Origin of the sequence: Paenibacillus sp. RC334, assembly GCF_030034735.1 — a bacterium.
GTDB classification, from domain to species: Bacteria; Bacillota; Bacilli; order Paenibacillales; family Paenibacillaceae; genus Paenibacillus; species Paenibacillus terrae_A.
On the sequence record NZ_CP125370.1, the window covers coordinates 5,766,786 to 5,824,456 of the forward strand.

At 45.8% G+C, this 57,671-nt stretch carries 45 protein-coding genes and 4 pseudogenes (1 of these 49 only partly in view); 8 read left to right on the top strand and 41 right to left on the bottom strand.

Annotated elements, in window-relative coordinates; translation table 11 throughout:
- The first annotated feature begins 118 nt into the window (after positions 1 to 118).
- Entirely contained in the window at positions 119 to 1,129 is a 1,011-nt protein-coding gene (locus QMK20_RS26420) for an alpha/beta fold hydrolase (RefSeq protein ID WP_283653967.1), read from the top strand.
- Positions 1,130 to 1,151: 22 nt separating this feature from the next.
- Positions 1,152 to 2,336, top strand: a complete 1,185-nt coding sequence (locus tag QMK20_RS26425) for an MFS transporter (protein WP_283653968.1) — start codon at positions 1,152 to 1,154, stop codon at positions 2,334 to 2,336.
- On the opposite strand, the gene QMK20_RS26430 is transcribed toward QMK20_RS26425, so the two are convergent.
- From QMK20_RS26430 to QMK20_RS26470, 9 genes and pseudogenes are all read right to left on the bottom strand, one after another.
- Positions 2,277 to 2,687 (bottom strand): NADPH-dependent FMN reductase, encoded by a 411-nt coding sequence (locus tag QMK20_RS26430; RefSeq protein ID WP_404580130.1) that lies wholly within the window; start codon positions 2,685 to 2,687, stop codon positions 2,277 to 2,279. The genes QMK20_RS26425 and QMK20_RS26430 overlap by 60 nt on opposite strands.
- Before the next feature lie 11 nt (positions 2,688 to 2,698).
- Positions 2,699 to 3,160, bottom strand: coding sequence for a DUF8821 family protein (locus QMK20_RS26435; RefSeq protein WP_283653969.1), 462 nt, complete (start codon positions 3,158 to 3,160; stop codon positions 2,699 to 2,701).
- Positions 3,161 to 3,250: 90 nt separating this feature from the next.
- Positions 3,251 to 4,585 carry an SMI1/KNR4 family protein gene (locus QMK20_RS26440; protein ID WP_283653970.1) on the bottom strand — a complete coding sequence of 445 codons (1,335 nt, stop codon included), beginning with the start codon at positions 4,583 to 4,585 and terminating at the stop codon, positions 3,251 to 3,253.
- A gap of 440 nt (positions 4,586 to 5,025) precedes the next feature.
- Positions 5,026 to 5,673 (bottom strand): type A chloramphenicol O-acetyltransferase, encoded by a 648-nt coding sequence (gene catA / locus QMK20_RS26445; protein WP_283653971.1) that lies wholly within the window; start codon positions 5,671 to 5,673, stop codon positions 5,026 to 5,028.
- A gap of 662 nt (positions 5,674 to 6,335) precedes the next feature.
- Positions 6,336 to 7,715, bottom strand: a complete 1,380-nt coding sequence (locus tag QMK20_RS26450; RefSeq protein ID WP_044647837.1) for an FAD-binding oxidoreductase — start codon at positions 7,713 to 7,715, stop codon at positions 6,336 to 6,338.
- A 481-nt stretch (positions 7,716 to 8,196) separates the two neighbouring features.
- Positions 8,197 to 8,976 carry a class B sortase gene (locus QMK20_RS26455; protein WP_044647838.1) on the bottom strand — a complete coding sequence of 260 codons (780 nt, stop codon included), beginning with the start codon at positions 8,974 to 8,976 and terminating at the stop codon, positions 8,197 to 8,199.
- 19 nt (positions 8,977 to 8,995) lie between these two features.
- Entirely contained in the window at positions 8,996 to 15,124 is a 6,129-nt protein-coding gene (locus QMK20_RS26460) for a DUF7601 domain-containing protein (RefSeq protein WP_283653972.1), read from the bottom strand.
- Between the two features lie 1,075 nt (positions 15,125 to 16,199).
- A pseudogene (locus tag QMK20_RS26465) lies at positions 16,200 to 17,022 on the bottom strand (IS3 family transposase); the annotation flags it as partial.
- A gap of 479 nt (positions 17,023 to 17,501) precedes the next feature.
- Positions 17,502 to 18,200, bottom strand: coding sequence for a hypothetical protein (locus tag QMK20_RS26470; protein WP_283653973.1), 699 nt, complete (start codon positions 18,198 to 18,200; stop codon positions 17,502 to 17,504).
- 360 nt (positions 18,201 to 18,560) lie between these two features.
- On the opposite strand from QMK20_RS26470, the gene QMK20_RS26475 reads away from it, so the two are divergent.
- Both QMK20_RS26475 and QMK20_RS26480 read left to right on the top strand, forming a co-directional pair.
- Positions 18,561 to 18,800 carry a hypothetical protein gene (locus tag QMK20_RS26475; protein ID WP_283653974.1) on the top strand — a complete coding sequence of 80 codons (240 nt, stop codon included), beginning with the start codon at positions 18,561 to 18,563 and terminating at the stop codon, positions 18,798 to 18,800.
- Between the two features lie 315 nt (positions 18,801 to 19,115).
- Positions 19,116 to 20,537, top strand: a complete 1,422-nt coding sequence (locus QMK20_RS26480) for an MDR family MFS transporter (protein WP_283653975.1) — start codon at positions 19,116 to 19,118, stop codon at positions 20,535 to 20,537.
- A gap of 136 nt (positions 20,538 to 20,673) precedes the next feature.
- On the opposite strand, the gene QMK20_RS26485 is transcribed toward QMK20_RS26480, so the two are convergent.
- The 8 genes and pseudogenes from QMK20_RS26485 to QMK20_RS26520 form a co-directional block, all read right to left on the bottom strand.
- The gene (locus tag QMK20_RS26485; RefSeq protein WP_283653976.1) at positions 20,674 to 21,276 is read right to left on the bottom strand and encodes a class I SAM-dependent methyltransferase; all 603 of its coding nucleotides are present in this window, start codon (positions 21,274 to 21,276) and stop codon (positions 20,674 to 20,676) included.
- A 164-nt stretch (positions 21,277 to 21,440) separates the two neighbouring features.
- Positions 21,441 to 21,740 (bottom strand): annotated as a pseudogene (locus tag QMK20_RS26490) (SMI1/KNR4 family protein); the annotation flags it as partial.
- Between the two features lie 300 nt (positions 21,741 to 22,040).
- A pseudogene (locus QMK20_RS26495) lies at positions 22,041 to 22,193 on the bottom strand (phage tail protein); the annotation flags it as partial.
- A gap of 366 nt (positions 22,194 to 22,559) precedes the next feature.
- Positions 22,560 to 24,299 (bottom strand): ABC-F family ATP-binding cassette domain-containing protein, encoded by a 1,740-nt coding sequence (locus QMK20_RS26500; RefSeq protein ID WP_283653978.1) that lies wholly within the window; start codon positions 24,297 to 24,299, stop codon positions 22,560 to 22,562.
- Between the two features lie 193 nt (positions 24,300 to 24,492).
- Positions 24,493 to 24,858, bottom strand: coding sequence for a helix-turn-helix transcriptional regulator (locus tag QMK20_RS26505; RefSeq protein ID WP_283653979.1), 366 nt, complete (start codon positions 24,856 to 24,858; stop codon positions 24,493 to 24,495).
- A 178-nt stretch (positions 24,859 to 25,036) separates the two neighbouring features.
- Complete coding sequence (locus QMK20_RS26510; protein WP_283653980.1) at positions 25,037 to 27,952, bottom strand: HD domain-containing protein; 2,916 nt, start codon at positions 27,950 to 27,952, stop codon at positions 25,037 to 25,039.
- A 124-nt stretch (positions 27,953 to 28,076) separates the two neighbouring features.
- Positions 28,077 to 28,556 (bottom strand): 23S rRNA (pseudouridine(1915)-N(3))-methyltransferase RlmH, encoded by a 480-nt coding sequence (gene rlmH / locus QMK20_RS26515; protein WP_013312768.1) that lies wholly within the window; start codon positions 28,554 to 28,556, stop codon positions 28,077 to 28,079.
- Between the two features lie 188 nt (positions 28,557 to 28,744).
- A complete protein-coding gene (locus QMK20_RS26520) occupies positions 28,745 to 29,569 on the bottom strand; it encodes a DNA-binding protein (protein WP_283653981.1) in 825 nt (274 codons plus the stop codon).
- A gap of 166 nt (positions 29,570 to 29,735) precedes the next feature.
- Between QMK20_RS26520 and QMK20_RS26525 the strand changes: the two genes are divergently transcribed.
- Both QMK20_RS26525 and QMK20_RS26530 read left to right on the top strand, forming a co-directional pair.
- Positions 29,736 to 30,077 carry a helix-turn-helix domain-containing protein gene (locus QMK20_RS26525; RefSeq protein ID WP_283653982.1) on the top strand — a complete coding sequence of 114 codons (342 nt, stop codon included), beginning with the start codon at positions 29,736 to 29,738 and terminating at the stop codon, positions 30,075 to 30,077.
- Positions 30,078 to 30,143: 66 nt separating this feature from the next.
- A pseudogene (locus tag QMK20_RS26530) lies at positions 30,144 to 30,489 on the top strand (helix-turn-helix domain-containing protein).
- Positions 30,490 to 30,572: 83 nt separating this feature from the next.
- Here QMK20_RS26530 and QMK20_RS26535 read toward each other — a convergent pair.
- The 4 genes from QMK20_RS26535 to QMK20_RS26550 form a co-directional block, all read right to left on the bottom strand.
- Positions 30,573 to 31,064: a DinB family protein gene (locus QMK20_RS26535; RefSeq protein WP_283653983.1), complete on the bottom strand. Its 492-nt coding sequence runs from the start codon at positions 31,062 to 31,064 to the stop codon at positions 30,573 to 30,575.
- A 28-nt stretch (positions 31,065 to 31,092) separates the two neighbouring features.
- Positions 31,093 to 32,028, bottom strand: coding sequence for a helix-turn-helix domain-containing protein (locus tag QMK20_RS26540; protein WP_283653984.1), 936 nt, complete (start codon positions 32,026 to 32,028; stop codon positions 31,093 to 31,095).
- Between the two features lie 119 nt (positions 32,029 to 32,147).
- Positions 32,148 to 32,315 carry a CxxH/CxxC protein gene (locus QMK20_RS26545; RefSeq protein ID WP_081750721.1) on the bottom strand — a complete coding sequence of 56 codons (168 nt, stop codon included), beginning with the start codon at positions 32,313 to 32,315 and terminating at the stop codon, positions 32,148 to 32,150.
- 108 nt (positions 32,316 to 32,423) lie between these two features.
- A complete protein-coding gene (locus tag QMK20_RS26550) occupies positions 32,424 to 33,188 on the bottom strand; it encodes a class I SAM-dependent methyltransferase (RefSeq protein ID WP_283656355.1) in 765 nt (254 codons plus the stop codon).
- 235 nt (positions 33,189 to 33,423) lie between these two features.
- On the opposite strand from QMK20_RS26550, the gene QMK20_RS26555 reads away from it, so the two are divergent.
- Positions 33,424 to 35,145, top strand: a complete 1,722-nt coding sequence (locus QMK20_RS26555) for a cellulase family glycosylhydrolase (RefSeq protein WP_283653985.1) — start codon at positions 33,424 to 33,426, stop codon at positions 35,143 to 35,145.
- Positions 35,146 to 35,234: 89 nt separating this feature from the next.
- On the opposite strand, the gene QMK20_RS26560 is transcribed toward QMK20_RS26555, so the two are convergent.
- The gene (locus QMK20_RS26560) at positions 35,235 to 36,470 is read right to left on the bottom strand and encodes a S1C family serine protease (RefSeq protein ID WP_283653986.1); all 1,236 of its coding nucleotides are present in this window, start codon (positions 36,468 to 36,470) and stop codon (positions 35,235 to 35,237) included.
- Between the two features lie 485 nt (positions 36,471 to 36,955).
- Here QMK20_RS26560 and QMK20_RS26565 point away from each other — a divergent pair, with 485 nt between their 5' ends.
- A complete protein-coding gene (locus QMK20_RS26565; RefSeq protein WP_283656356.1) occupies positions 36,956 to 37,162 on the top strand; it encodes a hypothetical protein in 207 nt (68 codons plus the stop codon).
- Here QMK20_RS26565 and QMK20_RS26570 read toward each other — a convergent pair.
- The 19 genes from QMK20_RS26570 to QMK20_RS26660 all read right to left on the bottom strand — a co-directional run.
- Positions 37,131 to 37,937, bottom strand: coding sequence for an MBL fold metallo-hydrolase (locus QMK20_RS26570; RefSeq protein WP_283653987.1), 807 nt, complete (start codon positions 37,935 to 37,937; stop codon positions 37,131 to 37,133). The genes QMK20_RS26565 and QMK20_RS26570 overlap by 32 nt on opposite strands.
- A gap of 6 nt (positions 37,938 to 37,943) precedes the next feature.
- On the bottom strand, positions 37,944 to 38,708 hold the full coding sequence (gene yycI / locus QMK20_RS26575; protein WP_283653988.1) for a two-component system regulatory protein YycI: 765 nt from the start codon (positions 38,706 to 38,708) through the stop codon (positions 37,944 to 37,946).
- Between the two features lie 88 nt (positions 38,709 to 38,796).
- Positions 38,797 to 40,140, bottom strand: a complete 1,344-nt coding sequence (locus QMK20_RS26580; protein ID WP_283653989.1) for a YycH family regulatory protein — start codon at positions 40,138 to 40,140, stop codon at positions 38,797 to 38,799.
- A complete protein-coding gene (walK, locus tag QMK20_RS26585; RefSeq protein ID WP_044648119.1) occupies positions 40,137 to 41,966 on the bottom strand; it encodes a cell wall metabolism sensor histidine kinase WalK in 1,830 nt (609 codons plus the stop codon). The genes QMK20_RS26580 and walK overlap by 4 nt, the downstream gene beginning before the upstream one ends.
- The gene (gene yycF / locus QMK20_RS26590; protein WP_014278963.1) at positions 41,963 to 42,694 is read right to left on the bottom strand and encodes a response regulator YycF; all 732 of its coding nucleotides are present in this window, start codon (positions 42,692 to 42,694) and stop codon (positions 41,963 to 41,965) included. The genes walK and yycF overlap by 4 nt, the downstream gene beginning before the upstream one ends.
- A 227-nt stretch (positions 42,695 to 42,921) precedes the next feature.
- Positions 42,922 to 44,445, bottom strand: a complete 1,524-nt coding sequence (locus QMK20_RS26595; RefSeq protein ID WP_283653990.1) for a M23 family metallopeptidase — start codon at positions 44,443 to 44,445, stop codon at positions 42,922 to 42,924.
- Between the two features lie 299 nt (positions 44,446 to 44,744).
- Complete coding sequence (locus tag QMK20_RS26600) at positions 44,745 to 45,392, bottom strand: hypothetical protein (RefSeq protein ID WP_283653991.1); 648 nt, start codon at positions 45,390 to 45,392, stop codon at positions 44,745 to 44,747.
- A gap of 144 nt (positions 45,393 to 45,536) precedes the next feature.
- The gene (locus tag QMK20_RS26605) at positions 45,537 to 46,253 is read right to left on the bottom strand and encodes a GntR family transcriptional regulator (RefSeq protein ID WP_283653992.1); all 717 of its coding nucleotides are present in this window, start codon (positions 46,251 to 46,253) and stop codon (positions 45,537 to 45,539) included.
- A gap of 38 nt (positions 46,254 to 46,291) precedes the next feature.
- Entirely contained in the window at positions 46,292 to 47,299 is a 1,008-nt protein-coding gene (locus QMK20_RS26610; protein WP_283653993.1) for a CehA/McbA family metallohydrolase, read from the bottom strand.
- Positions 47,292 to 47,759 carry a hypothetical protein gene (locus QMK20_RS26615; RefSeq protein WP_283653994.1) on the bottom strand — a complete coding sequence of 156 codons (468 nt, stop codon included), beginning with the start codon at positions 47,757 to 47,759 and terminating at the stop codon, positions 47,292 to 47,294. Before QMK20_RS26615 ends, QMK20_RS26610 begins: the two co-directional genes overlap by 8 nt.
- Positions 47,756 to 49,270 (bottom strand): hypothetical protein, encoded by a 1,515-nt coding sequence (locus tag QMK20_RS26620; protein ID WP_283653995.1) that lies wholly within the window; start codon positions 49,268 to 49,270, stop codon positions 47,756 to 47,758. The genes QMK20_RS26615 and QMK20_RS26620 overlap by 4 nt, the downstream gene beginning before the upstream one ends.
- 31 nt (positions 49,271 to 49,301) lie before the next feature.
- On the bottom strand, positions 49,302 to 50,144 hold the full coding sequence (locus QMK20_RS26625) for an ABC transporter permease (protein WP_283653996.1): 843 nt from the start codon (positions 50,142 to 50,144) through the stop codon (positions 49,302 to 49,304).
- A gap of 2 nt (positions 50,145 to 50,146) precedes the next feature.
- On the bottom strand, positions 50,147 to 51,316 hold the full coding sequence (locus QMK20_RS26630) for an extracellular solute-binding protein (RefSeq protein WP_283653997.1): 1,170 nt from the start codon (positions 51,314 to 51,316) through the stop codon (positions 50,147 to 50,149).
- A gap of 98 nt (positions 51,317 to 51,414) precedes the next feature.
- Entirely contained in the window at positions 51,415 to 52,446 is a 1,032-nt protein-coding gene (locus tag QMK20_RS26635) for an ABC transporter ATP-binding protein (protein WP_044648128.1), read from the bottom strand.
- Between the two features lie 28 nt (positions 52,447 to 52,474).
- Positions 52,475 to 53,299: an ABC transporter permease gene (locus QMK20_RS26640; RefSeq protein ID WP_149096164.1), complete on the bottom strand. Its 825-nt coding sequence runs from the start codon at positions 53,297 to 53,299 to the stop codon at positions 52,475 to 52,477.
- 233 nt (positions 53,300 to 53,532) lie between these two features.
- Positions 53,533 to 54,819 carry an adenylosuccinate synthase gene (locus tag QMK20_RS26645; RefSeq protein WP_044648129.1) on the bottom strand — a complete coding sequence of 429 codons (1,287 nt, stop codon included), beginning with the start codon at positions 54,817 to 54,819 and terminating at the stop codon, positions 53,533 to 53,535.
- Positions 54,820 to 55,197: 378 nt separating this feature from the next.
- Entirely contained in the window at positions 55,198 to 56,556 is a 1,359-nt protein-coding gene (gene dnaB / locus QMK20_RS26650) for a replicative DNA helicase (RefSeq protein WP_014278975.1), read from the bottom strand.
- 2 nt (positions 56,557 to 56,558) lie between these two features.
- On the bottom strand, positions 56,559 to 57,002 hold the full coding sequence (rplI, locus tag QMK20_RS26655; RefSeq protein WP_014278976.1) for a 50S ribosomal protein L9: 444 nt from the start codon (positions 57,000 to 57,002) through the stop codon (positions 56,559 to 56,561).
- A protein-coding gene (locus tag QMK20_RS26660) for a DHH family phosphoesterase (protein WP_014278977.1) crosses the window boundary here: on the bottom strand, positions 56,999 to 57,671 show its end. Its footprint extends 1,316 nt past the window's final position; 673 of the gene's 1,989 nt are visible here — the last part of the coding sequence; the start codon falls outside the window, past its right edge; it ends in the stop codon at positions 56,999 to 57,001. The genes rplI and QMK20_RS26660 overlap by 4 nt, the downstream gene beginning before the upstream one ends.

Here is a 57,671-nt window from a genome sequence, read left to right on the forward strand (position 1 = left end):
ATTCAAAAAAAATGAACGTTCTCTTTATAAACGTTTCTTTGACTTAACAATAGCAGCATCGTAGAGTGATGACAAGGAAGGTAGTTCATACTTTTAGCTATGAAAAGGAGTTTTTTATATGAGGGATTATGAAATTTATGAATTAGGAGATGTTCTGCTGCAATCCGGTGACACTCTGCCAAATGCCATTCTCGCCTACAAAACATACGGCATGCTAAATGCAGCCAAAAATAATGTGATTGTCTATCCCACCTGGTTTGCCGGCTTGCATACTGATAACGAATGGTTAATCGGACCTGGCAAGGCACTGGATCCAGAAAAATATTTTATCATCGTCCCCAATATGTTGGGCAATGGACTCTCCTCCTCGCCAAGCAATACGCCACCACCTTATCATCAAGCAAATTTCCCGCTGATTTCGATTTATGATAATGTGCGACTGCAGCATCAACTGGTGAATCAAAAGTTTGGTATTGCAGAAATCGCCCTCGTTGTAGGTTGGTCACTAGGCGCTGTGCAGACCTTTCAGTGGGGGGCAAGTTATCCTGATATGGTAAAACGAATCGCTCCATTCGGCGGGACTGCCATGACTCGGCCACATGCAAAGGTTGTATTTGAAGGAATGATCGCTGCTCTTCAGGCTGATTCTGCTTGGAACAATGGCTTTTACACGCAGAAACCCAAAACGGGATTGGCAGCCATGGGTCGAGTCTACGCAGCTTGGGGGTTCTCTCAGGCTTATTATCTAGAGCAGCTCTATCAGCAAGAGGGCTACCACACACTGGAGGAATATCTCGTCGATTACTGGGATCACGTATTTTTGACCTTTGATGCGAATGACCTGATCACCATGTTACGTACCGGAATTACAGGTGACATTAGCGCTAATCCGACGTATAACGGCGATTTTGACCTTGCATTAAGCAGGATAACAGCACGGGCCCTGGTTATGCCGGGAAGTACAGACCTTTTCTTCCCTCCCCAGGATAACAAAGTTGAAGCACGCCATATACCAAATGCATTCTTCCTCCCGATTGAATCCAAGTGGGGGCATTGCGCAGGCATTGGACAGCATGAACCAGACTCCGTATTTATAGATAAAAGTCTAAAAAGTTTCTTGCTTGAATGAAACTGAGGAGGAGCGGATTAAATTGAAAAATAAATTGATTATATATGTCCTAGCACTTGCTGTTTTTCTAATTGGAACCATTGAATATATTATTACAGGAGTCATTGAAATGATCGCCATGGACTTGAGAGTATCTACTTCCGAAGCTGGTTTACTGGTGACTGTATTTGCTCTCGCAGCGGCCATTGTTGCTCCGATTCTGATTGCATTAACAATTAATATGGATCGCAAGAAGCTACTGATGGCTGCCCTCAGTGTGTTTATTGCCAGCAACGGACTTATGCTTGTAAACCTTTCTTACGAAACATTACTATGGGTACGAATTATTCAAGGGGCTAGCGGAGGAATCGCTACCGTAGTAGCCATGGCAGTAGCGACACGACTCGTCGAAAAAGAAAGAAGGGGCAATGCCATCGGTATTATTTTGATGGGGCTCAGTAGTTCGTTAGTTCTGGGTGTTCCAGCTGGTACATTTTTTAGCGAGATGTTTGGATGGAGAGTTTTGTTTATTTTGATCGGTATAATAAGCGTTCTTCCATTGTTTATCATCTATAAAAAGGTTCCTGCAATCAGAGAAGAAGAAGCTGTTACCCTCAGGATGCAGTTCTCTATTTTAAAAGATTCAAAAATTGTAACTGCCTTGGCTATTACTTTATTTTATATTGGTGGTTACTCTACGCTCTTTACTTATATTACACCTTTCTTGCAAGCCGCATCCTCTCTTTCCATAACCGAAATTAGCGGTGTTTTATTCCTAGCGGGAATTTGCAGCTTCATCGGATCCAAAGTGGGTGGACAATTGGCAGATACAAAGGGATCGAAATTCACAATTTGTATTGGACTCCTGTTACAGGGAGCAATGCTCCTTTTATTCACTCTAGCTGGTGTCAATATCATTGTATTAATCTTGGTTTTAATGATCTTTATGTTAGCAACCTGGAGCATTTCCCCTGCTCAGCAGCTATTTTTGGTCACTCTGGTACCTCGAAATCCAGACATTGCCCTGAGCGTAAATACTTCCTTCATCCAATTTGGTTTTGCGCTAGGATCTGGATTAGGCGGCCTTGTCATCAGTCGTACCTCTGTTCTGAATTTGAATTGGGTAGGTTTGGCTGCTGTAAGCGTTGCATTACTTCTTGCCATCTTGCTATTCAAAAAAATGAGCAGTCGGATTGGAACGTCTACTGTTACTAAAGAAAAACATTAAATAGCTCCCTCTTTCTACAATCCCAGCATTCAAATCCAAGGCATTTTTTAACACACCGGGCACGCCATTCCCATATTCAGATGTACATAAAAGTACATCATTTGCCTCCCTCAGCTGTGTCCGTATTTCTCTTACCGAAGCAGGTCCTTCATCGAAATCGAGATCAGGGTTGAAAGACGGAAGAACGCTCAACCCTTTCCTTGAAAAAAATTTCAATCTACTTGTGATACGGTTCTCCGTACTGTCTGTAACGGCAAGATTTAGGACCATCCTTTTGCGGGATGGTCCATTCTTTGATATCGCATCTTTTTTTGCAAATAGAATAAGTGGATCGATTCCTCCAAATTGCACTTTTGCTTACTTTAATATTCTCTTTTAATTGCAAAAAACGAACCCCGAATTGTTCCAGCTAGTTTTGACTTCTGCCTGGCAAACTTAAACTTCCCTTCTAGCTCCTTTGGTACCTCCATCCCCTCAGAAAGCTTAAAACCAACGGCCCGCTTCTTAGGGTCACCAACCGTATACATGACGTTGACCTCAAGACCATCCTCATAAAAGACGTAAGCAAATTTAATATTTTCAACTTGAAAACGTGACGTTTCTAAAGGTTTGGCCACAAACTCAATATCACGCTCTTTCAGAACTCGGTTCACATAATCAAGGGTCTCCTGACTTTCACTAGCTGACACAACCGTAAATTCATGCTTGTATTTGTTCATAAAGTAACGGGCTTCATTAGCACGCAAGCCAGCAAGCGCTTCTACTACAGGTGAAGACTCTAAACCAACCGTAGACACATTAGTAAAATCAACGATATAGGACATTTCCATCTCTCCTTTTATCTCATTATTTCCAAAAAAACTTGCCGCTACTCAATAGGCTCAAATCTACTAACGGGATCATCTAGACCTTCCTCACGATTCGTCTTTGTCGAAATAATCATCTGGCAAATGTAGTTCTCGCAAACAACCCATAAATTTTTCTCTGAATTTCGGATCTCTTTGATATTTCGGCCATACCGCCTTATAGTAAGGCAGCAACTTCTCATGTGGAATAATGCCCCAGTACAAAATTAAGTTATTCATAACCTGCGGGCCGCCCCCCATCAACATCTGTTCAATGATCTGCCAGCCTCCCAGCTTGTTTTCGCAACTGCGCGCGGCATAGATGGCCGTGGTTTGCATTTTCGGGTCGGCGTGACACAAGAAAGGCGCAAAGTTCTGGAGAGTAATCCCACCGTAATCTTCCAAGATATACCCTGCATAACGCAACGTTTCCGGGTCGTGAATCCTGTCAAGCCTTTGCAAGATCACTGAAATACATTCCGTTAAATCCGCAGTTTTACTGGAAGCATGTAGAATCTGTAAAGCTTGCAGAAAATCCTCATGCCCATCCGATTGCAACAGCTCCAGAAGATATTTTCTACCCGCGTCAAAAGAAGTTTTGCAGATTAGCCAAATGGCTGCGGTCCGATTTTTTGGGCTTTGCTCCGCAATATTTTTCAAAAAACCAAGGGTTGGCTGAGATATTTTCTTAAACTTGGACATTCCATCAAGCGCTTTTGCTTGGATTTCTTCGTTTGGAGCGCTCTGATAAATCTGGATCAGCACATTCTCATCACCCGGTATTCGACTGCCAAACCACCCGATATCATAATCCAGAATAATTTCATCCAGCCAGCGCTCGTACCAGTCCAGAAAGCTGTCTTCATAGACAAAGAAAAAGGGATGATCGGGATGAAAATCGGAGGTGTACACAATTCTCCCCCTATGTTTCCCTTCAAGTACGAGATACATTTCGTATTCGCAGCCTTGGGTACCTATGCACAACATGCCGCCCAGCACCTTATTACAGGTGTCGTCGTATTCCTCATCGGGGATGTCCTCATCCTTGGTCAGGGGCTCAATTAGATGGTTCCATTCCTCTTTGGTCATCCCGGGATGCAGAACGGATTTTGCAAGGAGTGCCTGGCGCTCGGTATAGGAAGCTGCCTTTTCAATCGGATAAATTCCATAATAGGGTCCGGCGCCTCCGTTGCCGACTTTCGTTAAAAACTGCGCGTAAGGCTCAGGAAGAGTGACCTGATTATGGGCCTGCCAGTCCGCCAGCTCTTTTGCTGTAAGCTTCTCATTAACCTTGTATTGATGTGAGGATGCTCCGAACACCGAGAAAGCCGTGTCTTTGCGCATGGCTTGATTCAGTTTATTTTTTATTCGATCCAGTTGCGTTTCTTTCTTCCCAAACCACATATTGAACCCTCCTGTTGACTATAGCCAGGTTTCCTTTGTTTGCTTATCCAGCAATTTTATTATTTTTTCTAAGGGCCTTACCTCTTTAGAATTATATGTATCTTAAGTAGGTCTTTACCAGTATACAACTGGTGCAGCAAACAGCTTGGACTACTGTCAATAGAGTGGACACCCCAAGTGGAGAATTTCAAGCGAGCCGATTCGTTTCCATTATAAAAGCATGTAATATATTCGAAATCTGCTTTCTTACTTAAAGTTTAACAAACTTATCTAAAAAATGCGTATACATTTCCCTAACTATTCGCTTCTGATAAGGTTCTCCGCGCTGTCTGTAACAGCAAGTTTTAGGACCATCCTTTGTCGGATGGCCCTACTTTGTAATCACATACGTTTAAACCATCAAGCACCATCGAACGCCAAGCTTATCAACAAACGACCAGTTAAACCCAGTCTTCGCTTTCATTAGCGAATCTTTGTAAATCATTCATAAAAACAGATGCATGGTAGCCATCGCAAACAGAATGATGAATTTGTAAAGAGACAGGCAGGAATAATTCATTATTCACTTGGGAGTATTTTCCGCCAGTTATTATTGGTAAGAGAAAGTTTCCACCATTATTAATATTTAAGTTAAACGCTTTAAAAGAACTCCAAGGAATCATAGATATCGGAATATTATTATCTGGTATAGGTTCTTTTGGAAATAAACTACCTGTACCATTGTATTTTCGGACATCCTTTTCATACTGAAAATGAAACTCTGAAAAATTATTCATATTTGGCGACCAAATGGCTGAAAATGTATGCGTCCTATTGTCAAAAATAGTATAACAAGGACAAATCTCTGCCCAATAACCTAAATTACCCTCTGAGTTAAAACACGTTCTAAATTCTCTGTGAGAATTAACTATTCTTGTAACCATAAAAATAAACGCAGGATATAGCTTATATCCCTTTTTCTTTAAGTTCTTCATTAGAACAGTAATATTAATTTCATTCGTCATACTGAATGTTGTCTGTTGTTGTAAATAATGTTCAAAGTATTCTTTTCGATACCAATTGTCACGATTAATAATACTGAATTTCAACTTCAACGCCCCCTAATATAATTTATTTAATATTAGGAGGCTACTTTCACTGCTTTTTTCATATCAGTCATCCTTTTTAATATTTTATGCCATTATATCATCAAGTATATCTAACACCCTCTGAGCCATCTTTCACAGGCAGCTCTCTCACTGGAGTAGCGCCTAGCCTTTATTGCATAACTTACAACAAGTCCATTTTTATATCAGCCTTTCCATGAATTAAATGTAGTCGCTAGCATTGTCTGTATAGTTTTCAGGGTTTGGCGATTGATAAGTTACCAGGCACAAGCTCAGTGTCTACAAATTCCTTCAATAACCGTGCTTGCTCGTATTCCCCCATGTAACTTTTGAACCAATCAACCTAAGAATATGATTGGCATTGACGATGCTCATCAATACCAAAAGCTACATCATCCCACTTAAACGACCACCTGCTCAAAGCAGGTTGATTTTGACATGAATGTCAACGACTAAAGTCGTTACCTAAGACTAAAGTTCTTCTGAAAGTCCATACGCTGAAGCGCATTGGTATTGAAATTCGTAGCTCTTATTATTTTTCGCCCTACTTATGATACGGTTCAGCTTACGTCTCTATCAGCGAAATTGCTAAAGGAGCTGCATCTGTCAGCTCTTTTAGCAATTTCGATCTGGTGTGCATATTGTCATTTTCCGACCTGTTTATCCACTGGAATACTCTGAGCAAAACGAAACACATTATGAGGATCGTACTTTCGTTTCACCTGCTTCAATCTGCCAAAGTTCACGCCATAATACGCCTTGGGCCAGTTCTTAATCTGCAGATCGGGAAAATTCACATAATCCCCTTTAACAAAGGGACGTAACGCTCTGCGAAACCTTTCCACCCACTGAATATTCCGCTCCTGCTCCCCATTGTTTCTCCAGCGGGCTGACAGTTCGTAGATTGTCTCAGCCTTCCGATGAGGATAGGCCGTTGCAGTAGGCGATACTCGACTCACCGCGCTTCCTGCACCACCTAAGCTTTGACTCCACACGCTAGAATGTCTGTTGGGTGCTTTGGATAAAAAGTCACGTATAATTCGTACTCCTACAGGCGGCAAAGCTTGGAACCCGTAGGCCCCGGTTATTTTAAACTTCGGTTCCAAATTCAGGTCCGATTCGGCAAAAAATTTGGTTGCTTCAATAAAAGGTACTGTCTTCACCATCACCTTCACCGGAGTGCCTGCTCGCAAGAGCGGTCTAATCAATCGACGCAGCTCCTCTGCACCGCCAAGCAATTGCCCGGTAGATACAATGGTTCCCACCTGCTTGGCAGCCACCTCAATTGTTGAGGTTAAGCGGTTCGTGACAGACGGGGCCCAGCGCTGCCAAGTTGGTAACACCTTCTCAAGGTCACTCCATTTCCATGTAATACTGTAAATAGATACCGATGAAATCGGCCTAACCCGAAATGTATATTCTGTAGCAACACCAAAGTTCCCTCCCCCTCCGCCTCGTGATGCCCACAACAGATCGGAATGTTTCTTCCGGTTTGCCACAATCGTCCTTGCCCCATACCTTCCCGAAGCTACGACCATCTTCACTTGTTTCAAGTTATCGCACGTAAGTCCATATTTGCGGGAAAGAAGTCCAATGCCTCCTCCCAAGGTAAGCCCAGCTACGCCTACGTCGGGCGCAGTCCCCGCCGGAATGGCCACACGCTTATCCCACAGCTTTTTGTACACACGGGCAAGTGGATTTCCCGTTTGTACAATGGCCACTCTATTTTTTCGATCAACCTTAACCTTATTCATCTCGCTCACATCAATAATAATGCCGCCATTTACAGCCGAGAAGCCTTCATAGCTATGCCGCCCGCTGCGCACTCGCAGACGTATGCCCCGCTCACGAGCCCATTTGACTGCGTTGATCACATCCTGAGTCCGTTGGCAAAAAACAATGACCCTTGGAAATTTGGAAAAGCGCCTATTGAACTCCATTCTGGCCGTATTGTATGACGGATTACCCGGAATTACGATCCTTCCGGTTAATCGTGTACTTTTCTTTTGCAACTTTTGTGCCATCTACTTTACACCATCCCTGCTCATGACATAAGCCTTTCTCATCAACTTATTTCTATGTAGGGACACCTGTCCTAGTAACGGCAAACGCCCAGTTTATATCGTAAAAGTAGAACAAAGACGTGGTAGGTGTATAAGTTCTTCATTCATCAGGTAGCCCACCTTTTGCTCAATCAATCCTGTAATAAACCTCCTTTAAGTAAAACTATTTAAGAGCTGCACATCTTACAGAGCATTTAAATGTAGTATACTGTAGTATTCTTCACTAATTTCCTAGATTCTACAGGTGGCTAACATGACTAATAAGGGATGATCCATTTCCTTGTCTGTATGAAGAGGATATGCTGGAGGTGCATTTGCTTAAGGAACGAAACGGTGGCGTCAGATGGAGAGATTGGTCACAAAAAAATAGAAGAGAGGCACTAATGCCCTGCCTCTCTTCTATAACGCATATGAAGCAGCTTGACACCGTGTTTCAATATCGTCATTTACGCTTTCGGGCGATCACCGCTAACCGGCCGTCCTCGGTTGAGTATTCACACGTAGACAGTACAATAAGCTTGTCGCCATATCGGGCTGTCACGCCCGTATCGTAAAGAGCGAGTTTTTTGATGTTCTGAATATATGAGTCAAACTCGGCGGGCGTACTTACCTTCTCAATCTGGTAGTATTTAAAAACGTCGTCCGATTTGCGATAAACTTTTGACAGAATAACGGCAACAATTTCATACTCTTCCTTTTCGTAAAGCGTGCTGAACTGGAACGTAGCATGCTCTTTATAAAAGCTTTCGTTCTTGTACTTCATTAAATCTTTAAACATCCAGCCGCTTTTCATGTGGTGTCCGTGAATCAGCAAAATGTCCGAACCGTTGGTCCGGCTATGCGCGTCCAAAAAGGGGAGGCCCCCTTTGTTTTCCTTTTTATCGAAATCATGATTGAGATAGTACTCCGCATCCTGTGGATTCTGCATGACTGGGTACTCAATTCGGGTGCCGTCAATCTTCAGCCAGCCGACGATGTCCGAGTTCCTCTCGTAAAGCTCTCGAAATTCGGGAAGCATAACCGGCTCATTCGCCTTATTGAACAAAAGGGAGGGGAATGCATCCCCTCCGCCTTTGTCCGACCCTTCCTCCCAAACTTTTGTCAGCTCTTCGATTTTCTGCTGCTCGGCATAATCCCCCAGAAAGGTTCTCGCAATATTAACGAGGGAAAATACCAACAGAAGGGAGGAAACGGCGATAAGAAACTTTTTAGTTTTGCTCATTTTCTTACCGCCTTCCCGGTCACTGGATGTGCTTTTTCTTCTTGTTACCGAGTAGACAGAACCCAATCGTCATCAAGGACATCAGCGCCAAAACCATATAGAAGATTGGCGATACGCTGTTGTCTCCGGTTTTCGGAGCATCGTCCAGCTCGTTGCCGACGTTGTCGGTTTCGTTGTTACCGTTATCGGTTTCGTTGTTACCGTTATCGGTTCCGCTGTTACCGTTGTCGGTTCCGCTGTTACCGTTGTCGGTTCCGTTGTTACCGTTGTCGGTTCCGTTGTTACCGTTGTCGGTTCCGTTGTTGCCGTTGTCGGTTCCGTTGTTGCCGTTGTCGGTTCCACTGTTGCCGTTGTCGGTTCCGTTGTTACCGTTGTCGGTTCCACTGTTGCCGTTGTCGGTTCCGTTGTTACCGTTGTCGGTTCCACTGTTGCCGTTGTCGGTTCCGTTGTTACCGTTGTCGGTTCCGTTGTTGCCGTTGTCGGTTCCACTGTTGCCGTTGTCGGTTCCGTTGTTACCGTTGTCGGTTCCGTTGTTGCCATTGCCGGTTCCACTGTTACCGTTGCCGGAGTTGCCGCCGGAGCCGCCACCGGAACTGATCGGCTTCATTGGCACGTCGTATTTTATAATGTCAAAATCGACAGAAATCGTATCACTCCGGTGCGTCTCGTATCCGTCCTTCGTTACGATCAGATAGTAATCCGCTTCAGGAAACACCATGTACGCATAGGAGCCATTTGCATCGCTATCCTGCTCCGGGCTCTCGTTGTTGTGCGGTGGAAAATTCGGAACCGGAGGAAGCGTTACTTTCGTACCCGGAATGCGGCCGTTATCTCTATTCCGCTTCGTATCCGCATAATACAGTGTAACTTTGGCTCCGTCAATTTTCTTGCCAGTGATGGCATCTCCTGTCGTTTCATCATAAACCGTACCATAAGGGTCGACCAATTCCTCGGAAATATTCAGCTCTCCGTTAGCTTTCACGTCCAGTTGCGTCACTTTGAGGAGCAGTTCCTCGCCGGTCTCAGCTTTATAGCGAACTTCCATTGTGTACTTCTGCTCGCTTAGCCCTTCCACAGAGAAAGTTCCGTTCGAAGCCATCGGAAACGCCTTAGGACGACCGTTCTCCTTAATATAATTGCCGTCCTTGTCCTTCAAATAGATATGCATCTGGTTGGTAAACGAATCGTGGAATAGCTCTTTTGCTCCATTCAGCTGCTTGAACAGAACGATCCCTACCGCCGTAATGTCCGCCGGAACGGTCTCGTCCGTCACGCTGCCGTCCACATTTGCTTTTTGCGTGAACTCGACAGGCACACCCTTCCCACCTACCTGATACCACTTCGTATATGTGATCGTATAGTCGGTATCCGCTGCGGCTGGGACCGAATATTCACCCTTCTCATTTGTCTTCGTCTGAAGCTCCTTGCCTGTGTTCAGATCGGTCACCGTGATGGGGGCATTCGGAATGACTTCTCCTGTGTTGTTATCACGCAGCACGCCTTCCAGATACGGGCGGGTATTGACAAAGTGTGCTTCGGCCGCTTTTTTCTGTGGAATGGTGCCTGTGCGAACGAGACTTTCAGGATCTGTCACATAGCCGTCTTTCGTATAATCATCCTGGGTCACCTTATACTGGAGATATGTCGGAAGTCCTTGCACAATGAGCGTCTGGCCATCTGTAAGCTCGAAGGTCTCTCCGCTCTTGATCGTGCCCTTACTGCCATCCGACTTCACATAAGAGTAGGATTCGTTCGCTCTCTCGCCTGTGAAGGTGACTGTGTACTTGAACGGCTTCTTTTTGTCGTCGTCTTTGCCTTTAATCGTGTTGCTGATTAGCAAGTCGCCCTCCAAGACTCGCACGTTCGTAAACGGGGCATCTTTATCTTTTCCCTCCATGACTCCGGTATAATACCGTTCCTCAGGAATGGTCACGTATTCGTCGGCTGTGTATTCCTTCTGGGTAATTGTGTATTTCAGACCCTTAGGCAGACCCGAAATATCCAGTGTCTCTCCATCCTTGAGCTTGAAGGTATCGCGGGACTTGATCGTACCTGTGCCTCCGCCCGACTTCAAGTAAGAGTAGCTTCCATCCTTGCCTGCATCCTCAAAGACGACGGTGTACTCGAACACCTTCGTCTTGTCGCCGCCGTTGCCCATGACCGTATTGCTGACGGTCAGTTTGTTGACGGTCCGTTCATTGATGAAATCCGCCTTGTGGTCGCCTTTATTCACGATTGTGCCGGACAGCTCTCTCGTCTCCGGCGTGGTGATATAACCGTCAACGGTCGTATAATCGGCCTCTGTTACGGTATAGACCAGATCCGCAGGCAATATCGGGAGCGTCACAGATTCCCCGTGCTTGAGGATAATCTTATCTCCGCTCTTGATCGTGCCAAACGTATTATCCGGCTTCTTATAGGTGTACTTTCCGTCCTTGCCTTCGCCGGTAAAGGTCACGGTGTATTCAAATTCCTTGGAAGAATCGCTGCCGTTTCCTCCAACCTTATTGCTGATAGTCAGCTTTCCTTGCGCCGGCGTAGGTACGACCAGCGGATTATCAGAGGTTACTTTTACGCCATCTACCCAGATGGGCTTCCCGGGCGTATTCCCTACGTACACCTGATAAATTCTTGTAGTCGGCAACCATGTCGTTGTGTCAATATAAGTTTCCTTCAGCTCATAATACCCTGGATCTGGGAATAGCAGATTAAGTTTCCCTCCGCTATCGGTTGTTCCTTTGGCGATTTGAGTTCCATCGTCCTTCTTATAGAGCGTAAACTCTACGCCTTTTAGCGGATTGCCATTAGGATCCACCTTTTTCAGGGGCAGCAGGGCATTGGAGCTTGAACTGCCGGCTACGTCCGAACTGTCCAGCGTGCTTTCGCTTCTGGCACTGACAGATTTCAGATTGTCATCACCCTCCAGCTTTACCTCGTTGCCCATTTTGTCTCCGGCTTTCGCTTTAGATGAATCAACCTCTGTTTGGTACACAAACTGGTAAAACTTATTAGGGTCGTTCATTTTGAATTTTAAAACTGTGGTGCCTCCCGCGCCTGGTGCAGCTTCTACCTGAACTTCAGCATTCGGGTCGCTTAGATCCAGTGCTGCGCCCTCTCGTTCCAGAGCACCGCTGGCAGTCAGTTTAGCACGATAGACTGCCATACTAGGCGCTGTCAGCACAAGCTTTCCGTTTTCTTCATAGCGCAGATTCATGCCTGCACCTAGGGTATCCTGCAGATAAACGCCCTGCTTCATGTTAAATGGCGGGGTATAGTTCACTGTCCATTCCAGCACCCCTGGAACTGGCTTAGTTACCGACTTGCCCAAGGTCTGAATAGGTACGATAATCTTACGTTGTTCAGTGAGAACCTTTTCCTCTCCGCCCCATGTCATATGAAGGTCAGCTTTATTATACAACACCTGCTTGGTTGTGCCGTTTGTAGTGTATTCCTCTAAATATTTGCCTAATGCCACATTGGATGGTCTTGCCTTTACCAAAATGACATAAGGACTTTCCAATTTAGAGAAGGTGAAAGTTCCTACGTTTCCATTATGGGAGAAGTTTACCACATGAGCATTAGTGCCTGGTTCAATAATTGTTCTGGCGTCGTTTCTGACACCATACTCGGTGCCTCCACCATTGTCCGAGTAGCCTTTCCAAAGCTCAACATCTTTGCTCTCAGAAAACGGCACGAATTCCCAGCCTTCAGGCAGTGTATCCACTAGCTTGATGTTGCTGATTACTCGGCTACCACCGTCCTTAGCCATTTCTTCTGTGTTGTATCCTGGCATATTCACCCCTAAGCGGAATGTAACAGTCTTGGTTGTCCTGTCATAGCCAGAAATCGTCCACGCTTCATTGCTGTCGTTTCTAATGTAGTTATTTACGTTATTTGGATTAACATTTTCAAGTGTACCATCTGCTTTCAATGGCTTCGACGCAAAGAGCATATCCTTGTTCAGCATACGCAGATGAAGATTAACAGCGTTTTCCGCAGCAGTTTTTACGGTTTCGCCGTCAAAGAGCAAGGCCCGATTCCAGCTTGTTTTCCCTGCGTTAATATCCTGTCTGAAGAGGATATCCGGCTTGGTCTCAAGTGAACGGAAGCTGAAGGATGCAGCTTTGTCGGTGTATCCGGTCACCTTGATCAAATCCGCCACGACTTCACCGTTCACTGTCAAAGGGATAACCTTCAAGGTTAAGCCGTTTGCGCTCTTGAGAGTACCTTCGCGATATTGCTTCCAAAGCTGAGCAGTATTAACATTCGCCTTGATTTTCGCAATCGTTTCCGCACTCACCTCGCCTGTTGCATCCACTGCGTTGTCCAAGACGTTCAAATCGCCGCCATGCACTAGCACATCGTATACCGCCGCATTTGGCAGGGCATACTGTGGTGTTAAATTAACGGTCCACGTGATGCCGCCCAGGTTATAATCCTCCATCGAAACAGAGCCTGTTTTTGTAAAAGTATGCGCACCGATAGTAACGATTGCCTCGTCAGTTACTGCGACAGGTCTTAAACCAGTTGTCACATCATTGTTCTGAATACCGCCTGTTGTGTCCAAATTCCAGTTAGCGCGTGGGTCGATTCTGAAGTTGGAACCGCTTGTTACCTTACTCTTAATCACTAGTTCCACTTTACCGTTAATATCCCCAAAGGAATAAACGCTGTTCGCATCCGGTACAATTGATTGTACCTCAGATGCAGTGCCATCCACCCACGTCTGCCATGTGGCTGAAGTAAACTCCAGCCCTTGAGGTAGTACATTTGTGATGGTAAAGTCCTTTAAACCTTTTTTGTTATACTGGTTAACAGTGACTTTCCATGTGATTGTTTCATTAGGATTGTCATACGAGGCGCTGGCTTGAATCCAGTCGGGTGCGAAAGAAATTTCCTGACCTGCCTGCACCAACATATTATTGTCCTGTCTCAGTTCCACTTTGCCATTCATATCCCGATAGCTGCGACCAAGATTGCCTGGCGGATTCCGGTGCTCGTAATAATAGGCTTCCTTTGGAATCCATGTTTTATATTCAACCTTTGGATCTACACCTGTTCCCTGTGGGAAAGTGTAAGTCAGCGATCCGTCTGCCCCAATGTCTGGAGTTACATTTTGGTCATTTACTTTGAATGAATCCTCCATATAGATACCGCGGACATTTCCAAAGCCGGTATTATAAGTTGAAGGATTCGTATAAAATGTCTTCCCGTCTAGCGGTAATTTGATTGTTTTATCAAACTGATCGAATGCAGATACGCTTGACTGCCAAGTAATCGCTCCCTCAACAAATTGTGCCGGTTGAATTCCGCGATAACCATACTGATCCCACCTGATCATTCCAGGCGAGCTTAAAGTAATGCTATACGCTGCTGTAACATCTGGGTTCTCTAGCTGATAAGCACCGCCAAAAATGTTGATAGGCTTTGTATCGCCATACTCCATTCCCGTTACATCTGCATCGGCAGTAGTTACAAAGCTGAAGACAATACCTCGTCCAACACCATTGAAAAAGTTATCATCACCGTTAAATACAATCCTGATGCTATTTGGAGTGAAATAGGCGGTACCAAGCTGTTTCATACCTGATTCAGTCTGTGCATTCAGGGTTTTATTAGTTGTCGGCAACACCACTTCCTTGAAGTAGTCTTCTCTTTTCAGCTCGATCCAGTCACCCTTCTGAATGTATAGGTCGAGATTCGCATTTGTCGGATTAGAGTCATCACCATTCACTGGCACCTTCAGACCTTCCGATTTGAGAGTAAATGGCTGTCTACCCTGAATAATACCGTTTGGATCAATAACAGCATTTCCCTGCGTCACTTCCAGCGGAAAGGTTGAATTAGCTTCCATGAACACCGCCGTTTTGTCCGTCGGGACTGCCGCCATCGCTACGAGATTGGCCGGCATAGCGAACACCGCCTCTGGTACTGGCAACGGTTCGGTCGGCGCAGCGTATACCGCCTCTGGTACCGACGACGGTTCGTCCGCGCTCGGCGAATCGGCTTCGCTAACGGCCGCCGCACCGGAATCGCTTGGCGCGCTATCCGCAAATGCGACAGCAGAGAACGCCACCGTCTGCAAGACAAGCAAAACTGCTAGGCAGAAAGATAGCACAGCTTTGCTCACACTTCGTTTCCTTTTCAAACGAATTTCCCCTTTATTGCCAGATTTTTTTCTATATCGAGCTCATTTCCTCGATTTAACCGCTCAAGCGAATAAACATATGCTATTTGCTTGATCCCAACAGCCTTTATATCATCGAAACTCTTGCGGAGTTCCAGATGAACGTGTAAGTGCCGTGGGGTGCTGGCTGCTGATCATGCTTAGTAGCTATCTTCCCCTCTCCTTCGATGGTCTTCGCCACTTACATACTGCAAATGGCAGAATACGCCCAGTCTACACGACGTATTTCAACATTATATTACAAGGGACCTATACAAAATCTAAACAACCGCTCGACAATATGAAGCGTGAAACTCAATTTCCACCATCACATGCGGTCCAACCATCCGTTCAGTTGATTATTCTTGGAACTAGGTATGCTTAAACCGTCTGCCGAGATGTAACTTGCTAAGTTCCCTCTTTTTCACCTCCTCTTAGAAACTGATTGGCTTGCTGGTAGATGTAGTAGTTCCTTCTTCCTAGTATCTTAGTTTCGCTGTAGACTATCATCACAAAAAAACTCTCAGATGTAGGACACCGATTATAGGACATCTACATATAGCTAGCCTATCTTAGTTCTTTTTTCATATTTTTAAATTTGAGACAATTTACCTACTCAGTGTAAGCCAATAAACTTTTTTCGACAAGACTTGGAAAACATACTTCTAGTATCTTGTCTGACAATGTTGAAGAATATCTGCTTTTTCAAAACACAATTTTATTGTGATCCTTAGGAAATCAGCTCATGATAACTACATTTTCACCAAACTTTTTTCATAGTTTAAATCCTAGCCTCTACAAAATCTCTATAAAATACAGACCGTACCCTCTCCCTGCAAATCTCAATAAAAAAACAACCTCTGACAGACTTCAAAGCATCAGTGGTTGTTGGGGTAATTATTAGAATAGTTGTTGAGATTAAGAATGCCTTCCTGCCAAGGTCGATTAGCTGACTTTGGATTGTCAACAGTAAATCAGACAACTTTTTTAAGGGCTGCATGACGATACTGAACAGGCGTCATATATCCTAGTGTTCCATGGATACGAAGCTTTTTTCAAACGTCTCCAGCAGTTCGTCCATCTTTTGATTTTTAAACTCGCTGCCACGGTCCGTATGAAACCACTAAATCTGACACAAATCGCCCTTGACGCTCGCAAAAGCGCGGGAAATCAGAGCAGCATCCTTGTTTGGACCTCGACCAGCACACAAATGTAATGCCATCGGTTCTGGACCTTCACATAAGTCAGATCGCTAACAACGAAGCGTTTGGCTTCCGTTTGCTCAAACTCACGCCGTTGTGTCTGTATTACAAGCAGTTTTATGGGGCTTATATTGTGCCACGGTGTAGCTGGAAACCAGTCCTTGCTCTTTCATAATCCGACCAATTCGGCGTCTGGAGACGATCAACCCACGCTCATGTAGCTTCACTTTGATCTTGCGTGTGCCGTAGGCTTTGCGATTCTTGTGAAAGATATCCACAATAGCTTCGGTGACATCGTCTTCAGTGGCTCGTTCTTGGGCGTCGTAATAAAATGTACTTCTTGCGATTTGCAGGACGTCACACATTGCTGATACCGAGTATTTATCACGGTTATTCTGGATGATAGCTACTTTCGTCCCATGGCTTTAAAATATAGTTTTCCATCCTCAGACGCTGGAGTTCTTTTCGCAAAGCGATTAATTCGTTTTCCTCGGGCGAACGATTGTCCTTCTCTTTGAAGGAACCCGATGTCTGAGCTTGTTTGATCCAGCGGTCTAAAGCAGAGGCTGTGAGGCCATATTCCTCCACAAGGGCTGCTCTGGATTTCCCGTTTTCATAGAGTTGCACCATTTGCTTTTTAAATTCTGAGGTAAAGGTACGTCGTTGTTGTTTTGGCATTGTAGAGATCCGCTCCTTAACATGATAGGTTTATTCTACAATCCCTTATTTTTTCTGTAAAATTAAGTGTATCCGATCCATTTTATCCACTATTTATGAAAAGAAATCAACTTTTCCTCCTAAATGAACATCGGAAAATATACTTTATAATGAAGATAAAATGTATGCAAAAAGGGGGATTCGCTTTACTATTACTTATGATACGGTTCACCGCGATTGCTTAGTTAGTAAAGCGGATTATTAGTTGGTAGAATCCAAAGTTAGTAACCTAATTTATAGGGACGGGGCTCCCCAAAAAGTAATAGGAATCAGTTTCGAAGCATTACTTTTTTTGGAGGTTCAAGAACGATGACAACCCGATTAGAAACGTTTGGCAACTTCTATAGCATGAGCAATTGTTTTTTGCTTTATAGCTGGAGCTTTCTCCAATGATGCCGTTCCTTCAGCAAAGGTTGCTTCAATAGATTGAATCCTCGTCATTACCAATCGACATCTATATCCTTAATATCTTGAACACTTAAACTACAAAGCTCCATACGGGCAGTCGTAACATTCCCTCGGCGTTCCTTACTATTTGGGTCTCCTCCAATAGCTTGTACTAGGATCATTCCTCCGCCATGTTTTTTCAAGGCTTCGCTCCCCCATGCCTCATACCAATCTGAGAAGGTTTCGGCAGTGGAAGGGCTTTGGTATAACACAAAGATAGACTCGCCATCAACGCGGGATTTTATCTTTTTCGCATCCTTAGGCAGATAGGGAAGGATTTTAGCAAGTGCATTTTCCTTGTTAATAAACGTCTCGTTTGAAAAGGACATTGATATTGAGTTGACCATACCACTTTCGTTGTCACTGTCGATTAATAGATCATCTTGATTATACGAGATGGAAAACATGTATTTCGAGTCAGGTGTTCCATACTTGTCCTTAAATGCTTGAAGAGGCCCGGCAAATAGAGGTTTAAGCTCGGCTGTAGATTTCGCTGGTTTGGTTACCGATTGGGATTGGTTCAATACTTTTGCAGGCTGATCTGAAGGAACTGTAGAATTCACAGTAATTTGGGTGTCATTTTCAAACTGTGAGCTAGTAGAGGAAACTTCCGTATCCTTTGAGTTTCCGATTAGATAACTAACAACGATTAATACAATAATGGCACATATCATCAAGTTCTTCCGTTTCATACTTCCTCCTTAATTAATGCCTTATAACAATTCGATCATATCATGGAAGTAGCATTCACGAAAATTATAGCGTTGTTCCTATCCTACCTATTGTATGATGTGCCCATATCTGACCATGATGGAGTTTATCGAACTTTCGTTTTTATGTTGCAAGATTGTAACTTCCTCCATCACTCCTACAGGTCTCTATATCCTTTTTGATATTCCAGTTTTTCGCCCTACTTGTGGTATGGTTCTGCGTCCACAACTTGCTGGTACACTCCTCCGCCGTTGTCACGTAGAAACCTTATCCCTTGACATTTTATGGGGAATACTGTATATATTCAAAGCCAATACGAAAGACAGGAAGGGAAGATCTGCATGCACAGAGTGATCAAAATCAAATTTACACTCTTTTACGGTGAAGCGCCTGAAGCAAAATGTTACGGGTACTTGGAGTTGAATCAGGATGGCAATATGATCGCGCTCTACAATAGGTACGGTGAGGAAATAGACATGTATGGCGGATATGAATTTGTTAGGGTAAGGACACTTGGCAAATTTGATGACCAAGACCGTGATAATTTTTATTCTTTGTTAGAAAGTGATGGTGTAGGATAATCTGCACGATAGGCTGACGATTCCGGTGCCAAGGCACTACGAAAAGTCAGCCTTTTTGATTTTATTTGCCTTATAGAGTTGACCGGCACGTTATCATAATCCCCTAACCTCATCTTGTCAAGAAATAATGCGCGAATGAGCGACACCGTGGGGGGCCCCCCTTTTGCTTTCGAAATATGAATGAATTTCCGAGTATGATGAGCAATTTCGCTTTTTCCAATTCATCTCACTTCACGTAGAATGATCTTCAGGCGTTGCGGGATAAGCGATATACAAACAATGGACGGAACGTCATGAACAATCGGGAGGTAGAAGATGGACAATCAGGCTCAAGATGCAAGAGGAATGAAGAGAGGGGCAATATTAACCACTCTACTCATCGGTACATTTGTCGCGTTTCTTAACGAAAATTTACTTACCAATGCGTTTCCTGCATTGATGAGAGAATTTAACGTTGCTGCTTCGACCATACAATGGTTATCGACGGGTTATATGCTCGTGATCGGCGTACTGGTGCCGGTGACCGCATTACTACAGCAATGGTTCACGACTCGCCAGATGTTTATGTCTGCGATGGCGTTATTTTTGGCCGGTACCTGCTTGTGTGCAGTATCCCCGGGATTCGGAATCTTGCTGGTGGGCAGGGTTGTTCAGGCTTGCGGGACAGGATTATTGATTCCGTTGATGATGAATACGATTCTCGCCCTCTATCCTCCAGAACGCCGGGGTGCCGCCATGGGTCTCATGGGGCTGGTCATCATGGTCGCCCCTGTCATCGGGCCGCCTTTGTCTGGCTTGATTATCGATACCTTTCAATGGCGATGGCTGTTCTACATGGTGATTCCTGTCGCACTGTTTTCGATGATTTATGCATTCGTGTACTTAAAGAATGTGACAGAACTGACCAAGCCAAGGGTCGATCTTGTATCCGTTGTGATGTCAACCGTCGGTTTTGGCTGCGTCACCTATGGCTTCAGCCAAACAAGTGTCTCTCTTGAGCCTGAAGGTTACGGATCGATTGCAATAGGCAGCCTTTTCTTGCTCTTGCTTGTATGGCGCCAGCTTAAGATCAAAGAGCCGTTGATCGATCTTTCCGTATTCCGTCATTCCACTTTTTCTCTGGTTGCGGTATTGATTGTAATTCTGATGATGGTTCTATTCGCCACAACAACATTGCTGCCGTTCTATATGCAGGATGTGATGAAGTTGACAGCATTTGCGACAGGCTTACTTCTAATGCCAGGTAGCATTTTGAACGGGATGCTGATGCCGGTATCGGGGAAATTACTCGATAAATTCGGGCCGAGACCCGTCATTGTGCCCGGACTGTTCCTGATCGTCATATCGTTGTGGCTGTTTACCGGCATCGACAGTGATACAACACAAGGTTCCGTTCTCTTCAATCATATCCTCTTATTCTTAGGCATGTCGTTCGTCGTCATGCCGGCTCAGACGACAGGATTAAATCAACTTCCACGTCACCTGGTTTCTCATGGCACAGCCATATACAATACGCTCCAACAGATTGCAGGGGGAATTGGCATCGCATTGTTCGTCGGCATCATGTCGTCTGGAGCCAATCGTTATCTTCACCATTCGCTCAATCCCACTGCGATGCATGAGAAGACACAAAGCATGGTTTCCGGTCTACAAACAGTTTTTTGGATTGAATTTATTCTGGCAATACTTATTCTGGTGCTGGGTTGGTTTATAAAAAAGCCACCTGAACATAATTAATTCATTACTAGGCACAGATTGAATCATAAGTTTAACACCGTACAAGAAGCATGGGGCTGTCTCATAAGGGGCGGCCTTTTATTTCGTTGTACCTTGGAACCCCGAATATAGGGAGAGCTGATTTCTGCCTAAAAGTTTATTTTCGAGAATCAATAATAAACATAGATGCATCTTGTCCCATGAATATTTTACTTCCATTATAAAAAGTTTTGGATTGAATACCTCTATACCCTATTTTAGTCATAACGTCAGCCAGCTCTTCTTGATTAAATCCGTTATGAACTATATCTGAAACTACTTTTTCATTTTTATTAAAATCTACGATTAGTAAATGTCCTCCCTCATTTAGAACATCAAATAGCCTTGATAAAACGAATTCAACATCATGAATATGAAGTAGAACCTGAGCCATAAAAATATAATCCGCATGCAAATCCGTTAGACCTTCCTTTTCAAAATCAAAGCATAATGTATCTGCATTCTGAATATGAAGATCAGTAATTTTTTGTTTTATTTGATTAATCATGTTTTGTGAAGTATCCAGAAAAAGCATAGAATTAAAATCGTTTAACAAGTTCATTCCGACAAGGCCCGTTCCACACCCAAAATCAATAGCATTCTTACTATTAGCGTCAACTACATATTCACGAATGGCATCAGATGATCCCTTTGCAATCTGAATTCTTTCAGAAGTGTCATATACATTAGCTATCATTTCAAACTTATCCGTATTTCCCATTTTACCTCTCCAATCTGCCTTAATAAAATCCTGAATACAACAGTATAGAATGATATTCTATCAAGCATTAGCATTTAATCCCCATTCTTATTAGTGCTTATGGAAAAACAAAACCTCTGTATGAATGGAGGAGACAACCTTGGGTTGATTCATGTACACCTTCTTCACGATTCGTCTTTGTCGAAATAATCATCTAGCAAATGCAGTTCTCGCAAACAACCGATAAATTTTTCTCTGAAATTCGGATTGCTTTTATATTCTGGCCATACCGCCTTATAGTAAGGCAGCAACTTCTCGTGTGGAATAATGCCCCAGTATAAAATCGAGTTATTCAAAACCTGCGGGTCGGCCCCCATCAACATCTGTTCAATGATCTGCCAGCTTCCCTGCTTGTTTTCACAACTGCGCGCGGCATAGATGGCAGTGGTTTGCATTTTCGGGTCGGCGTGACACAATAAAGGCGCAAGTGGAAGCTTCGACACTCTCACTGTACCAAATGAATTGGTGTTTTTCTATGTTAGCAAGATCGTTACTTGAACCGACTTCACCCTAATCCCCGCTTAGAGTCAGCTCGATTTTGACTCTGCGAAAGTTGAGTAATTAAGTATTCAAAAAATTTCGCCCTACTTATGATACGGCTCTCCGCGCTAGGTGAAACGGTAAGTTTTAAGCCATCCCGTTTAGGATGGCCCTCTCTTTGATCTCGCATCTCTTTTGCAAAAAGAAAAAGTGAATGGATTACTCCAATTGCGCTTTTGCTTACTTTAATATTCTCCTTTAATCACAAAAAACGAATCCCTAATGGTTCCCGGTAGTTTAGACTTCTGCCGGGCAAACTTAAACTTCTCTTCTAATTCCTGCGGGATCTCCATCCCCTCAGAAAGCTTAAAGCCAACGGCCCACTTCTTCAGGTCGGTGCCCGTATTCGTGACCTGAGAAAAGAAAGAGGATTAACACAAGAGTCTCTCGGAGAAAGATCCTCAACAGATTGCTATGGCCAAAAATGTGTTAAGAAAGATTTTTAATAATAAGTGAACCACTGACCACGGCAAGAGCTATCAAGAAATCAATGCAGTAAAAAGACACTGAGATTCTATCCATCAGTGTCTTTTTTATTGATACTTTTCCACCAACATCATGTTTCATCGTTGAACTCGAACTGATTCACTTTAGCAATATTCGCTGTAACTGACTTCACTTTCTAGTTGGATGGTTCCGGAGTAGCCGTAATTCCCAGTACAATAAATTGATTCTTGTAATCATTTCAATCAGAGGGTTGTAATTTAAAGCAACTTAATCAGCTCTTCTAGCTCATCAACCAATACTTTTGCAAGTTCAAAATCAGTATCTTTTAAAGCCAATTCTATTTTCATTTCAACTGATTTTTTATTTTGTTCAGTTTCTAAATAGTCTCTATCAAAATGACTAGCATAAATCATCTGTCTAAATTTTCGCATACTCATTTTTCTAATCGTCTTATCGTCAATGATTAAAACATAATCCATACCATTTACAACAGAATAGAAATCATGAGAAATCATGAGAATCGCACCTTTATAGTCTTCAATGGCTTTCTCCAGTGCTATTTGTGTATAGGTGTCTAAATGGCTTGTCGGTTCATCAAGAAGCAATACGTTTGCTTTACTGGCCGAAACTTTAGCCAATTGAAGCATATTTTTTTCTCCACCAGATAAAGATTCTATCTTTTGATTAACGATTTCTCCTTCAAAGCCATAGTTTGAAATATACGATCTTATCTCATCATAAGTTTTAAACCCAGCATCGATGAATTCTTCTAGTATTGTATTAGAATCCTTTAGTATTTCGCCTTGAAGCTGAGATAAATAAGCCACTTTAACATCAGCATTTATTTCAATTGAATCATGATTATTTTTAAAGATTTCTCGGAGCAAAGTCGTTTTCCCGGTACCGTTTGAACCAATAATGGCTACTTTATCAGTAGATTTTATCTCAAAGTTAACATTGTCTAAAAGCAACTCATCAAAGGCAACACTATAATTATTGACATTCACAACAATCGTGTCTTCAATTTCATTATCAATACCAAAACTAATATTCGGTTGCTTAATATCAACAAATGGCGCTTTAATTCTACGCGCTTCCAATCTTTCTTGAAACTTAACTCTAGCTTTTAACGCTCTACCTCTAGATGCTTCTGCATTATAAGTTGCGATAGCTCTAAGATTATTGATTATGTTCTCGTTTCTCTCAATTTCTTCATCTTCAGCGATTGTGAGTTCTTGTAACTCAATTTTAGTCTGAAGTAATGAGAAGTTATAATCAATATATCGCCCATCAAACTCTTGGATCTCCGTATTTTCAAGGTGTATAATTTTGTTGAAACAATGATTCAATAGATATCGGTTGTGCGTAACAACTAGCAGCATTCCCTTGTTGGAATTAATAAGATTTTTAAGCGCATTTAGGTTTTCAAAGTCTAAAAATACATCTGGTTCGTCCATAATCATTAAGTCTGGACTACTAAGCATTTCCTTCATCACTTGAATAAGTTTGAATTCCCCACCACTCAGGTCGGATACCCTAAGATCTTTTAGCTTCATGAGGTTTGCTAGATTTAGTTTCTTATTAATGTTGCTTTCAAAATCATCCCCACCCATTGAATCAAATGCGTCTAAAGCTAATTGATACTTTTCTAGTAACGAATCAATATCCGATGATGTTTCCATTTCAGTACAAATAGATGTTATTTCATTTTGTATCTTAATAAATTCTTCTCCTATATATTCAAAAACGGTTGTTTCTTTAGTTTTGTCTACTTGTGAGAACTGACTTACATACCCAATTCTGCAAGTTGGGTCTATCTCTAACTTGCCATCGAACAAATATCTTTCCGGATCCATCAGTATATCTATCAGTGTACTTTTCCCACTGCCACTTGTTCCTATAAAAGCGCAATGTTGTGCCTCTTCAAACGTAAATGAAATGTTTTTATATAGTTCTTTTTGCGGAAATGAGAAGGATAAGTTATCAACTTTTATCATAGTGTTACCTTTCTTTATAACTAAAATGGTGACTATTATTAGAGGTATTGCAGAACATAGATTTTGAGTTTACCGTTGTTAGAGTAACACTGTTTACCACCAAGTTCAATCCATTTGTAGCCCATCCCTTGGGGGTCAAAGTTCCATGCTACCTCCTCAACTGTCCTCATAAAAGCGCCGGAATGAACTCGACTTAGATCTCTGCCGGTTGTAAATGTACCTTATTCATCTTATCTCGCTCCTTGATCAAATAACGATAAGGCGAGAATACCTCCTGACGAATAGCCAACGGAATAGGTCGGGGAGCTTTTTCGTAGGCTGCAGGGGTGAGCTGAAAAGCCTTGTTGAATGCTCGTGTAAACGTCTCTCGTGATAAGAATCCATACTTTACGGCAACATCCAGAACCCGCTGATCTGTGTCGCGGAGCTCGAAGGCGGCACGGCTGATCCTTCGAGTCCAGATGTAATCCCGCAATGTCATCCCGGTTAATTGATTGAACTGTCTGTAACAATAATAGGGTGAATAGCCCATATGTTCCATTTCATTCCATTTGTACACAGAAGTCCTCCCTCCTTTCCTTTTGATCATATCACCGGCGATTTTTGCATACTTGATTCGAGTTGTACAATAAAAACTTGCCGTTATTTATGATACGGTTCTCCGTATCATAAATAGGGCGAAGTCTTCCGTTTCTACAGGATGACTTCGCCAAAAAATATAAGAGACTGTGTTTTTATTATTGAACATATTTGAGAAACATAGAGCTAGAAATTTCTATCTGAGGCGGAATTAGCTCATCTGGTAAATTGGGTATGTCCTTCCACTTTTCAATTTGATTCTTCAACTCCTCATATTCATACCCACCTAACCCGATTGGGGTTTTCAGCAGTTCAAGTAACTTATTAAACGCACTTGTAATTATTGTATCAGTATCCCTATCAATAAACTCTTGTATTCTTAAGATCCAATTTATCAATTTATTATTTTCATTTAGAATCAATATTTTGCCTTGCCGATTATCAAATAATCTGAATCCAGCAATTTTATCATCTAAGTATGAAGTAACAATAAATCTATCACTATAGTATCGAGATCGAGAACCTATTACTTCAATTATTTTCCTTTTACCCTTTTTCCAGTAAGTTTTAACATACCGTTCATTTATTAATTTTTCTGCTTTGTATGGATATCTGTCTTTGAGAACTTTGATTGATCTTGAAAGCACATTAAAATCATCCTCCAACAATGTTGCTAGATTAGTGTATTGTGCGAGGTCATTAATCTCATCAGTTTCTGTGCGAGATTTAATATATTTGCGAGAAATATCAGTGATAATTACGAACTCCTCCAGACTCTCAAACTCATTAAGTGAAATAACCTCTGCAGTTCCATTAATATACACTCTAATTAGTGGATAATCTATAAAATGTGCAACTAGTTGAGGAGCATGTTCTAATATTGAATGAATATAGTACCAGCCATCAGGTGTATTATTCACCGAGCTATTTTTCAAATGGTCCTCTACTATTTCAACAAATCTTTCAAATAGAACTGGATCATCTAAATAATCCCCTCTCTGTTCCATATGTTGTCTTGAGAGATTTTGTCTATGACTATTTCCTCGATAGTCAATGCGAAATCGAAATGGCCCCGAAGGGTACCCGCTTTCAGCAAACGCAATTCCATGAAGACATGTTAAATTACCGGGTATCTCAGGTAATTCCGCAAGAGGGTGACTTTTGGTGTAGGTATAATTTGCCCATCCCCACTGATCCCATCTATCAATATTATTCTTAATAACACTGAACACATAAATCTCACCGAAAACTCCATCACTTTTAATAGGATAAGCTGAAGTAGCAAATTCAACGTCTTCCAAGAGAGTACCGGAATTATTAATTAACTCCCTCCGGTCTTCGGCCTGAATTAGTGTCTCTTTTCCATATTGGTTAATATAAATAGGAAATTCGACCTTCTTGCACCAACCGGATACTAAACTTATTAATTCATCTTCACCAAATTCTGTATCTAATAATATTTCGATTTTCGTACCACTTATTCTTCTGTCACTTCGTTCTGTAAGAAGATAATTTTTCGGACCGCTAAGCGTTAATCGTACCGCTCCTTCACCTTGTTTGGAGTGAACTTTATATGTCTCGACTGTAACATTCTCACTTACAGCAAACACAGACAAAAAGCCGACTCCAAATTGACTAATTGGTTTGAAACTATAGTTTCTTTGAAAGTCCTCTGAAGAATAATACGATCTGCCGATCTGTAAAAAATACCTCTTTATAATTTCTGAATCCATGCCTATTCCGCTATCTTCAACAATTAAAAGCTGTTTTGAATACTCTTCACCGGAAAGGGGATTCAAAACTTTTAATGATTCTAACCTTATATTTATTGGATATTTATTTCTTATCAATTCATCTATATCATTAGGATAACTAGGAAGTGATTTTCCTTCGTATTTTAAGTCTTCATAAATCTTGCATCTTGTTGCATCAAATGCATTTTGAAGTATCTCTCTAAGAAATTCTTTTTCATTTTTATAAACATCTAGTATTAATCTCTGAAATACTGCGTCGTGATCAAGTTCAAATTTCCATTCTGAAGGAATATACATTGCAGAATCACTAGGTTCAATTTTTATAGTTGAGTTATTTTTCCCTATGGTCACCACAGGTGCAATCCAGCTTGAATGTCTGCTGACTTTAGACATTAATATTGACGCATTATTAATTTCCTCCACAAGCCACTGGCACCAGTCTTGAAGAAACCTATGTTCATCTTGAGTATTACATTTTGCAACTAATTCAATCCTGTCATATGCAGTTAATCTATGATAGATTCTTTGATATTGTGTCCAGTGTGCTAAACTATCCGCCGGCAAAGGACATGCAGCATTCAATAAAAGTGGACATGCTCTATCATATGTCATATCCAACAAATCACCGATTCTAAGCAATATCGCCAGGAATCTTACATTCACCTCTTCTCCTCTTATATCCCGTCTATCAGGGTAAATATCACTATTTTCTAATTCAAAATGCTTTAATCCATGAGCTACACACACATCAGCAATTGTTTTAAATAGAGCAGGATCATCAAACGAGAACTTTCCTAATAGATTATGATTTTGAACTAGTATATCCACAGCTCTAGTATGGTGGTTCTTGCGAATATACTCGGCAATTAAAAATCTTGTTTGTAAATCTGCTATAAAATCTTTAACGCTCGGCTCAAGGGTAGTGCTCGTTCTAGTTGCTTCTATTTCATCCCATCTCTTTTTTCCACTACCATTCACAAATAATCCCCATTGTTCGGATTGAATGATTTTCAACTTTTCTTTATCAGAAACAACCATTCCTGAATCGTGTAAATATGCTGATGCTATAAGAATAAATACCTCAACACTTGAGAGTCGTAATACCGGCTGTTCAAATTCATTATCTCTAAAAAGCAGTTTAGACATCTGTAAAACGATTTCTTCACTGTGTTCTACTGTATGTCTAGTATAATGAGGAAAAGTTTGAGGTATATATGATAACCAATTCGCTACAGATTCCTTTAGTTCAAGAATTTTCCCATAATATAATGGGCTTTTAAATTTAAGATATTGTACTAAAGCAATGTCGGATATTTGCATTAATCAACACTCCCTCAGATTAAGATAAATTTATATATATTTTAACTCTTAAGGATTTAATTATCCACAGAACCGAGTGAAGAGTAGTATTTTATAACAAATTGAAAATAAATCCTCTTTCACCCTACTTGTGGTACGGTTCACCCCGATTAATCTTCACCGCTCGGTAAATCTGCTCTACCAGCACCAATCGCATCAGTTGATGAGGCAAAGTCATCCTTCCGAAGCTTAGCTTCTGCTGGGCACGACGGAGGACTTCGTCAGAAAGGCCGTGGCTGCCGCCAATGACGAAGACAACATGGCTTGTACCGTAGGTGCCGAGCTTATCCAATTCCTCCGCAAGTTCTTCCGAGCTCCAGAGCTTGCCGTCGATGGCGAGTACAATAACATGTGCCTCACTCTTCACATGGGCAAGGATGCGCTCTCCCTCTCGCTCCTTGACCTGTCGAACCTCCGCTTCGCTCAGTGTGTCAGGAGCCTTTTCATCGGCTACTTCGATCATTTGAAACTTGATGTATGGTCCCAGCCGTTTAGCGTATTCCTGAATGCCCATAACCAAATACTTCTCTTTTAACTTCCCCACACCTATAAGCTGAATAAACAAATTCCATACCCCTATCTATGTCGAATGATAATGTAAAATCGTATTTAAAATCCCTAACTGAAAAAGATGGCTTTAACATAGTTATTTTAGCATCTGAAACGTCTCTTACCTATCTATTTCCTCTCCGTTACGAGCCTATTCGCTGTTCAAATCATAGCGGATCATTCATTTACGCTCTTCACAATGAACTACCTATCCGTTTCGTATTCATTAAGACACTGCATTAGCATCTTTCGATATCCGCTAATTTGTTCAGCTGTCGCCCACTCGCGCAGTGATTCGAACAATGCTGTACATTTCTTGAAATTACGATCGTTACCTGACTGATCGGCTATATGTATCGCCTGCACAGTAAGCCCCACCGCTTCCTGTAATCTGCCGTACTTCCGATAGTACAAAGCCAAATGATAGCAGTAGCTATAATAGTAAGATATGTTCTCCGCGTCTTCATAACTCCCGAATTCATCAATCTGCTCTGCAAACGTATGTAAAATATCCCCTACATCCAAATGATACATAAGCGCTGCCTGTAATATGGTATTCAGCCCCGGTAATATTTCCTCTAGATTATCCTGCAAAAAGGCTACGTATTCCTCGAGCAGCTCTATATTTCCAGACAAAATATCTACTGCATATAAATTAGTTTTGGCTAAAAACCTGAACTCCTCGACAACCTGAATGTCTTCTTCCTTTAAATCCTCCATCCACCCCAGCTCAGCATACTTATAGATACACTCCCTTGCCTGCTCATATGCTCCCTGGTTCTGGTGAGCCATTCCACACATCAGGTGACTGAGCCCAAAATAATATACCAACGGACGTTCTAAATTGACATGCGGAATGGGTAATTTCATCGCTTTATGATACTGCCGTTCTTCATAGATACGCTGTACACATTGGTACAAAATATCCGCTGTCTCCATGACCTTTTTCCAATTCTCAAAAGCCACAGCCATCCCCAACATTTCAACAACGATGTCAGGTTTGAGTGATTTTAGGATAGAAGTTCTCAAGAAAAGTCCCTCCTTATATTTCCATTTACAACCAATTGTATAGAAAATGAGAATGAAGGTCAATATAAAAAAGTACTTAAAAGTACTATTTTTAATGATTTTATTTTGTATAAGATGGTCTGTAACGATATTCTATCCTCTTCTAACCTTAAGTGGAGGTGATTACATGAGTTTGCCAGAAAGCGTCGGAAATCGGATACGAGAACTAAGAAAAGCTAAAGGATGGACACAGGAACAATTGGCAGAAGCAGCAGGACTTCATTACAGTTATATTGGCGGAGTAGAACGTGGAGATCGAAATATTTCATTGGAGACGTTGGAAAAAATAGTTTTAGCGTTAAAGGTTCCACCCTTTGAACTTTTCCAATTCGATGAAACTTCGGATCGAAAACAAATCATAAATGAACTTATGTTACTCATAAATTCAAGAGAAACAACAGAGCTCGAAATTCTTACTACTATAACTAAAAATATTGTTGGTTTAGTTGAGTTACAACAAAGAAATTAATTGAAAAATTCTCTTCTACCTGACTTTTACACTTCATCTTCCATAAGCTTGTTATGAGGTGGTTATATGACAGAATTACGCAAGCAAATGGGTACAAGAATCCGAGCTATTCGAAATGCAAAGGGACTTACACAGCAAAAGCTAGCTGAAATCGCAGGCTTGGACTATAGATATATTGGTGCATTAGAAAGAGGCGAAAGAAACTTTTCCATTGATACCTTGGAGAAAGTGTTAACTGCCTTAAACGTGTCTATCAGTGAATTAATGTTTTCCAAAGAACATATGACTAAAGACGAAACTATTCGGCAAGAGGCGATAGATGAGTTTGTTGCGTTGACCAGCAGATTGAATGAAGGAGCAAATCGGGATTCTCAGACGAGTTAATAAAGAGGTTTCGCGCGCGTTTGAGTAAGGCCATACCATCCCTGAAAAGCTTGATTACAACCAAAAAAGAGCACCGCACAGGTGCCCTCCAAACCTTTTTATAAAAAACACTCAAGCATACAACATAAAAAAGCTCACTTCATGTCCCAGTTGCTTCAAATAATTATATATTTGCGAACGGTGATGGAACACGTGTGTCATGGTCTCAATCTGCCATTGAACCTGCACATGTCCATGCTCCATATAAAAGGCTTTGGTCGAACGATTCAGATAATCCTCTTCGCTAAGCGAAAGAATGTAAGCTTTATACGCCTCGAAATTCTCTCTGAAACTTGCAGCCAAGCGTTCGGGATCGTCTACCTCAGATAGGCTGTTTTCAATATTCCCTACTTCTTCCTCGGACTTCTCCTGATGCATAATCGCAAGATCCGAAGCAGGAATGAGTACAAAATGATGCACTAGCTCCAAAAGTGAGCGGAAATTGTCCTGTGGACGAAAGCTCCAATCCTCTGGACGTATTTTACGGATCAGGGCTTCTCCTGTTCGTACTCCAGTCTCCAGCTCATCCAGCAGATGTTCCCGAATTTGCAGCGTTCCACTCATGTTCTCATCTCTCCTTTGTCATTCTTTTTCATGTTTTGAGTATAACGGAAGCCTCAGGACGTGTATTGTAGAAATCGGACAACCTGCGAAAATCCTTTGCGGCAGTAAGCGGAGAATCTCCATAGAACCTGCGAAAATCACGAATCAGGTGGGCCTGATCGAAAAAGCTGTACTTCAACGCAAGCTCCGTCCAATCCAGAGGGTCACCGCTTTGAATACTACGCAGAACGCTCTGGAAGCGGACGACCTCACTGAACTTTTTGGGACTGATCCCGATCCATTGCCCGAACTTGCGGTTGATCTGTCTTTCACTGATCGCTTCGCGCTCTGCTAGCTCTTTAACACTCATACTCCCACTACTTACAAAAATACGATGCAGCAAATTTTTCATCAGATCACAATCGTTCGTCCCTTGGCGCAGCAAAAGCTGGTTTAGATACTCATCCATGATGCGCACCCGTTCATTAAAATCCTGTGCCTCCAGAATACGCTCACCTATGACCGCGATGCTTTCGGGCCAGATATCTTCCAAGCGGAAGTGTCCACCTGTAAACAGATGAGTTGGCATGCCGTGAAAATAATGTGCTCCGCCCGGAAAAAATCGCACAGCAAAAATGCGTGTCTCGGTACCTGCTTGTCTGGCAGACACGAACGGATGTGTAAACGTCCCGCAGTACGAGATATCCTGACGCTTACTCACCGGGTCATATTCAAATAGAATATCCGTACAGCCGTCAGGTAATACCCGCTCCATGGTTTCTTCCTGCGGCAAGCTTAACAAAGCGGTGTCTTCGCACGAAGCTGTTAGATTCTCTTCTACCACCCTATTGGCAGAACCAGACTCCCAATAGCAAGCGACATAAGCTCTCAGCGCAGCAGACGGCTTTTGTTCGATATAATACGTGGAGAGATCACATCCATTGACCTGAATCGGACGAAACAGTGAATGCAGCAAAGGGTCCATCCATCATTCACTCCTGTCTCAGCACGTGTTGGAAATTAGTAAAGCTCTATGTATGAGGATTTTGCAAAATCCTTGTATACAAAAAGGACGTTTCTGCCCGAAACGCCCGTGCTTGTTTTTTAGACGACTAAAAATTCCGCTTTCTGCTCACATTCCTTGCACTTCACTGGAGGGTCCCAATCCGAAAATTTCGTTTCCTTGAGATCGACGACATCCGGTGCATCCTCGTATTCATCGACGAACATATCAATTGCCAGTTCCACATGCTCTTTACATACCACGTACATCCCAGTTGCATCCCTTTCCGTATGAAGCTCTTCCAGTTGTTTGGTGTCTGTTACAAACGCCTTCTTTTGTTCTACCACACTTGACGCGGAAAGAAAAGGGCTTGATTCCTATCCCTGACGCTTGGTTTTAAAAATGAGAAAATGACTGACGTTCAGGTCCTCGTGGTAATCGGGATATCGTTCCAGCATCTCTGCCGACGGCTTCGGTTCGATCATGGCTTCCAGTAGCAGACCCGCTCCAGTAATAGCCTGTACGTAGCTGCCCAGCGTGCGGTGGAAGTACAGAAGCTTTTCCTCCTGATCATAAGGCATATCTTGCTCCAATACGCCTTCACTGAAATAACGGTTTACTTTCCAGTACAGCTTTTTCCCTGCCTCATCCTTTACCCATCCACTCTCTGGTGTCTGAAAGCACGGATGCAATATAGAGAAAATAAAGCTGCCCCCTGGCACCAGCAGCCGCCGCATTTCCGCAATCGCCTGCTCATAATCCTCCAGGTCCTGTATGACCATGTTTGAAACGATTAGATCAAAGCTCTGATCCCCGAACATCTCCAGCTTCTCCAGATTACCGTGATGATACGTAATCCCCAAATCTGACGGTGTCCGCTTTCTTGCAAGCTCCAGCATTTCCGGCGAATAATCGACACCTTCCACCAGCGCACCCGCCCTGACCATTTTACGGCTCAGATAACCTTCACCACACCCGGCATCCAGCACTTTTTTACCCGCGAGGGTGCCCATGCATTCTTGTAATGCAGGATTCAACAGCACTTCGCGAGAGCGATCCCCTTCTTCAGTGTATCTGGCGGTAAAATTCTCAGCATGCATATTCCAGCGCCGAATGGCCTCTTCCGTGTCCCACTTGTTCATATTCATCTCCTTCTTCCTCCTGTATTTACTATTCAATGCTGCTCTGATTTCTGCGTAGGGCCATAGATTTTACACTCATTCTTACATTTTGGCAACAATAACGTTTACAATCATAAAATAACTAATTATCACATGATTTTCCCACTAATTATATAGGTATTCTATAATGGAATAGTATGGTAGTATCTCAATGGAAAGCGCTTTCAAAAATAACTTTGTAAAGGGGCCTGCCTGTATGTTCAAACGAAGACCCGTTTCATTGCTGTCGTTGACGCTTGCCATTACCCTCTTATTATCCACGTTCGCGTCCGTTGCCGCCGCTGCCGAATCTGACGGACAAGCATCGCAAACTGCCGCCACAAGCAGTATGCAATCATATGTCGAAGCCATGCAGCCCGGATGGAATTTAGGAAATTCTCTGGATGCTGTCGGGGCAGATGAGACTGCCTGGGGCAATCCACGCATTACTCAGGCACTGATCAAGCAAATTGCTGCCCAAGGATACAAAAGCATTCGTATTCCCGTCACCTGGGATAAACACATAGGAGCAGCACCGAATTATACCGTTGACGCTGCCTACATGAACCGTGTAGAAGAAGTCGTCCGCTGGGCACTGGATGCCAATCTGTACGTCATGCTCAATGTCCATCATGATTCGTGGTTATGGGTAAGCAGTATGGAGCCCAAGCATGATGAAGTGCTGGCTCGTTATAATTCACTTTGGACACAAATTGCCAATCGCTTTAAAGATCAGCCGAACAAGCTGATGTTCGAGAGTATTAACGAACCCCGTTTCTCCGAAGGAGGAACGACGGATGAAGCGAAAATGAACCAGATGCTCCAAGAACTGAATGTTTCCTTCCACAAAATCGTCCGCGCCTCTGGCGGTAATAATGCAACCCGCCCACTTGTTCTGCCCGGCCTGGATACTTCACCTGCCCAGAACAAAATCAACGAACTGTACAACACGATAACCAAGCTGAACGATCCCAACCTGATTGCGACCATTCACTATTATGGCTATTGGCCTTTTAGTGTGAATATTGCCGGATATACTACATTTGAGAAAGATACCAAAAACGATATTATTCAAACCTTTGATAATGCCTATAACACCTTTGTAGCCAAGGGCATTCCGGTCATCGTCGGTGAATTCGGCCTACTCGGCTTCGATAAAAATACAGGCGTTATTGAACAAGGTGAAAAGCTGAAATTCTTTGAATACCTGACTTATTATATGAAAGAGAAAAAAGTAACAGGCATCCTCTGGGATAACGGCCAGCATTTTAACCGCACAACGTTCAAGTGGTCCGATCCTGAACTCTTTAATGTCATGAAATCCAGCTTGAAAGGACGCTCCTCCAATGCAGCCAGTGACCTTATTCACCTGAAGAAAGGCACTTCCGTTCAGGATGCCACGGTCACTTTAAACCTGAACGGCAATCAGTTGAGCATACTCAGCGCCAACAACAAGCAACTGAAACAGGGCACCGACTACACACTGAGCGGAGACACATTAACCTTGAAGGCCAGCTTGCTTACCAGCCTAACCACTTCCGGTAAATATGGTGAGAATGCAGTAATTAACGCCAAGTTTAATAAGGGGGCAGACTGGAATTTTAAAGTAGTCGTGTATGATACACCAAAATTAAGCGCTACCGAGGGTACTACGCAAACCTTTACCATTCCAACGGACTTCCGTGGCAGCCAGCTTGCCACAATGGAAGCTGTTTATACCAATGGCGGCAATGCCGGACCGCAGGACTGGACACCGTATAAGGAATTTGGCAACACCTTTGCCCCTGCCTATGATGCGAATGGCATCAAGCTGCTGCCTGAATTTTTTAACAGTGTGAAGGATGGTGAAGTCACGCTGAAGTTCCATTTCTGGAGCGGCGATGTGGTGACCTACAAGATTACCAAGAGCGGAACCCGTGTGACAGGAACGGCATCCTAGCCTAAAATACAACCGACAAACTGAAAAGGCGTTCCCGGAAAATGATCCGGAGAACGCCTTTTTTTATAGTTATGCCTAACCATTAAACCTTAGCCTTCCGGCTTATCCGTTAATTTCAACGTCACGGATTCTTCCTTGCCTGCCCGATAAAAGGTAACCTTCAGCTCGTCGCCAATTTTCTTGTTATCGTACAAGTAGCGTCGCAAATCAAGCGTCGAGTTGATCGGTTCACTATCGAACGCGGTAATGACATCGTTCAGCTTCAAGCCTGCCTCCTCGGCAGGGCCGTGCGCCTCCAGAACAACTGCCCCGTCCTTTACGGTGTCAGGCAGCTTGAGTTCCTTGCGCTGTGTTTCATCCAGCGGAGCATACTCATTATTAAGGTCGACCGTGTATACTCCCAGATAAGGGCGGGTAATCTTGCCATCCTCAACCAGTTCATTCACCGTCTTCATGACCTCATTGGCCGGAATCGCGAAGCCGAGTCCTTCAACACCGGTATCGGCAATTTTCATCGTATTGATGCCTATCACACGTCCGTCCAGATCGACCAGCGCACCGCCGCTGTTTCCTTCATTAATTGCTGCATCGGTCTGGATGACATGCTGTTCCCAGTCATATACGCCATCCTGATTAATGGAAATGGGAATGATCCGATTCGTATAGCTCACAATACCAGATGTGAGCGTATCGCCCAAACCAAGCGGATTGCCAATGGCAATCACAGTCTCGCCCAGACGAAGCTTACTGGAATCACCGATATCCGCTATTGTGCTAATGCCCTTATCGTCTACCGCCAGCACTGCGATATCGCTAATGCGATCCTTGCCGATCAGCTTCGCCTCTTTTTTGATACCATCCACAGTTACAATCTCCAGATCATCCGAGCCTTCGATCACATGGTTGTTAGTCATAATGAAGGCTTTGCCGGAAGCTATCCGGAAAATAACACCTGATCCAAGCGCCGACGGCTCCGTGCTATGACCGTCTTCCCCTTTCAGGTTCACGATGCTGACGACGGCCGGACGTACCTTGGCTGCCGCCTGCACAATTCGGTCATACGGATCACCCGCCGCTTGGCGCATGGGATAATGACTTGCTCCGGTTACCGCTGTCGTGGAGGGCAGACCTGTAATAAAGCTGAACAGCAGCACCGCAACCACCGCACTAACTGCACCGCTAATGACAGCGGCCTGCACCGGACTCACGCTCCGGTTCCTGTGCGACCAACGTTCCTGTCCTCCACGACGTGCCTTGAATGCCTTTTTTTTGGCCGCACGCGTGGATACCCTCGTTGAATAAAAATCGTCATCAAACAAGCCCATGTTCATCCTCTCCCCTTCGTTGTCATGCACCGACACTCACTAAAAAATTAGGGCTATTCGGGCTTGCGCCAACCTATGCTACAGAGACTCGCTCCGTTTGAACGCCAAAATGGATTGAATATCCCCCATGACCGAAACAACAGCTCATTTCAGCCTACTTATTAATCACCACAAATGGGGCCTCCCTAAGCATCCTGATCTCATTAACCAGCATACACGCCGCAATCCACTCCGAATAGAGGAAAAAGGAGGAATGATTTCCAAATCAATTGACTACAATAGTAACAAGTCTTCTATTCTATTACAAAATGATCGTCTCATAGAGACGTTCTGGCCTGTTCCCGTTCGCTTGTAACAGCTTATGCTTCTGATACGAGCTTTCTTTCAGAAAGCTTTCAGTTGTTAGCTTTATTGTATCACAGCACCCGGCAAAACCAAGCCGATCACACGCCATTTTTCAAATATTTTAACAGGAGGAATGTATGATGAATCAACATCGCTCAGCTATGGATGAAGTTCGTATGGCTGCCAAGCTTGCGGATCTGAAAGACGAGCATTACCGCAACACTCTGGCGTTAAGTACACTCATTGAGTTACTGGTGGACAAAGGCATTGTAACCCGCGAAGAGGTAGAACGCAAAGCCGCCGAGCTAGACAGCTTTATGACTCACTTACCTTATCCCACGGTGTAGGACGGTCATAATACGTATCGCACAATCGGAACTCACTGTCCTTGTAAAAGCAGCCACGGTCCTCCATCGCCCCGCGCACGGTCAGCTTTGCCAGCTCCATCATATTGTGGTCGCGGCTCAAATGTGCCAAATACGTTCGCTTCGTCCGTCCCGTCAGCAGCTCGCTAAGAATCGCGCCCGCCATCTCATTGGATAAGTGACCGATATCACTGAGAATACGGCGTTTGATGTTCCAAGGATAACGCCCCATACGCAGCATTTCCACATCATGATTAGACTCCAGTACCAATACATCTGCGTCGGAAATCGCCAGCTTCACCTTGTCGCTGACATAGCCCAGATCGGTGGCTACACTGAGCTTCTCTGCCCCATCGTAAAAGCTATAGCCTACCGGCTCAGCCGCATCATGAGATATACCAAAAGACTCTACACGCAACGATTCAAATTCGCGTGTTGCGCCTGTCTCCAATATCCTGCGGTTATCGTCCGCAATCTGCCCAACAGCATTGCTGATGGCAAACCACGTCTTCTCATTCGCATACACAGGTAAATTATATTTACGCGCCATGGCGCCTAGTCCTTTAACATGATCGGAATGCTCATGTGTGACCAAAATACCATCCAACTCTTCTCCGCTCAGATCGCGTTCCTTCAGCAATTCATCAATACGCTTCGCGCTGAGACCTGCGTCGATGAGTAATGTCGTGTCTTCGTTCCGGACAACGGTGGCGTTGCCGGTCGAACCGCTCGACAGCACGGTAAATGAAATCCCCATATCTGTTCAAGACCCTTCTGTTTGTTCTGTCTTTGGACTTATGACATCTCCGTTCATCTGCACGTAATACACGCCTTGCCCGTTATCCAGCATAAACCGCCATACAGGTGCAGCCACCTGGCTATCCGAGTTAAAGGTTTGTCCGTAATAACCCAGCCGGATATCCTTCACAATCGCATCACGCGGCAAATAACTGTCAATCAACCTTGCCAGCGCCTTGGATGCGGGCAGCATTTTCTTCGCTTCATCCGAGGGCTGGAGATCAACCTGAATTTTGCGATATCCGATAATTTTCTGGTTACTGTAAAACAGGGCCATCTTCACATTAAATAAAGGCCACTTTCCCTGTACCAATGGGTGTAGCACAAAAGCATCTGCCTGTCCGGATGTAAGCTCCTCCTGAACATCCAGCGGATCATACTGGTAGTTGTCGATGTCCCTGATTTGCGGCTGCAATGCCTCAACCAGCGCATCGTGGGTGAATACCAGCTTGCTGTCTACCGGCTCCGGTAACTTCACACGCTCATCCTTTTCCCCGCCATGGACATACGTGTAAGACAGCTTCGGCAACTGGGGGGTATCCCCGGGAATCGGAGCCAACACCTGAATGCTCTTCTCTTCCATTAAACGCTGCGTATTTTCATCCAGCGAAGTAAAATCCAGATTCGGCCCTGCCGTTTCCTGCGCATCACTCCACAACTGGCGCCCCAGTACTACATTGAGCAGCAAAAACGTGCAGATCAGTACGTTTTTGGCGCGGCTCCAATCCATTCCCGTTCCCCCTTTCTGTCATAACCCTGGCCATGCTTTATCCCTTTGCTGGTGCTATGCTGTGTGAGCAGCACCAAATCTGAATCAGTCACTTCTTTACCGCCTGAGATTGCTGCGTTTGCGGTGTACTCGACGTTGTCGCCGTCACTGCAACAGCGTGAATCTCTGCCACAGAACCGTCGCCCAACGTAACACGCCACTCGGGAACGAGCTTTAACCCATCATTGATCAGCTCCGGCTGATATACAGGGGTCAGATCTCTAATCGTTTTCCCTTTAGCTACAGTTTCGAGCTGCTTCTTCAAAGTTTCGCCACCCGGAAGCATAACCTTCTTCGAGGATGGCTCGCCGCCCTTGAGATACAACAGCGAACGATCATAGACGGATGCCGTTTCCTGCTGGATTTCCAACAAAATCGTGCCAAACCGGAAGGATGGCGTATCCAGCACCGGATAAGATCCGTAATACTGCTGGAACAGCACATTGGTACGGTTCTCGTCGCTGCTTCTCATTTTCAACTGATACGAAGCATCCCAACCGCCATGCTGATTCACAAAATCAACTGCCGACAGCACATCCCTCACCGAACTGCTTCCGCCCGCCCCCGGTGCACTCGGATCGGTATAGCTCATCCAACGCTGCTCCTGCTTAATTTGCAGACTGCGCTTGCTGTCCGTATAAATTTGGGAACCGTCCTTCTCCTGAATATTTCGCGTAATCCCTGGATCGAAAAACAAATTCCGCTGCATCTGCTCTGTCGTGAATAGCCCGGCATATACCACGGGCTGCACCGTCTCCAGGTTATCTGCCGGAATGTAATACTGATTATCCACCAGCTCGTACAACGGGGCATTTTTACCGAAATTCACATGCTGCCGGATATCCTCCATCGTCATATCAAACTGATTCGCCTCATACACCACATCGCCTCTGGCACTGAAAAAGAGGGCATGCGGCTTGGCATTTTTCTCATCTATATAGATCCAGATACGATTAATCGTCTCTCCCTGAAACACAGAATCCGGCGTCAGACGCATAACTCGCTCCAGTAATGAAACCGGGACACCCCCCGAAAAGGATAATTCCATGCCCTCATTCTCGCTGCGAATCCGCGCCCAATCTGCCGAATGGATACTCCGACGTTGAAAGCTGTTGAAGCTCCGGCTCTCCAGCCGTGTAAAAATCAAATCATAGAAAGCAACACCCGGATAAAAAACGGTATGCTTGTTTTGCCCTTGATGAATCAGCATTTTATCAGGAAACACGAGCTTTTCAATCTTTTTCTCCTGTCCCATGCTCTCGGTTTTGACATAGTTCGTCTCCGAAGTAAGTACAGAATCACTGCCCGGAAGACGATAAATCAGAAAATAACTCTGTACGAGGCTGGAAGCAACCAGCAAAATAAGCGCCCATGATTTCAAACGTTCCTTCACTGTGCTTCCCTCCCTTCACCCAACATGGGGAGCGTAAAGGTTGTGCAGGTCCCTTGACCATATTCTGACTCCAGAAAAATCTGGCCTCCATGCGCCTTTACAATTTCCCGGGCAATCGACAGCCCTAGTCCCGTACCGCCCATATTGCGCGATCTGGCCTTGTCCACACGGTAAAACCGTTCAAAAATCCGGTCCAAATCCTTTTTGGGAATCCCTATCCCGGTATCCTGTACCGAAATAGACAGCATCCCCTCACTATTGCGGCGAGCTTCAATCCGAATATTTCCGCCCTCCGGTGTATATTTCAAAGCATTGGACATCAGATTGTCCAGCACCTGCTCAATTTGGTCCCGGTCAATCACGACCTTGCCGATCCCCTGCTCCACGAACATTCCAGACCGGATATGCTTTTGCTTCATTTGAAAAGAAAATCGATCCGCGACTTCGTCCAGCATTTCCATCACATCCGCAGGCTGCATCCGCAAGGGCGCTTCATTGGAATCCAGCCGCGACAGATGCAGCAAATCCGTGACTAACCGGATCATACGCTCCGTCTCGTTGCGGATCACGCCTACGAAACGCTCCGCGAGCTGCGGTTCACCCATTGCGCCGTCATCCAGCGCTTCGGCATAGCTGCGGATCGTCGTCAACGGGGTGCGCAGCTCATGCGATACATTCGCTACGAACTCCCGACGTGTCGTCTCCATTTCCTCCTGCTCCGTCACGTCCTGGAGCACCGCAATCGTTCCCGTGATGCCAAATTCACGCCGATGAATCGGCGTGAACGTCACGCGGATAACGATCGGCTCGTCCTGACCCGCTGGCTCCAGCTGCAAGAGCGTGGAAGCCGAAGAACCGCTGTACAGGGCCTCGGTTTCCTCCGGGTCGATACCGAGCAGCACCGCGATATGTCTGCCGGTCATTTCGTTCTCGTTCACGCCCAGCATCGCACTGGCTCGGCGGTTGACCAGAATAACCCGGCCATTGTCATCTGTAGCGACCACTCCGTCGCTCATGTTGGTCAAGATGGAGGAGAGCTTTTCCTTCTCCTCTTCATTTTGTGACAACGCCTCGCGCAAGCGGCCTGTCATATAGTTAAAGGCCACACTGAGCCTGCCGATCTCATCGTCGCCAAACACAGGCATCTGCTGGTCGAATTTGCCCTCGGCAACCTCTGTCGCATGACGCGTCATCACCTTGATCGGGTGTGTAATCGTATGCGCCAGCACCACGCCCAGCACAGCCGTCAACGCCAATGCAATGAGCATACCCGAGAGAAATACATTGTTAATGCGTTTCATCGTATCGTACAACTCCGTCATCGAGGCGGCGATATACACCGCACCGACAATCTTGCCTTGGCTGATGACGGGCTTGGCGACGACCTTCTTGCGGACATTATCCTCGTCCACCATGTACTCCTCATTGTCACGGATACCCTGGAGTGCACGGCTGACCACCGTCTGCGTATTTTTGCGTCCGACATAATCGGCGTGTGAGCCTTGAGAAGTAATCAGCACCTTGCCGCTGGCATCCAATACCTGAATTTCTGCACCGCTAAAATCAAACAGATTATTCACGCGTGCGCGCAGACTTTCCACGCTGTCTTCCTCCATTTTACCGTCACTGCCGTTCAGATCCTGCTCTGCCAGCACGGACAGCATTTCCGCCCGCGCCTGCAAGTCCTGTGTAAAGTTGCTCGTCAAAGAGTTCTTCATGGAGCTGACAAAATAGACCCCGATCAGCTGCATCGCCACTAAAATCAACAGCACATAAATAATGATCAGCTTCGCATGAATCGTGCGAAAGAAAGACAGCCATCTCATGCCCGCAGGCCACCTTTGCCCCCGCTAATAATGTATCCGAGTCCACGGCGCGTCAGGATCGTCTCCGGCTTGCTCGGGTTTTCCTCAATCTTCTCGCGCAGCCGCCGGATCGTCACATCCACCGTCCGCACATCCCCGTAGTATTCGAAGCCCCACACCGCCTGGAGCAAATGCTCCCTTGTCATGACCTTCCCGGCATTTTTAGCCATATAATACAGAAGCTCATACTCCCGGTGCGTCAGATCGAGCGGTGTACCGTTTTTGTATGCTGTATACATATCCGTATCAAAAAAGAGGTCCGCCACGCGCAGCCCCTGCTTCTCTTCCTGCGAACGGCTTTCCGACGTGCCTGCCCCGCCGCGCTGCTGTCTGCGCATCTGTGCCTTCACCCGCGCCAGCAATTCCCGTGTGCTGAACGGCTTCGTCACATAATCATCTGCGCCCAGCTCCAACCCCAGCACCTTGTCGATTTCCCCATCTTTGGCGGTCAGCATAATAATCGGCGTCTGGAGCTGATGCCCGCGCACCTCGCGGCACACATCCATGCCGTCCATCCCCGGCAGCATCAGGTCCAGCAAGATCAGGTCAGGCTGCTGCTTGACTGCGATATCCACCGCGCTGATTCCATCGAAGGCGCAAATCACCTGATAGCCCTCTTTTTCCAAATTAAATTTCAAAATATCAGCGATAGGCTGTTCATCATCCACCACCAGAATCGTTCCCTGCATACAGCGCTCACCTCTTCCTACGGATCATGTTATATATTAACTTTCGTTTGTCAGTGTCCATAAGTTGCTTATTCTATTCTACCATACCCGCACGCCATTCTATTACTTGTCCAGCCCCTTTTTCTTACACAAAAAAAGCCATGCCTGCACCCACTGTTAAGCATGCAGAAAAACATGGCCTTCCCCGTATCCTCATGAATTATCATCCAGCGTTATAAACGATCCTTCTATCTTAAATACGTCATTGGATTGCGTGGCGTATTGTCTTTACGAATTTCAAAATGCAGATGTGTTCCTGTCGAGCGTCCCGTGTTCCCCATAACTCCGATCGACTCGCCTTGCTGAACCACCTGTCCCACATGAACGCCAATGCTGCTCAAATGCCCGTATACCGTCTGGTAGCCATTACCATGGTCGATCATAATGACATTGCCGTAGCCATTCTGCTGACCTGCAAATGTAACTACACCTTCATCCGATGCGTGGATGTCAGGACTGCCGACCAAATCGACACCCTCATGCATACGTCCCCAGCGTGCGCCAAAGCTGCTCGACATCGCTGCGCCGGACACCGGCCAAGCGAACTCTCCCGATCCTTCGCCTACGACCTTTGTTCCTTTCAAAACCACCTCGGAAACAGACGGCTGCAACACCTTTTGACCGAGCCATTCCTCTTGCACGACCTCGCCATTCTCCTTGGTCAGACGGTAATCCATTTCCTTCAAGCCTGCCTGTCCAGGTCTGACGACCTTGGTAACTCCTGCTTTCAGCTCGTCACTTTGGCGAACCTCAATCTCAGGCTCAATGGCAATCTGCTCAACGACCTTCTCTACCGTCCGGACCGTAACCGGAGCCTTTGGAGCGGTAAGCTTCAATTCATCCCCGATTTGCAGATACAGCTCACGCGAGCCGGGGTTGTTCTGCTTAATCTCCCAAGCGGTCATATTAAATTTATTCGCAATCGATGACAAGGAATCGCCTTCCTGTACCGTATACGTTACAGGTGCCTCACGCGCCTCAGTCAGTGCTTTAACCGCTTCTGCCTCTGTCAGCACCTTATTCGGGTCCGCTTTTACAGGCTCATATGCAATTTTCTCACGAATACTGGCAGACTCCAGCCATGCTTTAGGGGCTTTGCTACTGGTACTTGCATGACTGCTGCCCACGGATGTTTTGCGAACCAGTCCCTTGATGCCTGTAGCCGTGGCCTCACCCGCAGGTGTGTATTTCTTCTGCACTTGCTTCAAAGCAGCCTGTGCAGTCGCTTTATCCTTTACAATACCGACCGTCTGGCCGTTGACCTTCACTTCTACTCCTTTGGCATACGCGGTGAGCATGCCGTCCAGCTTCTTCAGTGTTGCTCCGCTGTCGATATCCACTTTATACGCCTTTTCAATGCCTGTCGTTACCGCGCTTGTATTGAGCACCATGTCCACACCGGGATACTTGTCCTTATATTGCTTGCTCTTCGTTGCATACAGTTGATTTAGCTGTTGCTCATTGAGGATGCTTCCGACCTCCACACCCTTTACATACACTTTATAATAAGGAACCGTATTGGCTCCGACATATTGATTGCCAGCAAAAATAAGACTGCCTGCAATCACCACACCGCCTGCGGTCCAGCTCAACCATTTTCTCCGTCCGTTCCACCACATTGCTATTTTTCCTGCTGCTCCAGCAGGCTTGTTTTCAACGCTTGATTCTTCTTTCCTGCTGTCTGGTGAATGCTTCCCCTTAAAAACCTCCATGATTCTCTCCTTTTCAGCATATCTTATCTCTATATAAATGCGTTCGTTATTGGTTTTTCTCGCTATGATTCCAGCCTGTATTTACAAGTATCTATGATATTAGTCGCTATCTAGCATTGCATAGTTGCGTAAAAGGTTTCAAAATTTTAACCTTTTCGCGACACTGTTTACTTTAACATAGCCTTTACAAAGAATTCAACTCCACTCCAATTTCTGCCTGACACGCAAAAAAATCCGCGCCCGGCGCGGATTCCACAGTCCTATTGTGAGCATGAGCATTCCCCATAGTCGAATCGTTACTATTTAAGCATACCCATCAGCTTGTTATACTCTTCTTTCGTTAGATACTTCGTAAGCACCTGCTGAATATCCTGCAGCTCCTGCTCGGTCAGGCCGCCTTCCATCGCGGCAGATATTTTCTGCATTTCCTCAGGCGGCAATTTATTCATCAGAATCGCAAAAATTTCCTGCTTCTGCTCGGCGGGTAAACTGTTCTTCTTTTCCGTCAAATTATCGGGCGTGATGACCAGGTCATGACCTTCAATACTCGTTTCAGGTGTAGCGTTCCGTGACGCACCAGTCGACGAAGAACCGCCCTCCTGCGGGGTTTTCCCATTCGTTGCCCCACTGGTACCCGTGCCTCCTGCGCCGCTCCCACTCTCATCTAAGCCCTGTCCCATGACGGATAAAGCATCATCAGGCGGTGTTACACTTTCCGAACCGCCACCCGTAGCTTTGTTTTTTCCCGTACCTGTACTTTTATCGGTGCCAGAGCTTCCATTCAGCCAACCCAATCCCCATACTGGCTGATGATCCAGTTGAATGTTAAACTGCCGCAGCAGCGATTGAACATAGGCATTCACGACCACACCTGTTACTGCCAGCGTTAAAGCACTGACCAGCACCACTGTTATTCCTTTTTTAAGCAGCCATCCAAGCCACCTCATATCCCGTTACCTCCTTATACGCATCTTGCCATGTGTATCATCATGAAGTGCATATAGATCAGTATTGACGAGATATGACGATTTTTAACCCTTGGAATATGTAAAACTAGCACGGTTGGATAGTAGATGTAATTCTTACATGAATCAGCGCGTACGGCGCACCCAAAAATGGAAAATGTCGCTGCGGACATAATCCAGTGAATACAACACCTGTCTGTTCAGCTCATCGTAATGAAGCTGCTTGAGCAGTAACACCGTGGCCTGCGGATGCTTCAACAGACGCGTCATATGGGCATCGTCATGACTCGGGACGGTAAGCTCCGAATACGCGCCAACGATTCGTACCCCGGCTTTAAGTTCCAGACTTTGAAAAAGCGAACCCGAAAAAGACCCGCCGTCCAAAATCGAACCTGCTAATGTCTCCGGCATCCAATTGATAGAATGTGCTACCGCTTCCCCATCGGCTGTGCGAGTACGCTCCAGAACGATCATGGGCTCATTCTCGGAAAACCTCATTCGTTCGGCAATTTCAGGAGGACAAACCTTCATCCTCTTGATAGATTCCAGCTGCTCGTCTTCCCGCAACCCTGCCGAACGGATCATGTCCCCGATGCTGTACAGGCGGTCCAGCGAGCTTGGAATGCTCGGCAGCGGGCAAGTAGCGAACGTACCACTCCCGTGCTTCACCAACAGCTTGCCTTCCGTTTCCAACTGGCGGACGGCTCCCCGTAGCGTCGCACGCGAGACGCAGAACAATCGGGAAAGTTCAGCTTCCGAAGGCAGCCTCTCGCCCGGCTCAATTTGGTTGACCTCTATATATTCCTCTATAAGCTGCTTAATGTTCTCTTGTTTTGTTGACACCGTCCAAAGCCCAGCCTTTCTATTATAGTGACCTGAGTTCAAGTGATATACATCGGATTTGTAAAGGCAATCATCGTGACGCAATCTTCCATATATCCATATAATTCGGCTCGCACCCAGCCTTTTCCTGTTGGATCTTGTAATGATAGCGTATATTCACCTGATTGAGCAGGGATATAAGTTTCGAAGCATACCCCCTGGCCGCTTGTCAGCAGAAGGCGAAGGTTCTGAGGCTCAAGGTTGTAATGGCCTGCTCTCGTTTCCACATCCAATTGAACCGTCACAGACAGTGAATCCTCCACAGCCAGCTCTACACATTCGCCGATGTGATATCGCTTTTCACTGCCCTTAACCTGTGCCGACATCGTCAGTAACGGTCCCATCGTAACCGACACCGAACCGAGGCGGATCGCCTCGACTGCCCGGTTAACTAAGCTCTCCTGCTCTTCTGCTTCACCATGAACACCCAGATACGTGACAGCCGGAAGCGCATCATCCGGTTTGGATACATGCCAGTCCCGACCACTTACAGCCGTGATGCGATACCCCTGATTCAATAAATCCGTCCACATGGCAAACGCCCGCTGGCTATCCCGCTTAATAGACGGCATAAGCGTTGACCAGACCTCAATATAATCGACCTCATGCCAGTCCTGAATGGTGTATTCCCAAAAGCACCCCGTACAGATCGGACTTCCGATCCTGAATGGATGGGCAAGCCCTGCAATGCCTCCCTGCTCATGCACTTGCCGGATTCCCTCATGAATGTCATCCGGCCCCAGCACTCGCCAGTCAATAAAGCGGTCTACCCCCAGCGTCAGCAAATGTCCGTAAAAGGTCGTCCACTCCATCCCTGAAATGATCGGGACACCGAACTGCTGCTGGACCCGTTCCTGATCCACAAGTGCCGACTGGGTATTGTGATCCGTCATAGCGATGCATTCAAGCCCGAGGTCCGCTGCGCTTTGGGCAAGCTCCTCCAGCGTTTGCTTTCCGTCACTGTGAAGCGTATGGGTGTGAAGCTCAGACGGAATCCATTTAAGCATATATGGCTCCCTCCCCCAATACGTGAATTTGGTAAACAAGCGTCTCGGTCACAACGGCATGCAGACTGACGGTAATCCGCCACATTCCCGCCGGATTATCTCCTGCGAGGAATCCCGGCGAAGCCGCAGACGAACCGAGCCAATGCTCCTGCTGCATCTCGGGACGGTGTGCATTTCCCCGATGGCGGAGAGGGTCATCGACAGACAGCGTCAATAAATTTTGCAGTGGCATATACTTCTTCCACAGATCTGATGAATGTCCCGGTTCGTCGTATCCGTATTTGCTCATGCTTTCCTCAATAATTTCTCGCGCTTGCTCCTGATCCTCCAATAACTTGGGGGTGTAAGAGAAGTGAATGCGGATCGTGTCAGTCGGCTGTGGGATGTGAAAAGAGTACGTAATATGGCTCTGGGTGCAGGTTCTATCGACCGTTCCTTCCACATACAGTAGCCTGCTCATGACTCCCCATCCTGACTTGTCGGGTCATCCACAGTACGGTTCACCATATGATTCACAGTATGATTGCCATCACCCGCTCCGTTTTTGTCTGCTGCCCATAAAATACCCGCTGGATGATGCCGCGTTAGCTCAATCACCCGATCTGTACGAATACCAGGAAACTGCGGCAGGTTTTCCTCGTTTAGCGTAAAAGCATACAGTCCAGCCACTTCCATGCTGTCCGCACCGCCCTCCAGCAATACGGCTCTGATTTCAGCTATATCCTCAAGCACAGCCTCTCCAGATAACTTGACCGTTGTAGAAAAATGCGACTCTGCACCCTCATAAGCAGCCCTGAATTCACCCAGTCGCAGATCATGATAGCACGATGAATACCACTGCTCCGACCCGTGAAGGCGAAGCTCTATATCCACACAGGCATCTTCCTCGCGTCGGTTAAAGCCCGGCTTGGACGCTGGAGACAATTCACTGCTGGAATCCCTTAAGGGGCGTTTTGAAGTCTGGATAAATACATAGCTGCGTTGGTGGGCAAGCATAATGGAAGACGCATTTGACGGCATTTCCAGCTCCTGCTGACGCTCCATCTCCCACCCGGTGACCTGATAGGCAAAAGGAAAACGACTCATGACCGCCTCACGCGGCTCTTCCTCTGGCTTCCACTGGAAAGCAGGCGGCAGCATAAAACGATAGTCCGATGAAATGTCATCCTTAAAGTTTCCATTGGTTGTTGCGGATTGGAGAACAGGATGCCCGCCCAGATCATAGTTGCCATTAAACGCAGTCGTAATATGATGTGCCCCCTGGAAAACAGCACCCAGAACATTGCCCCCGGCATCCAGCTCGACGCGGTACATCCATTCGATATCGGTGGTTCTCCCCCATTTGCTCATGAGCAGCGGTGCGGGCGTTCCTTCATCCTCATGGCTGTACATCATCTGGTATTCAATGACCGTTTTACCCTCATTCTCTTCCACGGAGTAGAACAGAACAAGCGGTGTATCCGTAAAGCGGTTCTCATAGGGATGTGCCAGATTGCGACCGTATAAAAGTGGGGTGTGGCGATAAATCAGCGATCTTGGAGACGAATCGGCCACGCAGCGCATTTCAACCCCGTCAATCCATGCTCTGGATACAAGCGGAGCCGACTCCAGTTCTCGAAATTCGGCATAGACCTCATAATCGCCTTCTTTTAGATACCCCAACAAACGGGTGTACACACCCTGACTGCTGCCATAATACAAAATAACATCCTGATTATAGGCTTCGTTCAGGTAGAGGCGCACGAAGGCGGATTCCCGATCTGTCGCAGCCCAGTCACTGTCCGATCTGGCGAGCAGGTCAAGCTCCGCGAACCCGTCTTCGGGCATGGAAAACGTGAACCGGAATCCGTTCCCCGGACTGAGTTCAACCTCCGCTTTGTGTAAGGCAATCCGATACCCGCAATCCAGCAGGTCCTTTTCCCACACTCGCCCACTAAACCCGGTAATCTGCACCTCTGCTTGGCTGTTCATCCCTGTAACCTCCTTAGTTTATAGCGGCTGTCTAGCTCGCATCCGCATCATTCACCATGGTTCGAATGTAAAAGTATCCCATAAAAGAACACAGTAAAAACATAAACACTGCCATAGCGCTGGCTGTATGCGTCTCCTGATAGCTGGAAAATACCTGCTGCATTGCGACACCCAGCACCTGCGGCGAGTTGGCGCCAATCAGGAACGGAGCTGTGAAGCTGCCCATAATCCCCATAAAGATGAAGGTCACCGCAACCCACATCGTTTTGTAGGAAAGGGGTAAAATAAAGCGCCCAAACAGTTGCAGCGTGCTGGCTCCCGCGTCTCTGGCACTCTCCACAACAGCGTTTGGAATGCTGGCAAGGGCCGAGCTTAGCAGCATGGTGGCGAATGGAATGTTAAACCACAGATTAGCCAGCACCAGACCTTTGTAGTCGTAAATAATCCTCGGAATGGTTTCAATACCCAGCGGCAACAAAAGGCGTGCAGCCCAGCCATGATTGCCGTACATCGTAATGATCGCATAGGTTGCAATTACGCCGGGAACGAACATCGGGACAAAATACAATCGGCCGATCCATTTGACAACAAAACCTTTTCCAAATCGCAGATAAATCGCCAAAGCGTAGCTGATGACCAATGTGAGGGCTGTCGAGACCAGTGTGACATTGATCGTATATATAATGTTTTTTCGCATCGCAGGCTCCGTAAAGAGGCGGATATAGTTCGCCAGGCCGTAGCCCGTTCCATGCTGATCTATCAGGCTTTCCTTTACGGCATAGAGAATCGGAATAATGACGACGACCAGCAAAATGAGAAAAGACGGGATGACCAGGGCAAGCCCCAGCATCCCCCTTTTGGACGATGAACTCATGATTAACCGCCCGCTACTTCACTCTGCCAGCGTTTGTAGATTTCCTGCTGGAGCTCGCCGCTGTTAAAGCTACGGTATCCAGAAGATACACTGTTGAATTTTTCTTGCAATTCACTTGGCATCAGACTCCACTTAATCCCCGGATAGCCATACATTTTGTTGATGACCACCGTTTGCGCTTCTGGCGTCAGCACAAAATTCAGGAATTCTTGTGTTGCTTCTTTTTTGGAGGAAAGCGAAGGAACCATCAGATAAGACGGACCGCCTGTAAAAGCAGGGTCGATCTGTGTCAGCTTCACCGTGTCTGGAAGCAGACCTTTAGCCAGTTGTTCGAGCGCCATATCGGACCAGGCCGGAACCATGTCCACCTCTTCACTTGCCAAAATATCAAGCGTGCCTTGGTTCTTTTTCGGATAGACTCCCTTTTGGTACATCGAAGGACCCAGTTCCTTGAGCAACGAGAAGCCTTGATCCCATTTCTTCATATTTGCCGGATCATCACTGTTCATCGCCTCTGGAGGAAGGAAATTATAGATAACCGTGTTCACAAACGAGCTACCCGATCCACCCGTGGACGGGTCGTTATAAGCAAATTTTCCCGGGTGCTGACGAATCCACGTATACAGCTCATCCGCTGTTTTCGGAGGTGTCGCTACTTTTGCACTGTTGTAGGCGAGAACAACCGAAGAGGCACGGTATGGAATGGCCTGATTGTTTACTTGCTTGAGATACGTTTCATCTACATTCGCCAGGTTCGGAACTTTGGCGGTGTCTACCGTTTCCCACAGTTTTTCGCCTACCCCTTTGGTGATGTCATCCAGACTGCCTTCGTACAGGTCGATATCTGTATCGGTTTGCCCGCTCTTCTTGGCTGCGATCAGACGATCCAGTGTAGATGCGCCCCCGGTTCCCGCTGGCAAATACACCAGTTTGACCTTAACGTGATCATTTTTAGCTTCAAAGTCCTTGATTAACGTTTCCCACAGCTCTTTGACGTTCAAAGAACCGCCAGTGTACAAGGAGATTTCTGTCGTTCCCGTAGCTGCTCCCGCTTTCGTATCCTTGGCTTCCCCTGTAGCTGTAGCGGCATTACCACCGTTTCCACATCCAGCCAACAACGATAAGCTAAGCACCCCAGACAAAATCAGACCCATCTTCTTTTTCCCAAACACGTTGTTGCCTCCTTTAGATAGTTGCACAAGTTCGCAGCATCACCAGATGATGCGTTCATGATGGACATTGATGCGATGTAGAGGTTGATCGTGAATCTTCACTGTGCTGCTGGAAAAGTAACAATTTTACTGAAGCTGAATCTGATTTGCTCTCCACTGCGCAGATCGGCCGCCCGTTCACGTGGCACAAACATTTTCAGATGATCGGTACCGCTATCCAGCGAAACCTCCGCATAATGCCCGAGAATCATCACTTGCCTGATCGTTCCGGCTAGAGAGCCATTTTCTTCCGTCGTCAGAACAATATCCTCTGGCCTTACACCGACCATGGATTCACCGCTGTATTCATGCTCCTGCGCGAACGCAATTCCGCTCACGGACACACTGCGACCTGTACTCACCCCCTTTAATAAATTGATGCGACCAATAAAGCCCGCTACAAAAAGCGACTGTGGCTTGTCATAAATCTCCTGCGGTGACGAGAGCTGCTCAATCCGACCCGCATTCATAACGACGATCCGGTCGGAAATGGATAAGGCCTCCTCCTGATCGTGGGTGACGAACACCATCGTCATCCCCGTCTGGGTCTGGATGTCGCGCAGCTCCTCCCTCATCTCCATGCGCAGCTTGGCATCGAGCGCTGAAAAAGGCTCGTCCAGCAGCAATACATCCGGCTTTAGCAGCAGAGCCCGAGCAAGTGCTACCCGCTGCTGCTGACCGCCCGAGAGCTGCCCCGGCGTTTTACGCTCTGCCGTCTCCAGCCGAACCAGCGCCAGCGCCTCCTTCACCTGGCGGTCAATCTCTGCCTTTTTCACCTTACGAATCTTCAACCCGAAAGCAAGGTTGTCATACACCGTCATATGCGGCCACAAATTATAGCTTTGGAACACCATAGCGGTTGGGCGTTTTTCGGGTGGCAACTTGAGCACACTTTTACCCTGAATCTGAATGTCGCCACTGTCCGGGTCCAGAAAGCCGCCAATGGAGCGAAGCACGGTTGTTTTACCACAGCCGGAAGGACCGAGCAGGGTCACAAGTTCCCCTTTCATCACGTCAAGTGAGATGCCCTTGACTCCGTCTCCCGTCTTAAAGCGCTTGGTTAACTCACGAATGGATAATTGAATGGACATTAGCTTTGGCTCCTTTTTACCAATTGCATTATTTCACCTGGAATCCGCCAGCCAGCACGTCCGCACTTACGAAACGCCTTGCGGCCAGCAGCAAGATCACTGTGGGCAGAGTCAAAATGACGGAGAATACAGCACCCGTAGTACTCGGATAATCCGCAATAATGGAATACATAATGACAGGCATCGTTTTATAGTCTGGTGTCCCGACGAGCAGCGTTCCCTGCGCCTCATCTAATGAAGCGAGAAATGTAAAGATGGAAGCGACCACAATGCCGGGCAGCGCCATGGGGAACGTAATTTTCCAGAAAACCCGTAACGGTCCCGCCCCGGCATCCCGGGCAGATTCCTCTTGAGCACGATGGACGCTGCGGAACGCAGAGGAAGGAATCCAGGTCATGTACATCAGCGTGTTCACCATGTGGATCAATACAATGCCCGTAAAGGTGTTCATCAGCCCGAACTTGTAGAACAACACCGCGATAGACACGTACAGCCCCATTTTTGGAAAAGCATGCGTGAGCAAAAATGAAAACAAAAACCACTTACTCAGCGGAAACGAAATCCGCGCGAAGGCGTAGGCAGCGGGAACACATACGATAATCGAGCACACGGTAACCGTAATGGCGATCAGGAAGGATAGAGATATGGAGCTGAGCACATCATCCTGGGTCAATACAAATTTCCACCATTCCAGTGACAAGCTCTGTGGCAGCGGTGCAGGATACTGCCATTTTCCTGAAACCGCCAGCAGCAACAGGTTAGTCAGAGGCCCCAGGAAAAAAATGACGAAAATAACGAGCACGATGAACTCCACAATTTTGCGTGTGCCAAGTGAGCGAAGATACCAGTTCATAATTCATCCCTCTCAAGACGTCTAGACGTCCGAATCTCTTTCTATCTGGATTATAGAGAGGGTTTGTTATCACAAATCGACATGGGCGATAAGATTTTGTAAAGGGGAAGGAAATCAGAGGAACGGTTTTTACATAAAAAAAGGAGAGGGGGGCTTTTAACAGCCTCTCTCTCCTTGGTCGTGCAGGAATAGCTATGCATAACGCCTTAACAGATGAAAACAATTCTGCTAGCTTACAGGTAAATCGGAAGCACCTGGTTCGTTTGGTCACGGTTACGACCAACAGAGAAGATTGCAATTGGAATACCTGTCAGCTCAGATACGCGTTGTACGTAATTACGAGTAGTCTCAGGCAGTTCCTCCAGCGTTTTCACGCCAGTAATGTCTTCGCTCCAGCCTGGCAGTTCCTCGTATACGGCCTCGCACTCCGCCAGCATTTTCAAACTAGCCGGATAATGCGTAATCACCTCACCGCGATACTTGTAGCCTGTGCAAATTTTCACCGTTTTCAGACCTGTCAATACGTCCAGCGAGTTCAAGGACAAACCTGTAAGTCCGCTGACACGACGGGCATGACGTACAACCACACTATCAAACCAGCCAACACGACGAGCACGACCTGTAACGGTACCATACTCATGACCTGTTTCACGGATGTAATCGCCGATTTCATCATTCAGTTCCGTTGGGAATGGACCGTCACCGACACGAGTTGTGTACGATTTGGCTACACCAATGACCTGTTGGATCTTGGACGGGCCTACACCGGAACCGATACATACGCCGCCAGCCGATGGGTTCGAGGACGTAACGTACGGATACGTACCTTGGTCGATATCGAGCATAACGCCTTGCGCGCCCTCGAACAGTACCTTTTGATTCGCATCAATCGCATCATTCAACACAACAGACGTATCCCCTACATAAGGACGAACAAATTCTGCATACTCCAGGTATTGTTTCAGTATTTCTTCTACATCCAGCGGCTTGCCGCCGTATACTTGTTCAATCATTTGATTCTTCTCTTTTGTTTGATGGCGCAGCTTCTTTTCGAATTCCTCTGCATCCAGCAAATCAGCAATACGAATACCATTACGTGCAGCTTTATCCATATAAGCAGGGCCGATCCCTTTACGCGTCGTACCGATTTGGTTAGGTCCTTTGCGGTCTTCCTCCAGCACATCCAACGTGATGTGGTATGGCATAATAACATGTGCACGGTCGCTAATGACCAGATTTTTCGTAGAAAAGCCATTATCGTGAATGTAAGTAATTTCTTCAATAAGAGCGGCCGGATTAACTACCATGCCGTTGCCAATGACACACTTTTTATCTTCATAAAAAACGCCGGATGGAATCAGGCTCAGCTTGTACTTTTTACCGTCAATGAGAATCGTATGACCGGCATTGTTTCCGCCTTGGTAACGGGCCACCACTTCAGCGCTTTCCGCCAGATAGTCCGTAATTTTACCTTTGCCTTCGTCTCCCCATTGTGTTCCCACAACGACTACAGTTGACATGTTTCATTCCTCCGTGGAGTGCCCACAGACACTCTGATTTTGGGCTGACGCGCTACGTATATCTGACTTCAACCGCCTGAGCGGACAGATATAGAACGTTCTCGGACAGCAGGAAAAAACGTCCGTCGCAGACATTCCGTAGGTACGGAAAGCCCCGGGCGTAATGATCTCCCCACTGCGTTGAAGCAGCACTATAAGTGTAACAGCACCATTTTTTAAAGTCAAATAAAAAGCGAACATTATATCACATGAAAATAGTATTGTTCGTAATTGAGAGTTTCGGTCCTTATATGAAAACATATGAGCATGATATGTAAAAGGCCCTTCGACATCGCGCAAACCGCGTCGAAAGAGCCTTTTTTCAAATATATCATTCCGTTATCCAGCGAACGCATCCGAATGGGCACGCTCATAATTGGCGAATTTATTATAATTTTTGAGAAACACCAGCTCTACCGTACCGACCGGGCCGTTACGTTGCTTGGCAATGATAATCTCAATAATATTTTTCTTTTCCGTTTCCTGATTATAGTAATCATCCCGGTACAGAAACGCGACGATATCAGCATCCTGCTCAATGGAACCGGATTCCCGCAAGTCACTCATCATCGGACGCTTGTCCTGACGCTGCTCTACACCCCGGCTTAACTGGGAAAGGGCGATTACAGGCACTTCCAGCTCACGGGCAATTTGCTTCAAGGTCCGTGAAATTTCGGATACCTCCTGCTGCCGATTCTCGCCCGATTTCCCGCGCCCATGAATGAGTTGCAAGTAGTCGATCACGATCATGCCGAGTCCTTTTTCCGTCTTGAGACGGCGGCACTTGGCACGGATATCCGCAACAGTAATACCCGGCGTATCGTCAATATAGATCTCGGCCTCTGACAAGGCCGCAATGCCCATCGTCAGCTTCGCCCAATCGTCGTCGCCTTTAAAATCACCTGTCCGCATGACGTTCGCGTCCAGATTGGCCTCGGCGCAGATCATCCGCTGAACGAGCTGGGCCGCCGACATTTCCAGACTGAAGATGGCTACCGTCTCCTTCGCCCGAACCGCAACGTTTTGCGCAATATTCAGGGCGAACGCCGTTTTACCCACGGATGGACGAGCTGCCACAATGATTAGATCATTGCGCTGGAAACCCGCCGTCATCTTGTCCAAATCAACAAAGCCGGACGGAATCCCGGTCGTATTGCCCTTGTTCTGATGCAGCAATTCGACCCGGTCGAACACTTCCATCACGACATCGCGGATGGCAATAAAGCCGCTGCCCGAGCGCCCATTGGATATCTCCATAATCTTGCGCTCGGCATCGCTCAGCATACCAGCGACGTCCTCGCCGCCGCTATAGCCTTCGCTCACAATCTGCGTGGCTGCACGAATCAATCGGCGGAGCATCGCCTTTTCTTCAATAATCTGAGCGTAATAATCCACGTTAGCCGCTGTCGGCACCCCGTGAGCCAGCTTCGCCAGATAGCTGACGCCCCCGATATCCTCCAGCTGACCCTTGTCCTGAATTTTCGAGGTCAGTGTAACCAAGTCTATCGGCTGTCCGGATTCACCCAGCTCAATCATCGCTTCGTAAATCATCTGGTGAGCCTTATCGTAAAAATCCTCGGTCTGCACCCGCTCCATCGCTGTAATCAGTGCTTCGGACTGGAGCAAAATGGACCCGATAACCGCCTGTTCTGCCTCCAGATTTTGCGGAGGAATCCGATCGAAAAATTCGCCGCCCATAATTATTCTTCGGTCACCTGTACCTTCAGCGTAGCTTTGACCTCAGGATGAAGCTTAACGGTCATTTGAGTGACGCCCAACGTACGAATCGGTTCTTCCAGCTCGATTTTGCGTTTGTCCAGCTTAATCCCCGTTGCAGCGACCGCTTCCGCGATTTGCTTGCTTGTAATTGCGCCGAACAGTCGACCGCCTTCACCAGCTTTTGCTTTCAGCTGAACGGTTGTGGATTCCAGCTTTTTGCCGAGTGCCTGCGCCTCTTCCTTTTCCTCTTGCTTGCGCTTTTCCTCAGCAGCGTTCTGGTTCTCCAGCGTCTTCATATTCCCTTCCGTCGCCGGGCGGGCAATACCGCGCGGCAGCAGGAAATTCGCTGCGTAACCGTCCGATACTTCCTTAATTTGACCCTTCTTGCCTTGGCCCTTCATATCTTTAATAAAAATCACTCTCATTCAAATAACCCCTCTTCCCCATCAATTTCGGCCAGCACGTCGACCACTCTGCGTTTGGCTTCCTCCAGCGGACAATCCAGCTGAACCGCCGCATTCGTCAGATGTCCTCCGCCGCCTAGCCGTTCCATGACGACCTGTACATTCATGCGTCCGAGTGAACGGGCGCTGATCCCCACCAGGCCGTCAGGACGTTCACTGACCACAAAAGAGGCCAGTACATCCGTCATATTGAGTAATGAATCCGCCACCTGAGCAATCAGGAGCTGCGGTATCTTCTGTCCGGGCTCTGTCACCGCAAGCGCGATGTGCCCATATATCATTTTAGCATGCTTAATAATTTCCGCCTTAGCAATATATTCATCCAGGTCCTCTTTTAACAAGCGCTGGATCATCACTGTATCCGCCCCGCTACGCCGCAAAAAACCGGCAGCCTCAAACGTCCGCGAGCCTGTATGCAAGGAAAAATGCTTGGTATCCACCGTAATCCCTGCAAGCAACGATGTCGCCTCCAGCGGCGTCAGTTGAACCTTCTCATGAATATATTGCAGCAGCTCTGTCACCAGCTCACAAGCCGACGACGCATATGGCTCCAGATAAATCAAAACAGAGTCGTTAATAAACTCCTCGCCCCGACGATGATGATCTACAACGACCACCCTGCTCGCCGTC

What these genes read in the sequence shown, in the direction of transcription:
- QMK20_RS26510 (WP_283653980.1), bottom strand. Translation starts at nt 27,952, where the DNA reads ATGCAAATATCCGACATTGCTTTAGTACAATATCTTAAATTTAAAAGC.
- QMK20_RS26640 (WP_149096164.1), bottom strand. Translation starts at nt 53,299, where the DNA reads ATGAACTGGTATCTTCGCTCACTTGGCACACGCAAAATTGTGGAGTTC.
- walK (WP_044648119.1), bottom strand. Translation starts at nt 41,966, where the DNA reads ATGAGATGGCTGTCTTTCTTTCGCACGATTCATGCGAAGCTGATCATT.
- QMK20_RS26545 (WP_081750721.1), bottom strand. Translation starts at nt 32,315, where the DNA reads ATGTACGTGGTATGTAAAGAGCATGTGGAACTGGCAATTGATATGTTC.
- QMK20_RS26595 (WP_283653990.1), bottom strand. Translation starts at nt 44,445, where the DNA reads ATGGAGGTTTTTAAGGGGAAGCATTCACCAGACAGCAGGAAAGAAGAA.
- rplI (WP_014278976.1), bottom strand. Translation starts at nt 57,002, where the DNA reads ATGAGAGTGATTTTTATTAAAGATATGAAGGGCCAAGGCAAGAAGGGT.
- QMK20_RS26475 (WP_283653974.1), top strand. Translation starts at nt 18,561, where the DNA reads ATGCACAGAGTGATCAAAATCAAATTTACACTCTTTTACGGTGAAGCG.
- QMK20_RS26610 (WP_283653993.1), bottom strand. Translation starts at nt 47,299, where the DNA reads ATGCTTAAATGGATTCCGTCTGAGCTTCACACCCATACGCTTCACAGT.
- QMK20_RS26540 (WP_283653984.1), bottom strand. Translation starts at nt 32,028, where the DNA reads ATGGACCCTTTGCTGCATTCACTGTTTCGTCCGATTCAGGTCAATGGA.
- QMK20_RS26555 (WP_283653985.1), top strand. Translation starts at nt 33,424, where the DNA reads ATGTTCAAACGAAGACCCGTTTCATTGCTGTCGTTGACGCTTGCCATT.
- dnaB (WP_014278975.1), bottom strand. Translation starts at nt 56,556, where the DNA reads ATGGGCGGCGAATTTTTCGATCGGATTCCTCCGCAAAATCTGGAGGCA.
- yycI (WP_283653988.1), bottom strand. Translation starts at nt 38,708, where the DNA reads ATGGATTGGAGCCGCGCCAAAAACGTACTGATCTGCACGTTTTTGCTG.
- QMK20_RS26535 (WP_283653983.1), bottom strand. Translation starts at nt 31,064, where the DNA reads ATGAGTGGAACGCTGCAAATTCGGGAACATCTGCTGGATGAGCTGGAG.
- QMK20_RS26625 (WP_283653996.1), bottom strand. Translation starts at nt 50,144, where the DNA reads ATGAGTTCATCGTCCAAAAGGGGGATGCTGGGGCTTGCCCTGGTCATC.
- QMK20_RS26525 (WP_283653982.1), top strand. Translation starts at nt 29,736, where the DNA reads ATGAGTTTGCCAGAAAGCGTCGGAAATCGGATACGAGAACTAAGAAAA.
- QMK20_RS26440 (WP_283653970.1), bottom strand. Translation starts at nt 4,585, where the DNA reads ATGTGGTTTGGGAAGAAAGAAACGCAACTGGATCGAATAAAAAATAAA.
- QMK20_RS26550 (WP_283656355.1), bottom strand. Translation starts at nt 33,188, where the DNA reads ATGAACAAGTGGGACACGGAAGAGGCCATTCGGCGCTGGAATATGCAT.
- QMK20_RS26470 (WP_283653973.1), bottom strand. Translation starts at nt 18,200, where the DNA reads ATGAAACGGAAGAACTTGATGATATGTGCCATTATTGTATTAATCGTT.
- QMK20_RS26435 (WP_283653969.1), bottom strand. Translation starts at nt 3,160, where the DNA reads ATGTCCTATATCGTTGATTTTACTAATGTGTCTACGGTTGGTTTAGAG.
- QMK20_RS26560 (WP_283653986.1), bottom strand. Translation starts at nt 36,470, where the DNA reads ATGGGCTTGTTTGATGACGATTTTTATTCAACGAGGGTATCCACGCGT.
- QMK20_RS26570 (WP_283653987.1), bottom strand. Translation starts at nt 37,937, where the DNA reads ATGGGGATTTCATTTACCGTGCTGTCGAGCGGTTCGACCGGCAACGCC.
- QMK20_RS26635 (WP_044648128.1), bottom strand. Translation starts at nt 52,446, where the DNA reads ATGTCCATTCAATTATCCATTCGTGAGTTAACCAAGCGCTTTAAGACG.
- QMK20_RS26565 (WP_283656356.1), top strand. Translation starts at nt 36,956, where the DNA reads ATGAATCAACATCGCTCAGCTATGGATGAAGTTCGTATGGCTGCCAAG.
- yycF (WP_014278963.1), bottom strand. Translation starts at nt 42,694, where the DNA reads ATGCAGGGAACGATTCTGGTGGTGGATGATGAACAGCCTATCGCTGAT.
- QMK20_RS26480 (WP_283653975.1), top strand. Translation starts at nt 19,116, where the DNA reads ATGGACAATCAGGCTCAAGATGCAAGAGGAATGAAGAGAGGGGCAATA.
- QMK20_RS26485 (WP_283653976.1), bottom strand. Translation starts at nt 21,276, where the DNA reads ATGGGAAATACGGATAAGTTTGAAATGATAGCTAATGTATATGACACT.
- QMK20_RS26645 (WP_044648129.1), bottom strand. Translation starts at nt 54,819, where the DNA reads ATGTCAACTGTAGTCGTTGTGGGAACACAATGGGGAGACGAAGGCAAA.
- QMK20_RS26600 (WP_283653991.1), bottom strand. Translation starts at nt 45,392, where the DNA reads ATGAGGTGGCTTGGATGGCTGCTTAAAAAAGGAATAACAGTGGTGCTG.
- QMK20_RS26420 (WP_283653967.1), top strand. Translation starts at nt 119, where the DNA reads ATGAGGGATTATGAAATTTATGAATTAGGAGATGTTCTGCTGCAATCC.
- QMK20_RS26455 (WP_044647838.1), bottom strand. Translation starts at nt 8,976, where the DNA reads ATGAGCAAAACTAAAAAGTTTCTTATCGCCGTTTCCTCCCTTCTGTTG.
- QMK20_RS26615 (WP_283653994.1), bottom strand. Translation starts at nt 47,759, where the DNA reads ATGAGCAGGCTACTGTATGTGGAAGGAACGGTCGATAGAACCTGCACC.
- QMK20_RS26620 (WP_283653995.1), bottom strand. Translation starts at nt 49,270, where the DNA reads ATGAACAGCCAAGCAGAGGTGCAGATTACCGGGTTTAGTGGGCGAGTG.
- QMK20_RS26450 (WP_044647837.1), bottom strand. Translation starts at nt 7,715, where the DNA reads ATGGCACAAAAGTTGCAAAAGAAAAGTACACGATTAACCGGAAGGATC.
- QMK20_RS26500 (WP_283653978.1), bottom strand. Translation starts at nt 24,299, where the DNA reads ATGATAAAAGTTGATAACTTATCCTTCTCATTTCCGCAAAAAGAACTA.